At 71.4% G+C, this 57,671-nt stretch carries 46 protein-coding genes and 1 tRNA gene (1 of these 47 running past the window's edge); 28 read left to right on the top strand and 19 right to left on the bottom strand.

Annotation, left to right across the window (positions count from 1 at the left end):
- Nucleotides 1–514, bottom strand: the 5' portion of a protein-coding gene (locus tag AB0C96_RS34260) for an FUSC family protein (protein ID WP_362922993.1). Its footprint begins 1,628 nt before the window's first position; 514 of the gene's 2,142 nt are visible here — the first part of the coding sequence; it begins with the start codon at nucleotides 512–514; the stop codon falls past the left edge of the window.
- Between the two features lie 187 nt (nucleotides 515–701).
- On the opposite strand from AB0C96_RS34260, the gene AB0C96_RS34255 reads away from it, so the two are divergent.
- Nucleotides 702–1,319: a TetR/AcrR family transcriptional regulator gene (locus tag AB0C96_RS34255; protein ID WP_362922973.1), complete on the top strand. Its 618-nt coding sequence runs from the start codon at nucleotides 702–704 to the stop codon at nucleotides 1,317–1,319.
- 206 nt (nucleotides 1,320–1,525) lie between these two features.
- Here the strand turns inward: AB0C96_RS34255 and AB0C96_RS34250 are convergent, their stop codons facing one another.
- From AB0C96_RS34250 to AB0C96_RS34235, 4 genes are all read right to left on the bottom strand, one after another.
- Nucleotides 1,526–1,837 (bottom strand): hypothetical protein, encoded by a 312-nt coding sequence (locus tag AB0C96_RS34250; RefSeq protein WP_362922971.1) that lies wholly within the window; start codon nucleotides 1,835–1,837, stop codon nucleotides 1,526–1,528.
- 630 nt (nucleotides 1,838–2,467) lie between these two features.
- Nucleotides 2,468–3,271, bottom strand: a complete 804-nt coding sequence (locus tag AB0C96_RS34245; RefSeq protein ID WP_362922969.1) for a DeoR/GlpR family DNA-binding transcription regulator — start codon at nucleotides 3,269–3,271, stop codon at nucleotides 2,468–2,470.
- Nucleotides 3,272–3,508: 237 nt separating this feature from the next.
- Nucleotides 3,509–4,390, bottom strand: coding sequence for a class II fructose-bisphosphate aldolase (locus AB0C96_RS34240; protein WP_362922967.1), 882 nt, complete (start codon nucleotides 4,388–4,390; stop codon nucleotides 3,509–3,511).
- A gap of 57 nt (nucleotides 4,391–4,447) precedes the next feature.
- Nucleotides 4,448–5,353, bottom strand: a complete 906-nt coding sequence (locus AB0C96_RS34235; protein WP_362922966.1) for a sugar isomerase — start codon at nucleotides 5,351–5,353, stop codon at nucleotides 4,448–4,450.
- A gap of 519 nt (nucleotides 5,354–5,872) precedes the next feature.
- Between AB0C96_RS34235 and AB0C96_RS34230 the strand changes: the two genes are divergently transcribed.
- Nucleotides 5,873–7,339 (top strand): sugar porter family MFS transporter, encoded by a 1,467-nt coding sequence (locus AB0C96_RS34230; protein WP_362922964.1) that lies wholly within the window; start codon nucleotides 5,873–5,875, stop codon nucleotides 7,337–7,339.
- A gap of 138 nt (nucleotides 7,340–7,477) precedes the next feature.
- Here the strand turns inward: AB0C96_RS34230 and AB0C96_RS34225 are convergent, their stop codons facing one another.
- Together AB0C96_RS34225 and AB0C96_RS34220 are read right to left on the bottom strand one after the other, a co-directional pair.
- Nucleotides 7,478–7,777 (bottom strand): YciI family protein, encoded by a 300-nt coding sequence (locus tag AB0C96_RS34225; protein WP_362922962.1) that lies wholly within the window; start codon nucleotides 7,775–7,777, stop codon nucleotides 7,478–7,480.
- A gap of 153 nt (nucleotides 7,778–7,930) precedes the next feature.
- Nucleotides 7,931–9,352, bottom strand: coding sequence for an amidase (locus tag AB0C96_RS34220; protein WP_362922960.1), 1,422 nt, complete (start codon nucleotides 9,350–9,352; stop codon nucleotides 7,931–7,933).
- Nucleotides 9,353–9,529: 177 nt separating this feature from the next.
- On the opposite strand from AB0C96_RS34220, the gene AB0C96_RS34215 reads away from it, so the two are divergent.
- A complete protein-coding gene (locus AB0C96_RS34215; protein ID WP_362922959.1) occupies nucleotides 9,530–10,234 on the top strand; it encodes an endonuclease V in 705 nt (234 codons plus the stop codon).
- A gap of 27 nt (nucleotides 10,235–10,261) precedes the next feature.
- On the opposite strand, the gene AB0C96_RS34210 is transcribed toward AB0C96_RS34215, so the two are convergent.
- Entirely contained in the window at nucleotides 10,262–11,452 is a 1,191-nt protein-coding gene (locus AB0C96_RS34210) for a saccharopine dehydrogenase NADP-binding domain-containing protein (RefSeq protein WP_362922957.1), read from the bottom strand.
- A 331-nt stretch (nucleotides 11,453–11,783) separates the two neighbouring features.
- Between AB0C96_RS34210 and AB0C96_RS34205 the strand changes: the two genes are divergently transcribed.
- The 7 genes from AB0C96_RS34205 (at nucleotide 11,784) to AB0C96_RS34175 (ending at nucleotide 21,058) form a co-directional block, all read left to right on the top strand.
- Nucleotides 11,784–13,310, top strand: a complete 1,527-nt coding sequence (locus AB0C96_RS34205; RefSeq protein WP_362922992.1) for a sialate:H+ symport family MFS transporter — start codon at nucleotides 11,784–11,786, stop codon at nucleotides 13,308–13,310.
- Between the two features lie 164 nt (nucleotides 13,311–13,474).
- Nucleotides 13,475–13,855 (top strand): MmcQ/YjbR family DNA-binding protein, encoded by a 381-nt coding sequence (locus AB0C96_RS34200; protein WP_362922991.1) that lies wholly within the window; start codon nucleotides 13,475–13,477, stop codon nucleotides 13,853–13,855.
- Nucleotides 13,856–14,033: 178 nt separating this feature from the next.
- Nucleotides 14,034–15,227, top strand: coding sequence for a CaiB/BaiF CoA-transferase family protein (locus AB0C96_RS34195; RefSeq protein ID WP_362922955.1), 1,194 nt, complete (start codon nucleotides 14,034–14,036; stop codon nucleotides 15,225–15,227).
- Nucleotides 15,227–16,252 carry an LLM class F420-dependent oxidoreductase gene (locus AB0C96_RS34190; RefSeq protein WP_362922954.1) on the top strand — a complete coding sequence of 342 codons (1,026 nt, stop codon included), beginning with the start codon at nucleotides 15,227–15,229 and terminating at the stop codon, nucleotides 16,250–16,252. The genes AB0C96_RS34195 and AB0C96_RS34190 overlap by 1 nt, the downstream gene beginning before the upstream one ends.
- Before the next feature lie 149 nt (nucleotides 16,253–16,401).
- On the top strand, nucleotides 16,402–17,544 hold the full coding sequence (locus tag AB0C96_RS34185; protein ID WP_362922952.1) for an acyl-CoA dehydrogenase family protein: 1,143 nt from the start codon (nucleotides 16,402–16,404) through the stop codon (nucleotides 17,542–17,544).
- Nucleotides 17,545–17,611: 67 nt separating this feature from the next.
- Nucleotides 17,612–18,826, top strand: a complete 1,215-nt coding sequence (locus AB0C96_RS34180) for an acetyl-CoA C-acetyltransferase (protein WP_362922950.1) — start codon at nucleotides 17,612–17,614, stop codon at nucleotides 18,824–18,826.
- A gap of 36 nt (nucleotides 18,827–18,862) precedes the next feature.
- Complete coding sequence (locus AB0C96_RS34175) at nucleotides 18,863–21,058, top strand: 3-hydroxyacyl-CoA dehydrogenase NAD-binding domain-containing protein (RefSeq protein WP_362922948.1); 2,196 nt, start codon at nucleotides 18,863–18,865, stop codon at nucleotides 21,056–21,058.
- A gap of 34 nt (nucleotides 21,059–21,092) precedes the next feature.
- On the opposite strand, the gene AB0C96_RS34170 is transcribed toward AB0C96_RS34175, so the two are convergent.
- A complete protein-coding gene (locus tag AB0C96_RS34170; protein WP_362922945.1) occupies nucleotides 21,093–21,851 on the bottom strand; it encodes a MerR family transcriptional regulator in 759 nt (252 codons plus the stop codon).
- Between the two features lie 502 nt (nucleotides 21,852–22,353).
- Between AB0C96_RS34170 and AB0C96_RS34165 the strand changes: the two genes are divergently transcribed.
- Both AB0C96_RS34165 and AB0C96_RS34160 read left to right on the top strand, forming a co-directional pair.
- Nucleotides 22,354–23,814 carry an amino acid permease gene (locus AB0C96_RS34165; RefSeq protein WP_362922944.1) on the top strand — a complete coding sequence of 487 codons (1,461 nt, stop codon included), beginning with the start codon at nucleotides 22,354–22,356 and terminating at the stop codon, nucleotides 23,812–23,814.
- Nucleotides 23,815–23,937: 123 nt separating this feature from the next.
- Entirely contained in the window at nucleotides 23,938–24,420 is a 483-nt protein-coding gene (locus AB0C96_RS34160; protein WP_362922942.1) for a macro domain-containing protein, read from the top strand.
- A 36-nt stretch (nucleotides 24,421–24,456) separates the two neighbouring features.
- Here the strand turns inward: AB0C96_RS34160 and sph are convergent, their stop codons facing one another.
- Nucleotides 24,457–25,431, bottom strand: coding sequence for a sphingomyelin phosphodiesterase (gene sph / locus AB0C96_RS34155; RefSeq protein WP_362922940.1), 975 nt, complete (start codon nucleotides 25,429–25,431; stop codon nucleotides 24,457–24,459).
- Nucleotides 25,432–25,692: 261 nt separating this feature from the next.
- On the opposite strand from sph, the gene AB0C96_RS34150 reads away from it, so the two are divergent.
- A complete protein-coding gene (locus AB0C96_RS34150) occupies nucleotides 25,693–26,547 on the top strand; it encodes an oxygenase MpaB family protein (RefSeq protein ID WP_362922938.1) in 855 nt (284 codons plus the stop codon).
- Between the two features lie 183 nt (nucleotides 26,548–26,730).
- Here AB0C96_RS34150 and AB0C96_RS34145 read toward each other — a convergent pair whose 3' ends face one another.
- A complete protein-coding gene (locus AB0C96_RS34145; protein WP_362922936.1) occupies nucleotides 26,731–28,218 on the bottom strand; it encodes a M1 family metallopeptidase in 1,488 nt (495 codons plus the stop codon).
- Between the two features lie 217 nt (nucleotides 28,219–28,435).
- On the opposite strand from AB0C96_RS34145, the gene AB0C96_RS34140 reads away from it, so the two are divergent.
- Both AB0C96_RS34140 and AB0C96_RS34135 read left to right on the top strand, forming a co-directional pair.
- Entirely contained in the window at nucleotides 28,436–30,415 is a 1,980-nt protein-coding gene (locus AB0C96_RS34140; RefSeq protein WP_362922935.1) for a Xaa-Pro dipeptidyl-peptidase, read from the top strand.
- A 175-nt stretch (nucleotides 30,416–30,590) separates the two neighbouring features.
- Nucleotides 30,591–31,892, top strand: coding sequence for a M14 family metallocarboxypeptidase (locus AB0C96_RS34135; protein WP_362922989.1), 1,302 nt, complete (start codon nucleotides 30,591–30,593; stop codon nucleotides 31,890–31,892).
- Nucleotides 31,893–31,996: 104 nt separating this feature from the next.
- Here the strand turns inward: AB0C96_RS34135 and AB0C96_RS34130 are convergent, their stop codons facing one another.
- Nucleotides 31,997–32,995: an FAD-dependent oxidoreductase gene (locus tag AB0C96_RS34130; protein ID WP_362922933.1), complete on the bottom strand. Its 999-nt coding sequence runs from the start codon at nucleotides 32,993–32,995 to the stop codon at nucleotides 31,997–31,999.
- Between the two features lie 235 nt (nucleotides 32,996–33,230).
- On the opposite strand from AB0C96_RS34130, the gene AB0C96_RS34125 reads away from it, so the two are divergent.
- Together AB0C96_RS34125 and AB0C96_RS34120 are read left to right on the top strand one after the other, a co-directional pair.
- Nucleotides 33,231–33,551, top strand: coding sequence for a hypothetical protein (locus AB0C96_RS34125; RefSeq protein WP_362922931.1), 321 nt, complete (start codon nucleotides 33,231–33,233; stop codon nucleotides 33,549–33,551).
- Nucleotides 33,552–33,714: 163 nt separating this feature from the next.
- A complete protein-coding gene (locus AB0C96_RS34120) occupies nucleotides 33,715–35,721 on the top strand; it encodes an FUSC family protein (RefSeq protein ID WP_362922930.1) in 2,007 nt (668 codons plus the stop codon).
- A gap of 157 nt (nucleotides 35,722–35,878) precedes the next feature.
- On the opposite strand, the gene AB0C96_RS34115 is transcribed toward AB0C96_RS34120, so the two are convergent.
- From AB0C96_RS34115 to AB0C96_RS34095, 5 genes are all read right to left on the bottom strand, one after another.
- Nucleotides 35,879–37,144 (bottom strand): Cmx/CmrA family chloramphenicol efflux MFS transporter, encoded by a 1,266-nt coding sequence (locus tag AB0C96_RS34115; RefSeq protein WP_362922928.1) that lies wholly within the window; start codon nucleotides 37,142–37,144, stop codon nucleotides 35,879–35,881.
- Between the two features lie 591 nt (nucleotides 37,145–37,735).
- Complete coding sequence (locus AB0C96_RS34110; protein ID WP_362922926.1) at nucleotides 37,736–39,634, bottom strand: AAA family ATPase; 1,899 nt, start codon at nucleotides 39,632–39,634, stop codon at nucleotides 37,736–37,738.
- Nucleotides 39,631–41,037: a hypothetical protein gene (locus tag AB0C96_RS34105; protein WP_362922924.1), complete on the bottom strand. Its 1,407-nt coding sequence runs from the start codon at nucleotides 41,035–41,037 to the stop codon at nucleotides 39,631–39,633. The genes AB0C96_RS34110 and AB0C96_RS34105 overlap by 4 nt, the downstream gene beginning before the upstream one ends.
- 153 nt (nucleotides 41,038–41,190) lie before the next feature.
- Nucleotides 41,191–43,605: a Tex family protein gene (locus AB0C96_RS34100; protein WP_362922923.1), complete on the bottom strand. Its 2,415-nt coding sequence runs from the start codon at nucleotides 43,603–43,605 to the stop codon at nucleotides 41,191–41,193.
- A 141-nt stretch (nucleotides 43,606–43,746) separates the two neighbouring features.
- Nucleotides 43,747–44,616, bottom strand: a complete 870-nt coding sequence (locus tag AB0C96_RS34095; RefSeq protein ID WP_362922922.1) for a hypothetical protein — start codon at nucleotides 44,614–44,616, stop codon at nucleotides 43,747–43,749.
- A 510-nt stretch (nucleotides 44,617–45,126) separates the two neighbouring features.
- Here AB0C96_RS34095 and AB0C96_RS34090 point away from each other — a divergent pair.
- Nucleotides 45,127–46,098 carry a GlxA family transcriptional regulator gene (locus AB0C96_RS34090; protein ID WP_362922920.1) on the top strand — a complete coding sequence of 324 codons (972 nt, stop codon included), beginning with the start codon at nucleotides 45,127–45,129 and terminating at the stop codon, nucleotides 46,096–46,098.
- Nucleotides 46,099–46,148: 50 nt separating this feature from the next.
- Nucleotides 46,149–46,793 (top strand): DJ-1/PfpI family protein, encoded by a 645-nt coding sequence (locus AB0C96_RS34085; protein WP_362922918.1) that lies wholly within the window; start codon nucleotides 46,149–46,151, stop codon nucleotides 46,791–46,793.
- A 13-nt stretch (nucleotides 46,794–46,806) separates the two neighbouring features.
- Here the strand turns inward: AB0C96_RS34085 and AB0C96_RS34080 are convergent, their stop codons facing one another.
- Nucleotides 46,807–47,577: an enoyl-CoA hydratase-related protein gene (locus AB0C96_RS34080; RefSeq protein ID WP_362922917.1), complete on the bottom strand. Its 771-nt coding sequence runs from the start codon at nucleotides 47,575–47,577 to the stop codon at nucleotides 46,807–46,809.
- Between the two features lie 54 nt (nucleotides 47,578–47,631).
- Between AB0C96_RS34080 and AB0C96_RS34075 the strand changes: the two genes are divergently transcribed.
- From AB0C96_RS34075 to AB0C96_RS34065, 3 genes are all read left to right on the top strand, one after another.
- Nucleotides 47,632–49,275 (top strand): ABC-F family ATP-binding cassette domain-containing protein, encoded by a 1,644-nt coding sequence (locus tag AB0C96_RS34075; protein WP_362922915.1) that lies wholly within the window; start codon nucleotides 47,632–47,634, stop codon nucleotides 49,273–49,275.
- Nucleotides 49,276–49,360: 85 nt separating this feature from the next.
- A tRNA-Met gene (locus AB0C96_RS34070) sits at nucleotides 49,361–49,434 on the top strand.
- A 258-nt stretch (nucleotides 49,435–49,692) separates the two neighbouring features.
- Nucleotides 49,693–50,184, top strand: a complete 492-nt coding sequence (locus AB0C96_RS34065) for an ATP-binding protein (protein ID WP_362922913.1) — start codon at nucleotides 49,693–49,695, stop codon at nucleotides 50,182–50,184.
- On the opposite strand, the gene idi is transcribed toward AB0C96_RS34065, so the two are convergent.
- Nucleotides 50,159–50,770, bottom strand: a complete 612-nt coding sequence (idi, locus tag AB0C96_RS34060) for an isopentenyl-diphosphate Delta-isomerase (RefSeq protein ID WP_362922911.1) — start codon at nucleotides 50,768–50,770, stop codon at nucleotides 50,159–50,161. The two genes, AB0C96_RS34065 and idi, sit on opposite strands and share 26 nt — an antisense overlap.
- 557 nt (nucleotides 50,771–51,327) lie before the next feature.
- Between idi and AB0C96_RS34055 the strand changes: the two genes are divergently transcribed.
- From AB0C96_RS34055 to AB0C96_RS34030, 6 genes are all read left to right on the top strand, one after another.
- On the top strand, nucleotides 51,328–53,133 hold the full coding sequence (locus AB0C96_RS34055) for a DUF5941 domain-containing protein (RefSeq protein WP_362922988.1): 1,806 nt from the start codon (nucleotides 51,328–51,330) through the stop codon (nucleotides 53,131–53,133).
- The gene (locus AB0C96_RS34050; RefSeq protein ID WP_362922909.1) at nucleotides 53,130–53,867 is read left to right on the top strand and encodes a phosphocholine cytidylyltransferase family protein; all 738 of its coding nucleotides are present in this window, start codon (nucleotides 53,130–53,132) and stop codon (nucleotides 53,865–53,867) included. Before AB0C96_RS34055 ends, AB0C96_RS34050 begins: the two co-directional genes overlap by 4 nt.
- On the top strand, nucleotides 53,855–54,916 hold the full coding sequence (locus tag AB0C96_RS34045; protein WP_362922908.1) for an iron-containing alcohol dehydrogenase family protein: 1,062 nt from the start codon (nucleotides 53,855–53,857) through the stop codon (nucleotides 54,914–54,916). The genes AB0C96_RS34050 and AB0C96_RS34045 overlap by 13 nt, the downstream gene beginning before the upstream one ends.
- Nucleotides 54,894–55,673, top strand: a complete 780-nt coding sequence (locus tag AB0C96_RS34040; protein ID WP_362922907.1) for a CDP-alcohol phosphatidyltransferase family protein — start codon at nucleotides 54,894–54,896, stop codon at nucleotides 55,671–55,673. Before AB0C96_RS34045 ends, AB0C96_RS34040 begins: the two co-directional genes overlap by 23 nt.
- Nucleotides 55,674–55,696: 23 nt before the next feature.
- Entirely contained in the window at nucleotides 55,697–56,569 is an 873-nt protein-coding gene (locus tag AB0C96_RS34035; RefSeq protein ID WP_362922986.1) for a glycosyltransferase, read from the top strand.
- Nucleotides 56,570–56,647: 78 nt separating this feature from the next.
- Entirely contained in the window at nucleotides 56,648–57,577 is a 930-nt protein-coding gene (locus AB0C96_RS34030) for an ABC transporter permease (RefSeq protein ID WP_362922905.1), read from the top strand.
- Nucleotides 57,578–57,671 lie beyond the last annotated feature (94 nt).

The following is a 57,671-nucleotide window of genomic DNA, read 5'->3' as shown; positions in this document are numbered from 1 at the left end:
TACCCAGTGCCAACGCCAGGTGCCAAGGCACCTGCCCCAGATGCTGAGGGACGAAGAACGCCGACGCGGAGATGAAGGTGAGGATCAGATTCCCCGGCGGGCCGATGCGGGACGCGTCGCAGACCATCTTGTGGGCCGCCGCGAGCAACGAAGCGAGGACGACGCGCACCGCAGCCGAGGTGATCAGTGAGGCGGCGGTCAACGCGATGCCGAGGCTCGCGACCATGCCGAGCACCACCCACAGCAGCGTGCGGGCCCGCGCAGCGTACGGCAGGCCGTGGGCGTACAGGGCGCACATCGCCCCGGCCGAGGTGTAGAGGACCAGGTCCAGCCGGCCCACCGCGAGGAGCGTGAGGTCGGGGATCGCCAGGGCCACGACCGCGCTGAGCGCCGGCTTGTGCCAGATGTCGACGGGGCGATGCAACCGCACGGTGCTCCTGATCGGGAACGGCCGGGCACGCACCGTACTCCCGGCGTGAGCACCTCCCGCGCGACCCTTGCCCTTCCCCTTCATCCCTTTCTTTCCGATCCTCCCGTTTCCTCTCATGTCGGCGGGCTTGGCGTGCTTTCCCATGCCGAGAAGATTAGCAGGTGTTTTACTAGTGAAATATATACGCCGGATCGATCCCGGATCGCGTCCGGGGCACGTTGGGGGTCATGCCCGGGACCGGACCGCCCGCCGGGAGGGCGACAATGGCCGGGTGCCAGCCGCCAAGAAGAAGACCGCCGCCGCGAACGCAACCCCGGAGCGCCGCCGCGAACTGCTCGACACCGCAGCCGAGGTGTTCGCCGCACGTGGCTACAACGCCACCACCGTCCGTCGGATCGCGGACGAGGCCGGGATGCTCGCGGGCAGCCTCTACTACCACTTCGATTCCAAGGAAGCGATCCTCGACGAGATCCTCTCCACGTTCCTGAACGAGCTGTGGAACGGCTATGACGCCGTACTCGCCGCCGGACTCGGCCCCAGGGAGACCATCGAGGCGCTGGTCACCGAGTCCTTCCGGGAGATCGACCGGCACCGGGCCGCCGTCGCCATCTACCAGAAGGAGGCCAAGCACCTCGTCGCCCAGCCTCGCTTCGGCTACCTCATCGACTCCCAGCGGAAATTCGAGAAGGCCTGGCTGGGCACCTTGGAGCGCGGCGTGGCCGACGGCGTCTTCCGCGCCGACCTGGATATCCGGCTCACCTATCGCTTCGTCCGCGACACCGTGTGGGTCGCGGCGAGCTGGTACCGCCCGGGCGGGCAACACAGCCCCGAGGAGATCGCCCGCCAGTACCTCTCCATGGTCCTCGACGGCATCGCCATGCGGGGCTGAGCCACCCTCCTCGGGAAGCCACCCGCTGCGGGAAGCCACGCGTCGCGGGAAGGTGACCGGTTCGACGGTTGATGGTCGCCGAGCGGCGGAGGGTGGCGGAGGGGCTGTTATGGAGAACTCGCTACGACGTCCGACGCGGCATGCGCGTGCGACGACCGGCGCAGCGCCTGCTCGCCCGCCCTACCTCTGCCTCCGCCGGCGGCCGCTCAGCAGGGAGTGTTCTTCACATACAGGGCACGTGGCGTGGACGTCGTGCCGTAGCGGACGTCCCTCGCCTCGCCCTTCAAGAGGCGGCCGCGAGGATCCTTGTGGTGCGGCACGACGATCGTGAAGCAGGACGTCCGCTGGGTGCACAGATTCATCAGGCTGACATAGCGGTAATTGCCCTGGTTGAAGTACTTGCGCACCTTCACGCACTGCGGTGTCCGCTCGGCAGCCGCCGCGTCCGTGGCGCTGGCCAACGTCAGTGAGGCGCTGCATGCCACTGCCGCCAGCGCTATGATCATGATCTTCCGCACGTCATCTCCCCCGAGAGATTCTCAGACTCGTACTCCCCCTGCGAAACCCGTACCGGCTTCGCACGTTCATTCCCCATTGTCCATACCCGCCCCAGGAAACTCAGCCCCGGGTGCAACACAGGTACACAAGCGCGACATAAGAGCGACCTTTTCGGTACGAGGGGCCCGGGTACCCGTTCCAGACCCATCGGACCGAGCCGCCGTGCCGGGCAGAGCCGTTGCGCGGGCCGAGTCGTCGTGCGGGCCGCGTCGTCCTCACGAGGAGGCGGGCCCGCGACGCCGCGCGGTTGCGGGGCCGCGGGCACGGCCGCGGCCATCTGCGCCGCGCAGGCCGCCGTCGAGCGTGGTGAGGGCTACGTGATCTGCGGTTCCTCCAAGCAGGCCACCGCCCGCTGGCTCCGGCGCACGGCCGTCACCGGCGACTGGGCCCCCGCCGGCTTCCCCCTCAGTACTGTCGCCCCCGGCACGGTCGTCACACCGATCACCGAGCCCCTGCTCGCCAGCCCCGAAATCCGCAAGGCCGTCGACACTGGTGTCCCGATGCTCGACGCGGTCTCCGAGGCGACAGCTCCTGGTAGCCGACGGGGCGGGCGGGTCGTGGCGCGGTGCCCTGAGCCGTCGCCCGGCGCGTCACTCGTGCGTAGCCGGCCGTGCCGTCACCACCTTCAGTCCGCGGTCGGCGAACTCTCGACGCGTTGCCTCCTTGGCGCCGGCGTCCGTGATGAACGTGTCGAAGACATCCGCATCACCGACCCGGGCGAAACAGCGTTCGCCGATCTTCGATGAGTCGGCGACGACCACGGCACGCCGGGCGCGTTCGGCCATGAGGCGGTTGACCCGGGCCTCCGCCTCGTCGTGCACCGTCGCGCCCATGACCGGGTCCACACCGTTGGCCCCGATGAACGCGATGTCGATCGAGATCTGTTGCAACACCAACTCGCTGAAGGGGCCGACCAGTTCGAACGACCGCGAGTGCGCCACCCCACCGGTGAGGACAATCTTGATCTGTGGCCGCACGGCCAGCTCATTGGCGATGTTGAGGGAGTTGGTGACGATCGTCAGGTGCGGTTGCGGACCTGCCTCCGCGAAGTCCGGACGGGTGGCCAGCACCCGGGCGATCGCCGTGGTCGTCGTACCGCCGCTCAGCCCGACCACATCGCCGCGCTCGACCAGCTTCGCCGCCGCGTTCGCCACGGCCTCCTTCTCGGTCGACCGGTGCGCGTGCTTGTAACGGATCGGCAGGTCGTACGCCACCGAGCTCAGCACTGCCCCGCCCCGGGTGCGGGTCAGCAACTGCTGCTCGGCGAGGGCGTCCATGTCGCGCCGCATCGTGGCTGCCGAGACCTCAAGAGCGGTCGCCGCCTCCTCGACGTCCACCCGGCCTCGGTCGCCGAGCAGCTCAAGCAGTGCGTTCATCCGTTCATGGCGCTTCATAGCGCGAGCCTAATTCGTCCCGGCCAGCCGCGGTGACGCCCGGTGCACGCCGCCGACCTCCCCTAGTTCTCCCTCCCTGTCCCCTTTCCTGTCTCCTGCCTGCTTCCTTTTACTTACCTGTCTCCACCCTTGTCGGCATCGGCATCGGCATCGGCATCGGCATCGGCCAGGCGGGCGGGCGGGGTCCGGTGTCCGCGGCGCCCACCACAGGGCGAAGGACGTGCGGCGCACAGCGCCTCACCCCAGAGTCGAGGCCCGGGCCGCGAGCCGGTCGGGAACCGTCGCCGGAGTGGTCAGTACGCCCAGCAGCCGCGCGGCCTCCTCGGCCACGGCCTCCCTGGCCGGCTTCACATACTTGCGGGAATCGACGAGTGACGGATTCGCCCCCAACGTCTGCCGTATCGAGGCGGTGAAGACGGAGACCAGATGGGTGGAGATGTTGATCTTCGTCATTCCGGCGGCGATGGCTCGGCGCAGCTCATCGTCCGGTACCCCCGAGGAGCCGTGGAGCACCAGCGGTACCGGGAGCGTGGTACGGAGCGCCGCGATGAGGTCCTTGTCCAGTACTGCGGTGCGCTCCTGCATGGCATGGGAGGAACCGACTGCGACGGCCAGGGCGTCCACGCGTGTCGCCCGGACGAAGGTGAGCGCCTCGTCCGGATCCGTGCGCACCCCTGGTGCATGGACCCCGTCCTTGCCGCCGACCTCGCCGAGTTCCGCCTCGACATAGGCGCCCCGCTCATGGCACCAGGCGGTGAGTTCGGCGGTGGTGGCGACGTTCTCCTCGTAGGGGAGTGCGGAGGCGTCCACCATGACCGAATCGACTCCGGCGGCGATGCCTTGCCGGACCAGGTCCGCATCGGTGATGTGGTCCAAATGTACGGCGATCGGCGCGCTGGACCCCTCGGCGAGGGCGAGGGTGGCGCGGGTGATGGGCAGCAGGCTGCCGTGGTAGCGGATGCAGTTCTCACTGATTTGCAGGATCAGCGGGACACCCGTGCGCTCGGCGGCGGCAACCAGCGCCTCGGCGGTTTCCAGGTGGATGACGTTGAACGCGGCGGCACCGACGTGCGCCTCACGCGCGGCATCGACGAGGGATGAGGTCGGAACGAGGGGCATGGGACGGTGACTCCCTTGCAGGTGGGGCGGGTTGACGAGCGGGAGTGCGGCAGGTGACTACGAGACCGCCGGCGCTTCGAGCATCACCGAGCGGGTCAGGCTGCGCGGGTTATCCGGGTCCAGCCCACGGGCGCGGGCCCGTTCGAGCGCCACCCGGTGGACCAGCACCAGATCGGCCAGCGGATCGCGGTCGTGGCGCACGAAGCGCGCGCCGGTCCGCATCACGTCCGCCTCCAGGCCGTCCGGCGCCTGACCGAACAGCCACGTCACCCTGCCCGGTGCGGCTATCGCGATCGGGCCGTGGCGGTACTCCATCGCCGGGTACGACTCCGTCCAACTCTGCGACGCTTCCCGCATCTTGAGCGCCGCCTCGTTTGCCAGGCCGAAGGTCCAGCCCGTGCCGAGGAAGGAGAACTGCTCGGCGTCCACCCACTCCTGCGCGACCGGCGCGGTCAGCGCGTCCTGCGCGTCGGCGACCGCCCGCGAGACGTCTTCGCCGAGGTGCGCGCGCAGGAGCGTCAGCGCCGTCGTCGCGAAGCGCGTCTGGACCACCGACTTCTCGTCGGCGAACGGGAGCGCGACGGTGTCATCGGAGAGCGCGACCGCGGGAGTCTCGGGGTCGCCGATGATCGTCACTGTCGGGATCCGCCCTTTGGCCGCGTCGAGCACCCGCAACACCTCGGTCGTGGTGCCCGAGCGGGTGATCGCTACCACCGCGTCATAGCCGCGGTCGTCGCCGAGGAACGCTTCGGACGCGGCGAACGGGTCCGTCACCCCTAGCCCGGCGCCCTCGCGCAGCGCCGCATACGACTGCGCCATGAACCATGAGGTGCCGCAGCCGATGACCGCGACCCGCTGTCCGGCCCTGGGCAGTGAGCTGTTCGCGGCTCCGATCCGCGCCGCCTCCTGCCAGGTCTCCGGCTGACTGCGCAGCTCCTGCTCCATGTACGAGGCCTCGCTCATGGCCCACCCTCCCGTGATGCGTGAAACGGATACGGCGTCGAGTCGCACTTTCGCGGCTTCTGGCCTTTCGGCCGTCGGCGTGCGTGAAACTGCAACTTTCTGCTTTGTTGCAATCGACTGTACGCAGGATCGCGCTCGCGATCCATCCCTCGAACGAGTGGATGAATGGGAGGCGGGGTCGGGGCTCGGGCGGGGAGTCGGCCTGGCGAGGCGTGGTGGAGAGGTGCCTCAGGGGGCGAGACGAGCGGCATTATGTGAGGAAATGTCAAGGAATGAGGATGGGGATGGGGGCGGTGGCGGCTCGATGGGGGTCGCCGTGGAGTGGACGTGGAGTGCGCGTGGAGTGGGTGTGAAGCGGTCGTCGGGGTGGCCGGAGCCTGGAGGCGGGTGCCCGGTGAGCTGTTGACAGTTGCGTGAAAGTGGCCGAATACTCGCAAGATCAGTCACGCCGGCCGGTCGGCCGTGCAGGCTGCTGATCAGTCATGCAGCAAGGTCGCCCCGCCGCACAAAGGACGTCCCATGTCCACTGCCACGCTCACCGCGACGCCCCCGCCGCCGCCCTCCCGGACCGCACGCCGCACCGGCAGACTCTTCGCGCTCACCGGTGCCGTCGTCGGCGTCATCTACGGCTACGACACCGGCAGCATCTCCGGTGCCCTGGTCTTCCTGAGCCAGGACTTCCATCTGACCGAGGCCGAGAAAGGCCTGGTCAACAGCATTCTGGTGGGCGGTTCCATCGTGGGTGCGCTGATCGGAGGGAAGCTCGCCGACGCCCTGGGCCGCAGGGCCGCGATGCTGATCGTCGCCGGCTCCTACGCCGTCTTCGTCGCGCTCTCCGCGCTCGCGCCCAACGTCGTCGTGCTCGACTCGGTCCGATTCCTGCTCGGTATCGCGATCGGCATCTCGATCGTCGCTGCCCCGCTCTACGTCGCCGAGTCGACACCGGCGCGCATCCGCGGTGCGTCGGTCGCCGCCTATCAAGTGGCCACCGTCGCCGGCATCGTCATCACCTACTTCGTCAACTGGGGGCTGTCCGGAGGCGGTCACTGGCGCTGGATGCTCGGTCTCTCCGCGATCCCCGCGGCGCTCGTCCTGATCCCGCTGCTCCGGTTGCCGGACACTCCGCGCTGGTACGTCCTCAAGGGGCGTACGGAACGCGCGGTCGAGGTGATGGCACTGACCGACCCGGACGTCGAACCCCGGGCGGAGGTGGCGGCCGTGAGCGCAGCACTCACCGAGGAGAGCGGCGGATCGGTGCGCTCCCTGTTGCGCAAGCCGTACGCCCGCGCCGCGTTCTTCGTGGTCGGCCTCGGCTTCTTCTGCCAGATCACCGGCATCAACGCCGTGACGTACTACAGCCCGCAGATCTTCGAGGAGTTGGGCTTCACCGGAAACGGTCAGAGCTTCCTGCTGCCGTCGTTCGTCCAACTGGCCTCACTGGCCGCGACGGTCCTCGCCATCCTCGTCATCGACCGGCTCGGCCGGCGCATGGTGCTGCTCTGCGGCATCGGCACGATGGTGGCGATGCTCGCCGTCCTGACCGCGGTCTTCGGCACGGGAGAGCTGCACGGTGCCACGACCTGGGTCGGCTTCGGCGCGATCCTCCTGTTCACCGCGGCCTTCAACTTCGGCTTCGGATCGCTGATCTGGGTCTACGCCAGCGAGGCGTTCCCCGCCCGGCTGCGCTCCACGGGGGCGTCGGTGATGCTCACGGCCGACCTCGTGGCCAATCTGCTGATCGCCCAGTTCTTCCCGTCGTTGATGGCCTGGGCCGGCGCCGCGCGGACCTTCGCGGGGCTGGGCGTCCTGGCGCTGGCGGCCCTGGTGTTCGCCGCCGTCACCGCGCCCGAGACCAAGGGCCGGCAACTGGAGGAGATCCAGGAGTACTGGCGCCACGGGGGCCGCTGGCCGGAGGCGGCCGCGCCGGGAGGCCTGTGCCACGGAGCGGTCGGCGGTTCGGCCGTGCCTCCGACCACGCCTTCGTAGCCTCGACACCATCTCGTCGACACCGTCTGCCGGGAGAATCCGCACCCGGTGCGGTGCCGACGGCACGAGCATGACGGCCCGACGTCGGCCCGTGCGGCCCGGGGCGCCGCCGGGGGCCGCGGTCGGTACGGAGGTACTTCAGCTCCTCCGCTGCTCCCGGTACGCCTCCAGGGCCGGTGCGGTCGTCGTCGCCTCGAACTCGATGATCCGGTACTCGCACACCCCGGTGAGGGTGAACGGGTCCTCGGCCACGAGCTTCTCCACGGTCGCCCGGTCCATCCCCGCGGCGAGGATCACGCCACCCTCGCGCGGAACCTTGCGGCCGGCGGCGATGAAGTGCCCGGCGGCGTACTGCTTCTGGAGCCACTCCACGTGGTCGGCAAGGACGGCGTCGACGCGGTCAAGGGGCGCGGTGTAGGTCAGTTCCAATACGAACATGGTTGCAATATAGAGGAGCACCCGGGCGGTGCCGTCGTGTCCTCACGGGGGCGGGCGCAGGCCGGGGCCGCGTGGTGGGCGCGGCCGGGAGTCGGTGGCGCCCGCGGTGCCGGAGCGGACGGCGCGCGGACGGGCGGCGGATGGCGGGACGGGTCACGCCGCGGGCAGTTCGGGGCGGCGCCGGCCGTGCTGGGTGGCGCGCTCATACGCATGCCCGGCCCGGAGGACGGCGAGATCGGCGCGCGGTGCTCCGATGAACTGCATCCCCACGGGCAGACCGGCGGGGGTGAACCCGGCGGGGACGGAGAGGGCCGGCACACCCAGGACGGAGATCAGGTAGGCCGAACGCATCCAGTCCAGATACGTCTCCGTCGCCCGGCCGGCGACCTCCCGTGGGTACTCCAGCTCCGCGTCGAACGGCGTGACCTGGCTGACCGGGGCGAGGAGGAGGTCGTACCGGGAGAAGAACTCGACCGTGTCGAGGTGCAGTCGGCCCCGGGTCGCGGTGGCGGTGACGAGGTCGTGCGCGGTCAGCCGGCGGCCCTGCTCGATGTTCCGGACGAGGCTGGGTTTGAGCGACTGCGGATCGGAGTCGAGCAGCTCGCCGAACGCCAGGTCGAAGCTGTGCGCCCGCAGCGTACGGAAGGTCTCATCGGCTCCGGTGAGGTCCGGGCAGGCGGTGTCGACGCGGCAGCCGAGCTCTTCCAGGACGCTCAGCTGCGGCTCCAGAACGGCGAGCACGTCCGGATCGCACGGCGCACGTCCCCCCAGGTCGGGCGACCAGGCGACGCGCAGTCCGCGCAGCTCGCGGTCGAGCGGCACCCGGAACGCCTCGCCCGGGGTCTCCAGACTGACGGGGCAGCGCGGATCCGGACCGGCCATCGCCGACAGCAGCAGCGCCGCATCGGCGACGGTCCGCCCCAAGGGGCCGGGCACGGCAAGGGTGTCCCAGGGATTGACGCTGGGACACGAGGGGACGCGTCCCGGTGTCGGCCGCAGTCCGACCACGTTGCAGAAGGACGCGGGGTTGCGCAGCGAACCGCCCATGTCGCTGCCGTCGGCGAGGGGTTGCAGCCCGGCGGCGAGCGCGGCGGCGGCTCCTCCGCTGCTGCCGCCCGCCGAGCGGGTGGTGTCGTACGGATTGCGGGTGGTGCCGAACACCGGGTTGAAGGTGTGCGAACCGGCCGCGAACTCGGGGACGTTGGTCTTGCCGAGGCGGATGGCGCCGGCCCGCTGGAGTCGGTCGACCAGTAGATCGTCCTCGTCCGGGACGTGGTCGGCGAAGAGCGGCGAGCCGAACGTGGTGCGCATACCGCGGGTGAGACGGGTGTCCTTGAAGGCGATCGGCAGGCCGTGCAGGGGTGGCACGGCGGCGCCCCGGGCCAGGCGTTCATCGGCGGCCGCGGCAGCGGAGAGCGCGCCCTCCGGGTCGAGGGTCACGATGGCGTTGAGGGCCGGATCGACCCGTTCGATGCGGTCCAGGTGGGCCTGTACGACCTCACGGGCGGAGAGTTCGCGGCGGCGTAACCGGGCCGCGAGGTCGGTGGCGTCGAGGAAGTGGAGATCATCGGGCATGAGGACCTCTGGTGATGTCGGGCGGGGGACGGGGATCGGCGAGGGCGGTGCACCCCGCGCCGTACGCTCCCGTTCCTGGGTTCACTCTCCTCACCGTACCGATGCCCACTGACAGCCGGCCGTGCGTCGATCCGCACGCCCCGGTTCGCTCAGCGGTTCGGTAGCGTGGTGACCATCATGGACACTTCCGGAACCCTCTCCTGTGACGAGGAACTGCGGCGCTGGCCGACCGACGAAGCCCAGGCGCGCGCCGTACAGGACCGGTTGCGATCGCACGTACGGCTCGACGAGCCGGGGCCGGAGCCGGGGTTCGAGGGCATCGTGGCCGGAGTGGATGTCGCCTACGACGACGAGCGGAACGTCGTCGCGGCGGCAGCCGTCGCGCTGGACGCCCGGACCCGAGCCGTCGTCGACGAGGCCACCGCCGTCGGCCGGATTTCGTTCCCCTACGTCCCCGGCCTGCTCGCCTTCCGCGAGATCCCCACCGTCCTCGACGCCCTCGCCCGCCTCACCCGCACCCCTGACCTGGTGGTATGCGACGGGTACGGGCTGGCGCACCCGCGCCGCTTCGGCCTCGCCAGCCACCTCGGGGTGTTGACGGGGATGCCCACTATCGGCGTGGCCAAGAACCCCTTCACCTTCCGGTACGCGCCTCCGGGGCCCGAGCGCGGCGCCACCTCTCCGCTGCTGGACGGCGACGAAGAGGTGGGACGTGCGCTGCGCACCCAACAGGGCGTCAAGCCGGTCTTCGTCTCCGTGGGACACCGTGTCGACCTCCACCGGGCCTGTGCGCACACGCTCCATCTGGCGGCCGCCTACCGACTTCCGGAGACCACCCGGGCCGCCGATGCACTGTGCCGGAAGGCACTGGCGAGCGCCTGACGGCGGACCCGGCACGGCCGGGTCCCACTATCCGTCCCGGACCACCCGGAAGGTCATGCCCGCCTTCTGGAGCCGCGTGGTCAGCGCGTCCCCCATGGCGACCGCCGACGTCACCTGGCCCGCGGTGTCCGGCAGGTCGTCAAAGGCCAGGCTCAGTGCCGATTCGGCGAGCATCTTCGCCGTCTCCTCGTAGCCGGGGTCGCCGCCGGAGACCTCCGTGATCAGGCGTTTTCCGCCGCCCGAGGCGACGAAGCGGACCGTGAACCAGCTGCGTGCCCGTCGCTCAGGGCTCGGCCCCTCGCCAGGCTCCAGCCGGCCGGACAGCCAGCGCCGCGCCGGTGGCACCTGGGCCAGCACACACAGCGCACCCACCCCCAGGGCACCGCCCACCGCGATCGGCAGCCGCCGCACGCCGGCGTAGTGGCGATAGCGGAAGTCGGGTCCGTAGCGGTCCAGCGCGGCGGCGGAACGGGCGACGACCAGCCGGTCGAGGGTCGGCAACGGCACGCCCCAGGTACGCGTCTCGCTGCTTCTGACAGGCGGTCCGAACGGCGCCCGGACCGCGCGGCCGGCCGGCCGCGGCTCGGCCCGCTGCCGCTCGCGGGCGGCCCGCGCCATGGCGACCGGGCGCGAGGCGGCGGTCAGTGCGGAGGCCAGGGTGCCCCCGGAGAACGTGGCGTTGGTGCGCACGAAGCCGTCGATGCGGAGCGGGACGCCCTCCGGGAGGAGCCCCACCGTGTAGTGCACACCCAGGTCGTGCGGGACCGAGTCGAACCCGCTGGCGTGCACCAGGCGCGCACCGGAGGCCCGGGCCGTCGCATCGTGCCGCAGGTACATCCGGTCGATGAACTCCGGCTCGCCGGTCAGGTCGACGTAGTCGGTGCCGGCGGCGGCGCAGGCCGCGACCAGCGGCTCGCCGTGCAGCAGGTACGGGCCGACCGTCGTCGCCAGCACCCGGGTGTCGGCGGCGAGCTCGCGCAGCGCGGCAGGGTCGCCGCAGTCGGCGTGCAGCAGCGGCAGATCCGCGCAGGCCGGGTGGGTCCGGGCCAGGCGGTCGCGCAGTTGCTCCAATTTGGCCGGGTTGCGTCCGGCCAGTGCCCAGCGGCAGTCCCGTGGTGCGTGCTCGGCCAGATACGCGGCGGTGAGGGCGCCGGCGAAGCCGGTCGCTCCGTAGAGGACGAGGTCATGGGCCCGCCCTGAGGTGTCCTGCCGTCGCATAGCCCGTCCTCTCGACCGCCCTGTTGACCTGGTGTCGGGACCCTAGGCAGTTGCCGGGGTGCCGTCAACGTCCGGTTCCGGCGGTCCGGTTGGCCGCCGTGGTGGCGCAGGAGTGGTGGTCCCGTCGTCTTGACAGCGGGTGGCGACGGCGCCAGATTCACGGTGAGGCGATGACATAGGACGTCCCATGTGCCACACGGTGGGCGTGCCAGCTGCCCGGCACCATCGACTGCCCGGCCACCGCCGGCCCACAGCCACCGCTCGGCGCCACCGCCCGCCGAACCGTCCGCCGCTTCCTGGAGGAGGCAGGGCCGCTGTGACGACACACTCCATGGACGCCCCCGACGGCACACGGCGTTGGTACCGGGAGGTCACCCGGCGCCAGTGGAAGGCGATGCTCGGCGCCTGGATCGGCTACCTCCTCGACGGTTTCGACTTCGTCCTCATCACGCTCGTACTGACCGAGATCGCCGAGGAGTTCCACCTCGACACCGCCACCGCCGCCTCGCTGATCTCCGGCGCCTTCATCACCCGGTGGCTGGGCGGTGCCGTCCTGGGGGCCCTGGGGGACCGCTACGGCCGCAAGGCCGCGATGATCACCAGCATCCTGCTCTACTCGCTCGGCACCTTCGCCTGCGGCTTCGCCTGGGGGTACACCAGCCTGTTCGTCGCCCGCCTGGTCATCGGCCTGGGCATGGCGGGGGAGTACAGCGCCAGCGTGACGTATGTGCTGGAGAGCTGGCCCACCCGTTGGCGCAATCGTGCCTCCGGGTTCCTGATCTCCGGCTACGCGGGCGGCAGCGTCGTCGCCGCCGAGCTCTACAAGTGGGTGGTGCCCCAGTGGGGCTGGCGCTGGATGTTCTGGATCGGCGTGCTGCCCGTCCTCGTCGCCCTGTGGGTGCGCAGATCGCTGCCGGAGGCGGATGACTGGCAGCGGGAGGTCGCGGCTGCCGGCGCCGGCCGGCCGGAGGCGGAGCGTCCGCATCCGTTCCGGCCGCTGTTCACCGGGAGACGGCGCTCGTGGGGCAATGCGGTGCTGGCCGGGTGCGCCTCGGTGGCGCTGTTCGGCGTCTTCACGCCGGTCGGCGCGGGATACGTCCCCTGGTTGTCGGTCGTCGCGGCGCTGTGCCTGATCGCCTTCGCGGTGCAGCTCGGCGGCCGCCGCGGAGGGCTGCTGTACGTGTCCCTGATGGCGACGGTGTTCTGCGCCTTCCTCTACAGCTGGCCCGTCCAGGCCCTGCTGCCCACCTACCTCAAGACCGAGCTCGGGTACGCACCCGGTCAGGTCGCCGACGTGATGTTCTACGCGGGCTTCGGCACCATGGCGGGCTGCTGGCTCGCCGGCTTCGTGGGCGACCGGTTCGGTACCCGGCGTGCCTATGCCGCCACCCTGCTCGCCTCCCTCGCGTTCGTCTTCCCGGTCTTCGCGGTGCGGGACAGCGTGATGGCGCTCGGCGCATCGGTCTTCGGGCTGCTCGCGCTCAGCCAGGGGATCTCGGGCATTCTGCCGAAGTACATCGCCGGCCACTTCCCGACCGCGACCCGCGCCGCGTCGCTGGGTTTCGTCTACAACGTCGGCGCCCTGGGCGGGGCGGTCGCGCCGGTACTCGGGGCCCGTCTGGCGGAAGGGATGCCCCTGGGGCGGGCGTTGGCGGTGCTCACCTTCGGGCTGACGCTCGTCGTCATCATCCTGGTGGGCGGCGACGTTCCCCAGCGGCTGGCGCGACGCGTGGACCATCGGGCGCCCGACGACCACCTCGTGGCGGAGGCGGGGCGGTCCGAGACCGTTCCCGACAGTGCCTCGCCCGGCTCCGGCTGCGCCTCCGCCTCCGGTGAAGCGTCGCCCGGGTCGGTCTAGCGGACCCCGCGCGGCTCGGGTTGTCCCTCCGTCGGCTCCGGCGCTGCGCGGGCCGTTGTCAGTGGTCGCGGTTAGCGTGGACCGCAGTGATCGACTCGCGTGCGAGCGCGGCGCGGGACGGCGTCGCGGGCGACGGCGCGCGGGCACGGGACAGGGAGGATCGCATGGGCAAGGCGGCGGGGCCGTCCGCGGTGCGGGAGAGCGTGCGGGAGTTCGCGCTCGGGCTGCCGGGGGCGGTGGAGGAGTTCCCCTGGGGCGACAGCGTGGTCAAGGTCAACAAGAAGGTCTTCGTGTTCCTCGGCGTGGCGGACGGCAGTCACCCGCTGAGCGTCACCATGAAGCTCCGTGCCCCGGAGGCCCATGCCCATGCGCTGTCCGCACCGGGCGCCAAGCCGGCGGGGTACGGCCTGGGCGCGTCCGGCTGGGTGCAGGTCCCTCTGGAGGGGGAGGGCGCTCCGTCGGCCGAGCTGCTCTGCGACTGGGCCGAGGAGTCCTACCGCGTCATAGCCCCCAAGAGGCTCATCGCCGAGCTCGACGGGGGATAGCGGCCCAGCGGCAGCAGGCGCGCGAAGGCCCGTGGCGGCGATGGCGGTTGAGCATCGTCGGCGCGGGCCTTCGCCGTGGTTGCCACGTGACAAGGGGGTCTTGTGGAAAGTGGAACACGTTCTTAACATCACGAGTGTTACATCAGAAGTGTCACAGTGCGGAAGGGCATGGGGCGCGATGACACAGTCAGGGAACGGCCCGTTGAGCGGGGTGCGGGTGGTCGAACTCGCCGGCATCGGCCCCGGCCCGTTCGCGGCCATGCTGCTGGCCGACCTCGGCGCCGACGTCGTCCGGGTCGACCGGCCCGGCGGCGCCGGACTGCGCATCGATCCGGCCTACGACATCACCAACCGCAACAAACGCTCGGTACTGGTGGACCTCAAGCACCCCGACGGCGTGGCCCAGGTGCTCGAGCTGGTCGAGCGGGCCGATGTGCTTCTGGAGGGGTACCGCCCCGGTGTCGCCGAGCGGCTCGGCGTGGGGCCCGAGGAGTGTCTGGCGCGCAACCCCCGGTTGGTCTACGGCCGGATGACGGGCTGGGGACAGCAGGGCCCGCTGGCCGACACCGCAGGACACGACATCGGCTACATCGCCATCACGGGCGCCCTCGGCATGATCGGTCCGCCCGACGGTCCGCCCGCCATTCCCGCCAACCTCGTCGGCGACTACGCGGGCGGCTCCCTCTACCTGGTCATCGGCGTCCTCGCGGCCCTACAACACGCCCGCGCCGACGGCGGTACGGGCCAGGTCGTGGACGCCGCGATCGTCGACGGCACGGCCCATCTGACGGCGATGATCCACGGCATGCTGGCGGCCGGCGGTTGGCAGGACCGGCGCGGCGCGAACCTCCTGGACGGCGGCACCCCGTTCTACGGCGCCTACGAGACCGCCGACGGCGGCCACATGGCGGTCGGCGCCCTGGAGAAGCGGTTCTACGGCGAGTTCATCCGCCTGCTGGGCATCGAGGACGAGGCACCCGGCCGCGACGACCTCGCCGCCTGGGACGAGCTGCGCACCGTCATCGCCGCCCGCTTCAAGACCCGGACCCGCGCGGAGTGGACCGCGGTCTTCGAGGGGTCCGACGCCTGCGTGGCGCCCGTGCTCTCGCTGCGCGAGGCCCCGCACCACCCGCACCTCGCCGCCCGCGGCACCTTCGTCGAGCACGCAGGCATCACCCAGCCGGCGCCCGCGCCCCGCTTCTCGCGGACTCCGGGTGCGGTCCGCAGAGCGCCCGCACGGCCCGGCGCGGACATCGAGGAGATCGCCCGCGACTGGGAGGTGCCGAGCCTGCGCGCCCCACGGCCGACGGCCCCCGCAGAGGCACCGCCCGCCAGCCCGGTCAGCACCGAGCAGAAGGACGCAGCCAGCTGATGGAACTCGCCACCACGCTCCAGTACGCCGCCGATCCGCGGCAGGCCGCCGAGGAGGTCGCCGCCCTCGAAGCCGCCGGCCTGGACGCCATCTGGGTCGCCGAGGCATACGGCTTCGACTCGCCCACCATCATGGGCTTCCTGGCAGCCCGCACCGAGCACGTCAAGATCGGCTCGGCGATCCTGAACGTCTACTCCCGCACCCCCGCCCTGATCGCCCAGACCGCCGCCGGACTCGACGCCCTCTCCGGCGGCCGGGCGCTGCTGGGCCTCGGCGCCTCCGGCCCCCAGGTCGTCGAGGGCTGGCACGGCCGACCGTACGACAAGCCGCTCGGCCGGACCCGCGAGACCATCGAGCTGTGCCGCCGCATCTGGCGGCGCGAAGTCATCGACCACCACGGCATCACCGACATGCCGCTGCCCCCGGAGAAGGGCGGCCGGCTCGGCAAGCCCCTGAAGATCCTCACCCGGCCGGTGCGCCCGCAGATCCCGGTGTACGTCGCCGCGCTCGGCCCGGCCAACGTCCGGCTGACCGCAGAGGTGGCCGACGGCTGGCTGCCCACGCTCTTCATCCCGGAGAAGGCCGCCGACGTCTGGGGAGCCCCGCTCGCCGACGGCGCGGCCCGGCGGGATCCGGCGCTCGGCCCGTTGCAGACCGTCGCCGGCGGGCTGCTGGCCATCGGCGAGGACGCCGCCGCGGCCCGGGACCTCACCCGTCCCACCATCGCGCTCTACGTCGGCGGTATGGGCGCCAAGGGCAAGAACTTCTACCACGACCTCGCCGTCTCCTACGGCTACGGGCAGGCCGCCGACCGCATCCAGGACCTCTACCTCGCCGGGAAGAAGCGGGAGGCCGAAGCGGCCGTACCGGACGCGTTCTGCGAGCTGATGTCGCTGTGCGGGCCCGAGGGGTACGTCCGCGAGCGGATCGCCGCGTTCCGGGAGGCGGGCGTGACGATGCTCAACGTCCACCCCGTGGGGCCGGAGCCCGCCAAGCTGATCGAGACCGTCAAGAACTGGCTCTGAGGAGGGCCCCGCAGCGATGACCGTGCAGATGCCGCATTCCGTGCCGCATTCCCCGGGGGCCTCGACGTCCGCGGCCGACGCCGGAGGCCCCCGGATTCCCGGCCGAGGAGCTCCGTCGGTCCGGAACGACTCTTCGAAGGGACAGTAGCGTGCAGCGCCAGCTCTACACCGCCGACCATGAGGCCTTCCGTGAGATCGTGCGCACCTTCCTCGCGAAGGAGGTGACGCCGCACTACGAGCAGTGGGAGAAGGACGGCATCGTCAGCCGGGACGCCTGGCGGGCGGCCGGCAAACAGGGCCTGCTGGGCCTGGCGGTACCCGAGGAGTACGGCGGGGGCGGGCAGCCCGACTACCGCTACAGCGCGGTACTGGCCGAGGAGTTCACCCGCGCCGGTGCCGCCGGGTTCGCCATCGGCCTGCACAACGACATCATCGGCCCGTACCTCACCTCGCTCGCCACCGACGAGCAGAAGCGCCGCTGGCTGCCCGGCTTCTGCAACGGAGAGCTCATCACCGCCATCGCCATGACCGAGCCCGGTGCCGGCTCCGACCTCCAGGGCATCCGCACCAACGCGGAGGACGCCGGCGACCACTGGATCCTCAACGGTTCCAAGACCTTCATCTCCAACGGGATCCTCGCCGACCTCGTCGTCGTGGTGGCGAAGACGACGCCCGAGGGCGGGGCGCACGGCCTGAGCCTGCTGGTCGTCGAGCGCGGCATGGCCGGTTTCGAGCGCGGTCGCAACCTCGACAAGATCGGCCAGAAGTCCCAGGACACCGCCGAGCTGTTCTTCGACGACGTACGGGTGCCCAAGGAGAACCTGCTCGGCGAGCTCAACGGCGCCTTCGTCCACCTGATGACCAACCTCGCGCAGGAACGCCTGGGCATAGCCGTCGCCGGGATCGCCGCCGCGGAGCACCTGCTGGAGATCACCACCGCGTACGTCAAGGAGCGCGAGGCCTTCGGGCGGCCGCTGGCGAAGCTCCAGCACATCCGCTTCGAGATCGCCGAGATGGCCACCGAGTGCGCCGTCACCCGCGCCTTCCTCGACCGCTGCATCGCCGACCACGCGGAGGGCACGCTCGACGGCGTGCACGCCTCGATGGCCAAGTGGTGGGCCACCGAACTCCAGAAGCGCGTCGCCGACCGCTGCCTCCAACTCCACGGCGGATACGGCTACATGACCGAGTACCGCGTCGCCAAGGCCTTCACCGACGGCCGCATCCAGACCATCTACGGCGGGACGACCGAGATCATGAAGGAGATCATCGGCCGCTCCCTGCTCGCCTGAACCCTCGTTGCTGCGCATTCCCGGGGGGCAACCCCCGGACCCCCGGCCTGATGAGAGAGGCTTACCAGTGAGTACCGAAGCATTTGTCTACGACGCGATCCGCACCCCGCGCGGACGCGGCAAGGCCAATGGCGCCCTGCACGGCACCAAGCCGATCGACCTCGTCGTCGGCCTCATCCACGAGATCCGGAACCGCTACCCGGACCTCGACCCGGCGGCGATCGACGACATCGTGCTCGGCGTCGTCGGCCCGGTCGGCGACCAGGGGTCCGACATCGCCCGGATCGCCGCCATCGCGGCCGGGCTGCCCGACACGGTCGCGGGCGTCCAGGAGAACCGCTTCTGTGCCTCCGGCCTGGAGGCCGTCAACCTGGCCGCGGCGAAGGTCCGTTCCGGCTGGGAGGACCTGGTGCTCGCGGGCGGTGTCGAGTCGATGTCGCGGGTGCCGATGGCCTCGGACGGCGGTGCCTGGTTCGCCGACCCGATGACCAACTTCGACACCGGCTTCGTACCGCAGGGCATCGGTGCCGACCTGATCGCCACCGTCGAGGGCTTCTCCCGGCGCGACGTCGACGAGTACGCGGCCCTGTCCCAGGAGCGCGCCGCCGCGGCCTGGAAGGACGGCCGTTTCGACCGGTCCGTCGTGCCCGTCAAGGACCGCTCGGGGCTCGTCGTCCTCGACCACGACGAGCACCTGCGCCCCGGCACCACCGCCGACTCCCTCGCCAAGCTGAAGCCGTCGTTCGCGGACATCGGCGAGCTCGGCGGCTTCGACGCCGTCGCGCTACAGAAGTACCACTGGGTCGAGAAGATCGACCATGTGCACCACGCGGGCAACTCCTCCGGCATCGTCGACGGCGCCTCGCTCGTGGCGATCGGCTCCAAGGCCGTGGGGGAGCGGTACGGGCTGCGCCCCCGCGCACGGATCATCTCCGCGGCCGTCTCCGGCTCCGAGCCCACGATCATGCTCACCGGCCCCGCGCCCGCGACCCGCAAGGCCCTCGCCAAGGCCGGGCTGACCATCGACGACATCGACCTCGTCGAGATCAACGAGGCCTTCGCCGCGGTCGTCCTGCGCTTCGTCCGGGACATGGGCCTGTCGCTCGACAAGGTCAACGTCAACGGCGGCGCCATCGCCCTCGGCCACCCGCTCGGCGCGACCGGCGCGATGATCCTCGGCACGCTCGTCGACGAGCTGGAGCGCCAGGACAAGCGCTACGGCCTGGCCACGCTGTGCGTCGGCGGCGGCATGGGCATCGCCACCATCGTCGAACGCCTGTAACCCAGCGGCCCACCAGACTTCTACGGAGAACCCGCCATGACCGAGAGCACCACCATCCGCTGGGAGCAGGACGAGACCGGCATCGTCACGCTCGTCCTCGACGACCCCAACCAGTCCGCGAACACCATGAACCAGGCGTTCAAGGAGTCCATCGCGGCGATCGCCGACCGCGCGGAGGCCGAGCAGGACGCCATCCGCGGCATCATCTACACCTCCGCGAAGAAGACTTTCTTCGCCGGCGGCGACCTGAAGGACATGATCAAGGCCGGCCCCGAGGACGCCCAGCAGGTGTTCGAGACGGGCACCGGAATCAAGAGCTCCCTGCGCCGCATCGAGACCCTGGGCAAGCCGGTCGTCGCGGCCATCAACGGCGCGGCGCTCGGCGGCGGTTACGAGATCGCGCTGGCCAGCCACCACCGCATCGCGCTCGACGCCCCGGGCTCCAAGATCGGCCTGCCCGAGGTCACCCTCGGCCTGCTCCCGGCCGGTGGCGGCGTGACCCGAACGGTCCGGCTGATGGGCATCACGGACGCCCTGCTGAAGGTGCTCCTCCAGGGCACCCAGTACTCCCCGCAGCGCGCGCTGGAGAACGGCCTGGTCCACGAAGTCGCCGCCACTCCCGAGGAGATGCTGGCCAAGGCGCGCGCCTTCATCGACGCGCACCCGGAGTCCCAGCAGCCCTGGGACGTGCCCGGTTACAAGATCCCCGGCGGCACCCCGGCGAACCCGAAGTTCGCCGCCAACCTCCCCGCCTTCCCGGCCAACCTCAAGAAGCAGACCAACGGTGCGCTGTACCCGGCCCCGCGCAACATCCTCGCCGCGGCCGTCGAGGGCTCCCAGGTCGACTTCGAGACGGCACTGACCATCGAGGCCCGGTACTTCACGGAGCTGGTCACCGGCCAGATCTCCAAGAACATGATCCAGGCCTTCTTCTTCGACCTCAACGCCGTCAACTCCGGCGCCAACCGGCCCAAGGGCATCGAGCCGCGCACGGTGCGCAAGGTCGCCGTCCTGGGCGCCGGCATGATGGGCGCCGGCATCGCCTACTCGTGCGCCCTCGCCGGCATGGAGGTCGTCCTCAAGGACGTGTCCCCGGAGGCCGCCGCCAAGGGCAAGGGCTACTCCGAGAAGCTGTGCGCCAAGGCCGTCGCCAGGGGACGCACCACCCAGGAGAAGGCGGACGCGCTGCTGGCCCGCATCACACCGACCGCCGAGCCGGCGGACCTCGCGGGCTGTGACGCCGTCATCGAGGCGGTCTTCGAGGACGTCGCCCTCAAGCACAAGGTGTTCAAGGAGATCCAGCACATCGTGGCGCCGGACGCGCTGCTGTGCTCCAACACCTCCACCCTGCCGATCACGCTGCTGGCCGAGGGCGTCGAGCGCGACCAGGACTTCATCGGGCTGCACTTCTTCTCCCCGGTCGACAAGATGCCGCTGGTGGAGATCATCAAGGGCGAGCGGACCGGCGACGAGGCGCTGGCCCGCGCCTTCGACCTGGTCCGCCAGATCAAGAAGACCCCGATCGTGGTGAACGACTCGCGTGGCTTCTTCACCTCCCGCGTCATCGGCCAGTTCATCAACGAGGGCGTGGCGATGATCGGCGAGGGTCTCGACCCGGTCTCCGTGGAGCAGGCCGCCGCCCAGGCCGGCTACCCGGCGAAGGTGCTCTCGCTGATGGACGAGCTGACCCTCACCCTGCCGCGCAAGATCCGTGAGGAGACCAGGCGGGCGGTCGAGGAGTCCGGCGGCACCTGGCAGCCGCACCCGGCCGACCAGGTCATCGACCGGATGGTCGACGAGTTCGGGCGCCCCGGCCGCAGCGGTGGCGCCGGCTTCTACGAGTACGGCGAGGACGGCAAGCGCACCGGCCTGTGGCCGGGGCTGCGCGAGCACTTCGCCACGGAGGGGGCCGGCATCCCGTTCCGGGACATGCAGGAGCGGATGCTCTTCTCCGAGGCGCTGGACACCGTCCGCTGCTTCGAGGAGGGCGTGCTCACCTCTGTCGCCGACGCCAACATCGGCTCGATCTTCGGCATCGGCTTCCCGGGCTGGACCGGCGGCGTGATCCAGTACATCAACGGATACCAGGGTGGGCCGGGTCGCGAGGAGCTCGTCGGCCTGCCCGGATTCGTGGCCCGCGCCCGCGAGCTGCGAGCGGCCTACGGCGACCGGTTCGCGCCGCCCGCGCTGCTGGTCGACAAGGCCGAGAAGGGCGAGAAGTTCAGCGACTGACCGGGTACGGGGCGGGCCGAGGTGGCCCGCCCCGTCACTCCTGTCCGGCGGTGTCCCTGCGGCCGGGTTCGCCTTCCTTGCCGAACCACTCCCGCAGCTCCTGCTTCATCGACCGCTGGAACGCGGTGACCAGCGCCTGCACCACCATCGGCTGCATATGGGCCGAGAGCGACTTCATCCGCGCCATCTCCTCCGCGTCCGGCGCGCCTTCCCGGTACGGCTCCCATACCTCGTCCCTGAAGAGCCGGCTGAGCTCACGTGCCGCCGAGCGGGTGTGCTCGATGACGACGGTGCGCGCCGCAAGGATCGTCTCCAGGGCGATCGGCACGTCCAGCAACCGGGTGCCCAGGTGCAGCAGCCCGGGGTCGACCCGGAACACCTGTGGATCCTCGGTGCGGACGAGCACGCTCATGGCCGCGAGCCGGTCCAGATCCTCCTCGGTCAACTCCCGGCCGATCCGCCGTTCCAGCTGGTCGCGGGTGGCGTCCTCCGCCGTATCCGGTATCCAACTCGCCACCAGGGCACGGTGGATGGCCAGGTCCTGGGCGCTCAGGTCGGGCGGCAGCTGCTCCAGATAGCGTTCGATCGCGGAGAGCGTGAGCCCCTGGTGCTGGAGCTCCTCGATGAGCGCCAGCCGTGACAGGTGATCCGGTCCGTAACGGCCGACCCGGCGCGGACCGATCTCCGGTGGCGGCAGCAGACCGCGGGTGCTGTAGAAGCGGATGGTGCGGACCGTGACGCCGGCGCGGGCGGCCAGTTCGTCGACGGTCAGACCGGTGGCGGACTCCCTCATGTTCAACAGTATTGCTGTCTCACCACTCTTGTGAAACATCCTCGGCATGTGCCGTGGCGAGATCGTGTCGCCGGCCGGCGTACGAGGAGCGCGAGGCTCCGGGGGGACCGGGTGAGGGGCGCCCGCGGGTCGACGGACCGGTGGAGCCGGCGACCGTCGCCGGTGTCTGGTTTCGTGGAAGTGAAGGTCAATCGGGCCGTCGAGGCGATGAATGTGCGCCTGAGTCACAGAGAACAGGCCAAGAAGTTCTGGGTGTCCGCGAGGAATGGGAACCGGAAACGGGCGAATTTGCGGCGTCCGTCAAATTGCTTCGCCAGGTATTTCGCGACAAATTCGGACAAATATTGGATGTCCTGTACACGCTGTGATCTTGCCCACAGACGGAGGGGCACTCTTCGGGGAAGGTGTGCCGTCGGCCGCCCGCGCGATCCGCGGGGTTCCGGCCACCGCTCTATCGCTTGCCTCAGCGCAAGTGCCTGCCCGAAAGCGAGAAGCACCAGCAGTGAGCACGGAAACCGTCACCGAGACAGCCCACAGGTCACCTGGCGGGGGGAGCGGCGCGCAGCAGGATGCGGGCGACGCGGGCTACAGCAAGGGCCTCAAGGGCCGGCACATCAACATGATCGCCATCGGTGGGGCGATCGGCACCGGCCTGTTCCTGGGCGCCGGCGGCCGGCTGCACTCCGCCGGCCCTGCTCTGGCCGTCGCCTACACCGTCTGCGGCATCTTCGCCTTCTTCGTCGTACGAGCCCTGGGCGAGCTGGTGCTGCACCGCCCGTCGTCCGGTTCGTTCGTCTCCTACGCCCGGGAGTTCCTGGGGGAGAAGGGCGCCTACGTCGCCGGCTGGATGTACGTCGTCAACTGGTCGACGACCGGTATCGCCGACATCACCGCGATCGCCCTCTACACGCACTACTGGAGCCTGTTCACCGACGTCCCGCAGTGGGTGATGGCCCTGATCGCACTGGCGGTCGTGCTGACGGTGAACCTGATCTCCGTGAAGATCTTCGGTGAGCTGGAGTTCTGGTTCGCGATCATCAAGGTCGCCGCGCTGGTCGTCTTCATGTTCATCGGCATCTTCCTGCTGGCCACCCAGCACCCGGTCGCCGGCCATGCGCCGGGTCTGAACCTGATCACCGACAACGGAGGCCTCTTCCCGACCGGCCTGCTGCCCGTCGTGATCGTGCTCCAGGGTGTGGTCTTCGCCTACTCCGCGGTCGAGCTGGTCGGTGTCACCGCAGGTGAGACCGGTGAGCCGCAGAAGGTCGTGCCGAAGGCCGTGAACTCCATCATGTGGCGGGTGGGCGTGTTCTACGTCGGCTCGGTCGTCCTGCTCGCGATGCTGATGCCGTGGAAGGAGTACACCGGCGACGAGAGCCCCTTCGTCACGGTGCTGTCCCACGTCGGTGTCCCGGCTGCGGGCGACGTGATGAACCTCGTCGTGCTGACCGCGGCGATGTCCAGCCTGAACTCCGGGCTCTACTCGACCGGCCGGATCCTGCGTTCCATGTCGATGGCCGGCTCCGCACCGAAGTTCGCCGGCCGGATGAACCGCAACCAGGTGCCGTACGGCGGCATCATGCTCACCTCCTCGGTGTGCGTGCTCGGCGTCGGGCTCAACTACGTCATGCCGGGCCAGGCGTTCGAGATCGTGCTGAACATCGCGGCGTTGGGCATCATCAGCACCTGGTGCACGATCATGGTCTGCCACATGGTGTTCGTGCGTCGCTCCAAGGCCGGTCTGGTCGAGCGTCCGCGCTTCCGGCTGCCGGGCACCCCGGTCACCGATATCGCCACGATCGCCTTCCTGCTCGGCGTCATCGTCCTGATGTGGTTCGACGACGGCGTCGGCCGGCAGACCGTGATGCTGATCCCGGTCCTGGCCGCGGCGCTGGTCGCCGGCTGGTTCGCGGTCCGCGGCCGGGTGGCCCGGATCGCCGAGGAGCGGGAGCTGGCGCAGTAGCCACTACGCAGTAGAGCCACCTGTAGCAGGTCAGGGCGGTCGCGGAAGCCGGGAGGCGTCCGCGACCGCCCTTGCGCTGTGACGGACCGGTCGATTGTCAGTGGTCCCCCGTACCGTGGAGACATGACTGAGAAGACGGGGATCTCATACGTCAAGGGGGACGCCACGGCGCCGCAGGGCAAGGGCGTCAAGGTGATCGCGCATATCTGCAACGACCTCGGGGGCTGGGGCAAGGGCTTCGTGCTCGCGCTCTCCCGCCGCTGGCCGGAGCCGGAGGCCGCGTACCGGAAGTGGCACCGCGAGCGCGCGCGGAACGACTTCGGGTTGGGCGCGGCCCAGTTCGTCCAGGTCGGTGACCGGCTCTGGGTGGCCAATGTCGTCGGCCAGCGGGGGACGAGGACGGGCAGCAAGGGGGTGCCGGTGCGGTACGAGGCCATCGACGCGGGGCTCGCCCGGGTCGCCACCAAGGCCGAGGAGCTCGGGGCGTCGGTCCACATGCCCCGGATCGGCTGCGGGCTGGCGGGCGGGAAGTGGTCCCGGGTGGAGCCGCTGATATCCGAACGACTCACCCGGCGGGGCATACCGGTGACGGTCTACGACCACTGAACTCCGCACCCGCCGGCCCGCGGGACGGCCGAGGGCTCAGCCGCCGATCACCGGATAGTGATCGGAGAGGTTGGTGTAGGTGTAGTCCTTGCCCCAGCTGGAGACGGTCCAGGGCGCCGACTCTTCCTTGACCACCTCGTTCTGCCAACCGGCGGGCCGGGCATGGCCGTTGCGGTGCAGGACGTAGTCCAGGTCCTCGCGGGGGTCGGTCGGGTAGCGGTACTTCGCGATGGAGTTGTCCTGGGTGTCGAAGGAGTACGGGTGGCCGGTACGGCTGTCGGCGGGGGCCAGGTCGGCGTTGCTGAGGAGGGCGTCGTACTCGGCGCTGTGTGAGTCGATGTTCAGGTCGCCGGCGACCATCACCTCTTCGTCCGCCGGGATGTTCTTGGCGTCGAGGAAGGCGTCCACCTCCTTGAGCTGCTTGGCGCGGTCCGCGGCCGCCTCGCCCGCCTTACAGCCCGAGTCGGTGGACTGGGTGTGGGTGCCGACGATGTGCACCCTTGTGCCGTTGACGTCCAACACCGCATAGACGAAGCCCTTGTTGGCGAAGGAGTCCGAACCACAGGCGTCCTTGTAGACGTACTGCTCCTTGCGCAGGATCGGCCACTTGCTCAGCAGCGTCACACCGCCGTCCTCCGGGGTGACGGCGGAGTAGGCGCCGCCAGTGGCGTCCCAGCCGTCCTTGCTCCGCCCGACTACCGGGGTCTGGTGGGGGTACTGCGCGGAAGCACGGGACTTCAGGGCGTCGGAGGAGGAGTTGTCGAACGCTTCCTGGAGCACGACCACGTCGTTGCCCTGGAAGAAGTCCGCGGCCGCTATCGCCTGCGCGCGGTGGTCCTGGCCCCAGTTGGGATAGAGGTTCTTGCTCATGAGGAAGGTGTTGTAGGTGAGCACCTTCAGGTGAGGGGCGGTGGCGGCCGATGCCGTGGGGGATGCGACGGTGACGGCGACGGCGGCCAGGGCGACGGCGGTCGCCGCGGCCCGGGAAGTGCGCAGCGCTCGGTGCGACACGGGAACTCCCTTTGGGGGGTGGGGGATTGCTCCGGCGCCGCATATCCAACCAGCTGGGGTTACTTCGAAGTAACCATCCGGGTGTGAAGAGATTGAGAGGAGGGGGATTTACGGGTCGACAGGGTGACGGGGCGAGGGTCTTGTCGGTCCCGGTGGATCGCGGCCGAGTGGTTTCCTGATGTACTGGGTCATGCGCCGCCCGGTGGGTGCGGGGTCGGCTACCCACGGGTCGCCGAATGCAGCCGTATGATGATTAATACAATGTATACGGCAAAAACTGACCCAAAACCCCCGCCGGTCGGAGGTGTGCTCTGGTCGATGGTGGGCGACATCCGCATGCTGCTGACCCTGCCGCCCGCACTGACGATGCAGGTCGCGCACCCCGCGGTGGGCGCCGGCGTGGACGACTACTCCGTCTTCCGCACCGACCCGTGGGGACGCGGCGAGCGGTCGCTGGCCTCGTTGCAACTCTGGGTGTACGGAGGCGAGGGCGCGGTCGAGGAGGGGCGCCGGCTGCGTCGGCTGCACAAGGCCATCCGGGGTACCGACGCCCACGGCCGCCCGTACCACGCGCTCACCCCCGCCTACTACGCCTGGGTGCACGCCACCGGCTACCCCGTCTTCCGGCACGCCCAGCGCTATCTCGGCCGCCCCTTCACCGAGGCGCAGGAACGCCAGCTGTACGCCGAGTGGCTCCAGGTGGGGCGCGTCCTGGGCATCCATGACCGCGATATGCCGCAGACCATCGAGGAGTTCTGGCCGTACTACCGCGCAGTCCTCGCTGAGGACCTCGAAGAGACCGTGGTGGTGGGGGAGTTGATCGCCACCGACCGGCCGCCGCCGGCCCCCGACCGCGGGCCCCGGTGGGTGCGGCTGCTGTTCCGGCTGACCTGGCCGTGGCTGGGTCCGCGGTTCGCCCGCTTCCGACGGTTCATCACGATCGGCCTGATGCCGCCGGATGCCCGGCGGGCCATCGGCCTGGAGTGGTCGGATGCCCAGGAGCGCCGGCTGCGCCGCTTCGGGTGGGTGGTCCGTACGGTCGTCCCGGCGCTTCCGGAGCGCCTGCGGTTCATGCCGATCGCCCGCCGGGCACGCCGCGCGGCGCGTGCTCGTTAGGCGGACGGGGGGCCTGCCCGTCGACCGCGTCATCGACCCGACAAGTCAACACACCCGGGTGTGACGTCCGGGCGCGCGAACGGAGCCGGGGCAGAACCCCGGCTCCGCACGGTTCCCGCCGCGCCCCCGGCCACCGGGGCACCGGTGGCCGGGCTTCCGGAACGGTGTCCGTGTACGTCGTGATCAGTGACCGTGCACGTCGTGCGTGGCCGCGATCTGCTTCCACGACTTCGGCTGGGCGACCGGTGCCTGGTGGGCGCCGAACGTCCGCTTGGCCGCGGCCGAGGCGGGCTTCGACGGCTGGAACAGCCAGGTGTCGAAGAACGCGGCCAGCCGCTTGCCGGACTTCTTCTCGGCGAACTTCACGAAGTCGGCCACCGAGGCGTTGCCGTACTTGTGCTCCGTCGGCCAGGACTTGAGGATGTCGAAGAAGACCTTGTCACCGACCTTGTTGCGGAGCGCCTGGAGGGTCAGCGCGCCACGGTCGTAGACGGCCGCGTCGAACTGCTTCTCCGCGCCCGGGTCGCCCGGCCGCACGGTCCAGAACGCGTCGTCCGCCGGGTGCTGGGAGTAGACGTAGTCCGCGAGTTCCTGGGCGGTGCCCTCGCCCTCCTTCTCCGACCACAGCCACTGGCTGTAGGCGGCGAAGCCCTCGTTGATCCAGATGTCCTTCCAGTCCTTGAGCGAGACGCTGTCGCCGTACCACTGGTGCGCCAGCTCGTGGACCACGACCGAGACGTTCGTCCCGCGGTCGAAGGCCTTCTTGCCGTAGAACGGGCGGGTCTGGGTCTCCAGCGCGTACCGGGCCGGCACGTTGGGGACGTAGCCGCCGACCGCGTTGAACGGGTAGGGCCCGAAGACGCCCTCCAGCCATTCGGTGATCTCGGTGGTGCGCTCGATGCTGGCCTTCGCCGAGCCCTCGTTGGCGCCGAGGTCCTTGCTGACGGCGTTGATCACCGGCAGGCCGTTCGCGGTGGTGTCGGTGGTGATGTCGAACTTGCCGACCGCCAGCGTCGTCAGGTACGTGGCCTGCGGCTTGTCCGAGCGCCAGTTGTAGCGCGTCCAGCCGAGCTTGGAGGACTCCGAGGCCAGCACGCCGTTGCTCAGCGCCTGGGTGCCGTCCGGGACCGCCACCGAGATGTCGTAGGTCGCCTTGTCGGTGGGGTGGTCGTTGCTCGGGAACCACCACACGGCGGAGTCCGGCTCCTGTGCCACCACCGCGCCGTCGGGCGTCCGGGCCCAGGCGGTGAAGTCGTCGATCTTCAGCTCGGACGGCTTGCCGGCATAGCGCACCACGACGCTGATCGCCGTGTCCTTCGCCAGCGGGGTGGCCGGGGTGACCTCCAGCTCGTGCTTGCCGGACGTGGCGAAGGTGGCCTTCTTGCCGTTGATCCGGATCTCGCTGACCTTGAGGCCGAAGTCCAGGTTGAATCGGGAGAGGTCCTGGGTGGTCCGGGCGGACAGCGTCGCCGTGCCCTCCAGCAGGTCGGTCTTCGGCTGGTACTTGAGCCGCAGGTCGTAGTGGGAAACGTCGTATCCGCCGTTTCCGCTCTCGGGGTAGTAGGTGTCGCCCACGCCCGGAGCGCCCGGGGTGAAGCTGGCCGCGGAAGCCGGGATCGCCAGCAGCAGGCTGAGCGCGGCCGCGCCCGGGACGAGGAGTCTGTGACGCACGAGTCCTCCAACTCGTAGGGGGATGGCTCTCCTTCGGGACCCTATGTACTGCGCGGGCCGGCGTCATGTACATGGTCCGATCTGACACATGACCGACATGAACCGCAATCCGCCCCGGCCGTCCGCCCGTCCGCTGTCGCCCCCTCCGTCACCGTGCGCACAGCCGTCGTCACATGCACCCTTACGCGGGGGAGTTGGGCCGCGCTACCGTCCGCTCGTGACGAATCCTGCGCGGCTCCCCCGCATCCCCTTCACAGCACTCGTGCTGGCGGCCGTCGCCGCCCTGCTGTCCACCCTGATCGGGCCGGCCGCCGTGCAGGCGGCGCCCAGAGCGGGCAGACACGGCGAGAGCAGACCCGTCTACGCCTACGACCGCGCGATACGCGAATCGGTCTGGGTGGACACCCGGCTCGACGGCGACGGGGACGGGCGGACCGACCGCGTCGCCGTCGACATCATGCGGCCCTCCGAACCCGCCCAGCAGGGCCGCCGAATACCCGTGATCATGGATGCCAGTCCGTACTACTCCTGCTGCGGGCGCGGCAACGAGAGCCAGAAGAAGACATACGACGCACACGGCCGGCCGATCCAGTTCCCGCTCTTCTACGACAACTACTTCGTGCCGCGGGGCTATGCGACGGCCCTCGTCGACCTGGCCGGCACCAACCGCTCCGACGGCTGTGTCGACGTCGGCGGCCGCTCGGACATCCAGTCCGCCAAGGCCGTCGTCGACTGGCTCGGCGGCCGGGGCCGCGCCTATACCGCCCGTACCGGAGGCCGACCGGTCACGGCGGACTGGTCCAACGGCAACACCGGGATGATCGGCAAGAGTTGGGACGCCACCATCGCCAACGGTGTCGCGGCCACCGGGGTCAAGGGGCTGCGGACCATCGTCCCGATCGCCGGCATCTCCTCCTGGTACGACTACTACTTCGCCAAGGGCGCCCCGCTCTACGACTCCGGTCCGGACGGGCTCGCGAACGTGGTCGACGGCCCCGAGGCGAAGAAACGTTGCGCCGCGGTGCAGAAGAAGCTCGTCGACGGTGCGCCGCGCAGCGGTGACTGGACCGGGCTGTGGACCGAGCGGGACTACGTCCGCAACGCCGGGAAGGTCCGGGCCAGCGTCTTCCTGGTGCACGGCATGCAGGACCTCAACGTCCGCACCCGGAACGCCGGCCAGTGGTGGGACGCGCTCGCCCGGCACGGCGTCCAGCGCAAGATCTGGCTCTCCCAGACCGGCCACGTCGACCCCTTCGACTTCCGGCGGAGCGCCTGGGTCACGACCCTGCACCGCTGGTTCGACCACTACTTGCTCGGCTACGACAACGGCATCGAGCGCGCCCCGATGGCCGACATCGAGCGTTCCCCGGGCACCTGGTCCACCGATCCGCAGTGGCCCGCCCCCGGCACCCGGGCCACCACGCTGCGGCCGCACACCGGCAGCGCGCCCGGCGTCGGCGTCCTCGGCACCACCAAGGCCCCGCAGGGCGCGACCGAGACCTTCACCGACGACCCGAAGCTGAGCGAGGCCGACTGGGCGGCCCGGATCGATCAACCCACCCCCGCCAAGGCCGGGTTCACCACCGGCCCGCTGCGCGCACCCCTGCGGCTCTCCGGCTCCGGCACGGTGACCGTGACCGCCACCCCGAGCACCTCGACCGCCCACCTCTCCGCCGTCCTGGTCGACCTGGGCCCCGACACCATCCGCAACTACGCGGCCGACGGGGAGGGCATCACCACCCTCGACAAGCGCACCTGTTGGGGCTCCGGCACGACGGGCGACACCGGCTGCTTCAAGGAGACCGCCGCCGACACCCAGAAGGTGGCGCACACCGTCGTCAGCCGCGGCTGGGCCGATCTCGGCAACTACGCCGACCCGCACAAGGGCCGCCCGCTCACCCCGGGCAAGCCCTACACCCTCACCCTCGACCTGGGGGCCACCGACCACATCGTCCCCGCCGGACACCGGCTCGCGCTGATCGTGGCCGGTACCGACGCCGGCCTGATCGACCCGCCCGCGTCCCGCCCGACGCTCACCCTCGACCTCTCCCGTACCTCCGCCGCACTGCCGCTGACCGGCGGCGCCCCGGCCTTCGCGCGGGCCACCGCGGGTGCGCCCCGGCGCATGGGCGACGGCACACCACTGGACGGCATCGCCCCGCCGCGCTCCCTCAGCCGGCTGCCGATGGCCCGATGACCACCGCGGGGCCGCCTCCACCGCGGCGGCCCCGCCCGACCCCCACATAACCCCCACACACCCCCACGCTCTCCCGAGGGAGGCACCTCTCGTGACACTCCTCTCCCGCCGCCCCGGACGACTCCGTTCCCTGGCGGCAGTGGCCTTCGGCCTGACCGCCACGCTCGGCGCGACCCTGACCGCCGCCCCCGCCGGCGCCGCCGGTAGCCACACCCCGCGCACCGGGTTCGAGACCAGCAACGGTGCGCGCTGGACCAGCCAGTCCGAGGAGCAGACGTTTCTGGCCGCCGTCGACCGCGCCACCCCACGCGTACGGATCGACCGGATCGGCACCACCGGGCAGGGCCGCCCCCTGCAACTCGTCCGCATCGGTGCCCCCGCCCCGCGGCGTCCCGCCGACGTCCGACGCGGCAACTCCGTCCTGCTGATCTGCACCCAGCACGGCGACGAGCCCTCCGGCCGAGAGGCCTGCCTCGCCACCATCCGCAACCTCGCCTACGCCCGGGACCGGGCGACCCGGCGTTTCCTGGAGCGCACCAGCGTGATGGTCGTCCCGACCGCCAACCCCGACGGCCGGGCCGCCGACACCCGGGGCAACGCCGAGGGGAAGGACATCAACCGCGACCACCTCGCCCTCCAGACCGTCGAGGCCCGCGCGGTGGCCGCGGTCATCCGCGACTACCGCCCCGACTCCGTCTACGACCTGCACGAGTACGACGCCACCGTCCCCTACTACACGAAGGACCTGCTGTCCCTGTGGCCGCGGAACCTGAACACCGCGGACGCGGTGCACCGCGAGGCGGGCGTGCTCTCCAAGGAATTCGTCGAACCCGCCGTCCGGGAAGCCGGATTCAGCACCGGCGTCTACGGCATCTGGACCGATCCACAGACAGGCGAGCCCGTCAAGCAGGTCGCGGGCGACGGCCAGGAGCGCATCCTCCGCAACACCGCGGGCGTCAAGGGCTCCGTGGGGCTGCTCGTCGAGACCCGGATCGACCCCCTCCCGGCCGCCGAGAAGGCCGACCCCGCTCTCAACAACCGACGCCGGGTCGACTCCCAACTGGCGGCGCTCAAGGGCATGGTGACGTTCCTCGACCGGCACCGGCAGCGCATCGAAGCGGCCACCACCGCCGCCCGGCGCGCCGGGTACGCCGACCGCGGTCCGGTCTACCTCGGCGGCGCCGACAACACACCCCCCACCGACGCACAGACCCTCTCCGACCCGCCCTGCGCCTACCGCCTGGACGCCGAGCAATTCGCCCTGGTCAAGGAGGCGTTGGCGCTGCACGGCGTGGAGTGGTGGCGGGACCCGGCCGGCGGCGCGATCGTCCCGCTGCGCCAGTCGCTGCGCAGGCTCGTTCCGCTGCTGTTGGACGAACGGGCCGGATACCACCTTGCGACGGCAACGCCGTTGGACGTCTGCCCACGCATGATGGGAGGCAAGGGCCAGGGGAAATATGGCCGAGCGGAAGGTTGATGCGTGTCGGAGACCGGCGCTGTCCGACATCGACATGGTGCCGGCGGTGATCCTGGCGCGTGCCGCTCCCGTGGAGGGCCGGCCGCCCGGCCCTCCACGGCCCGTCAGGCGGCGCCCCGGACCTCCCGGACCAGCCGCACCACCTCGTCGGCGCACCCCCACGCCACGGTCGCACCGGCTCCGCCGTGCCCGTAGTTGTGGACCCACCAGGTGCCGCCGGACAGCCGCTCCGCCGTCAGCCGCACCTCCGGCCGGGCCGGGCGCAGCCCCACTTTGTGTGCCAGGACCCGGGCCCGTGCCAGCTCCGGGTAGTGCCGGGCGCAGCGCGCCACGATCGCCTCCGCCACCGCCGGGTCGGGCTCCCGTGACCAGTCGCCCTCCCGCGCCGTACCGCCCAGCACCAGGCCGTACGGCTGCGGCAGCGCATACGTGGTGTCCGAGGCCCCCGGGGCCGCGGCCACGAACCACTCCTCGACGCCGGGGTTCTCCACGATCACCAACTGACCCTGGACCGGGTGTACGTCCGGATCGGGCACCAGCTCGCGCGCGCCCAGCCCCGAGCAGTTGACGACCACTGCCGCCACGCCGTCGGCCTGCCCCGTCGAGGTCACCGTGCGCCGTTCGACGATTCCGCCGGCCGCGGTCAACCGCCGTTCCAGATAACGGAGATGGGTCGGCATGTCCACCAGGGGCGTACGGGCCCGCCACCCCGATGCGCACCCCTCGGGGAGCTCGTCCGCCCGCGCCGGTCGGAGCCCGGGCACGGCGTCGTACCAGGCGGTGAGGTCGTCGTCCGCGGCTTCCGGGCGGGCGGCCGGCGCCTCCGCCATCGTTCCCGTCACCATCCGCACGCCCGTCCCCTCCGGATTCCGCGCCAGTTCGGCGAGCACGTGGAAGGACCGGACGGACCACCGCACCGCCCGTGCGTAGGGATGGATGCGGTACGGCCAGCACAGCCCGCCGGCCACCGCGGACGTGGTCCCGCCCGCCGCATCCCTGCTGAGCACCCGCACCCGGTGCCCGTCCTCCGCCAGCGCGACCGCCGACGTCAGACCGATCACGCCGCCGCCGATCACCCATACGTCATCTGTGTCGATCGTCATGCCGTGATGCTAGGAGTCCACCCGGCGGGGGCGTACGGGTCGTACCGAGGGGCTCCGGAAAAGGAGAGAACGCCACGGCAGGGCGCCGCCTACCATAGGGCGGCCGCGCCCGGAGCGGGTCGCGGTCATGGACGACGATGGCCCCGGCGCGCCGCCAAGCGCCGTTGACGATGCAGATGTTGCCGCAGTCCACTTCCGTCGCCTCGGGCTTCCGGAGGGCCGCCTCCGCAGCGCGATGAGTGGCCGCGAACGGGGCCAAGAACGGGCCCAAGAACGAGGTCAAGGACGGGGCCGCCCCACCGGTTCGACGCGCGGGCCCGCCATCCGCACCCGCACCCGTGGTGAACTCCGCCGCTCCCGACGCCCGCGTGCCCACGCGTGCTGGGACCACCTCTACGCCGCCCCGCTGTGGCCGCTGCACGGCGCCAACCTCGGCACCCTGTTGCGCACCTGCGACGCGGTCGGCGCCTGTATGACCGTGCCGCGGTTCTCCTGGGTGCCCGAGGCGCTGGTGGCGGGGTCGCTGGTGCTCTACCGGCTGGCCGGGTTGCTCTGAGCGTGGGTGGTCGCCGCCTCGACCGCCACTCGTGATCTTGCGGTAACCCTCCGGCAGTGAGGCGGACAAACCGGCACCTTAGGCTGGTAGCAGCACCGTCGGCCGATGTCGCCCCTCGGATTCCGCTTTTCGCCCGTCCGTACGCCGTCGTCTGAGGAGGCCCATGTTCCGCGCGCCGCGCGCCGTCCCCGCCTGGTTGGCGCACCCGTTCCGCTGGCAACGACTGCCCGTCCCCTGGGCCGCCGTCGTCAGGGGCGCGCTGTGTGCCGGGCCGCTGCTCGGCGCGGGCATCGCGACCGGCCATCCGGCGCCCGGTGTGCTGGCCGGGCTCGGCTCGATGCTCGCCGGCGTCAACGACCGCCCCGGCACCCGCCGCACCGGCATCGTCCACATCGGCCTGCCCGCCCTCGCCTCGGCGCTCGGCATGCTGATCGGCGCCTCGCTCCAGGCGGCCGGCGCGGGCTGGTGGATCGTTCCGGCGCTGTTCGCGGTCGGCTTCGTCTCCGGCGCCGGCAGCGTGGCCGGGCCGGTGCGCTCCAACGCCGGGATGCAGATGCTGGCCACCACCGTCCTCGGCGCCGGGATGCCGCTGCCTGGTGCACCCTGGGCGAAGGCCCTCTACGTCCTCGCCGGCTGCCTGTGGTTGCTCCTGCTGCGCCTCGTCCTGCGCCCACCCCGCCCCGCGGGCGGCGCGCTCAGCGGCGAGCGGGCCGCGGTCGCCACGGTCTTCGACGCCCTCGCCGACGCCCTGGGCGCCGCCGGCGGACCCGGTGCCGAGCCGGCCAGGCGCCGGCTGACCGCCGCCCTGGACCGTGCCGACGAGGCCCTGCGGCTGCGCCGGCTGACCAACCGGCTGCACCGACCGGCCCGCGCCGAGGAGCTGCTGCTGGCCGAGCGGTTCGCCGCCGCCACCGCGTTGTGCGAGGCCAGCGTGGCGCTGCTGTGGGAGGCCCGTCCGCTGCCGTCCCGGGTCGCCGACAGCCCCCGGCGGTTCGCCACGGCGCTGCGCACCGGGCAGGCCCCGGGCCGGGTGTCCGCCCCGGAGACCAGCACCGCCGCGCGCGGCGCGTTCGACCAGGCGCTGCTGGACACGGCGGTGGCCTTCGCCCGCCGGGAGCCGTCGACACGACCCGAGCCGGCGCGGACACGTGCCGCCGCGGCACGTCCGGCCGCGGAATCCGGTCCGCTGCCCGCCCTCCGTCGGGCGCTGCGCATCGCCGCCGGACGAGCCCGGCCCGGGCGCGGCCTCTTCGAACCCGCCGGACGGGACTACGGCCTCCGCGTCGCCGTCTGCATCGCCGCCAGCGCCGCGGTGGCCCTGCTGCTGCGCGCCGACCACTGGTACTGGCTCCCGGCCACCGCCACCTTCCTCGTCAAGCCGGACCTGGGCCCGCTCTTCTCCCGTACGGTCAACCGCTTCGCCGGGACCGTGGCCGGTGTGCTGGTCTTCGCCGGTGCGGGGCTCCTGCTCACGGGGGCGTGGTGGCCCGCGTTGGTCGCCGGCGCGGGCGGTGCGCTGCTGCCGTTCGCCACCCGCCACTTCGCCCTCCAGACCGTGGCGATCACCCTTATGGTGCTGTCGTTCGTGCACGTCAGCGGGGATCCGCAGGCGGCCGCCGAGCGGATCGTCGACACCTCCATCGCCTGCGGCATCGTGCTCGTCGTCGGGCACCTGCCGCGGCTCGCGAACCCGCGTCGCCGGGTCGGGCAACGCGTCACCGCGGCGCTGCGCGCCACCGAGCGGTTCCTACGGCACGTACTGGAGTCGGACCCCGGCCAGGACCCCGCCCAGCGGCTCGCGCTGCGCCGCGCCGCCTACCGGGCACTGGGCGAGGCCAGGACGGCGGCGGAGACCGCAGCGGCCGAACTCCTCGCCGCCCGGAACCGCAACCCCGACTGGCTGACCGTGGTGACCGCCGCCGAACGCATCATGGACGCCGCGACCGCCTGCGCCGTACGCCTCGACCACGGCGCCCACCGCCCGGAAACCGCCGAGTCCGAGCGGCTGTGCCGGGCCCTCTCCGCGATGGCCGACGCCCTCGACGCCCCGCGCCGCCGACGGGACACCACCCTCCCGGACCCCGATCTCCCGCCGTTCCCGGACTGCGCCACGCTCACCGACGTGGCGGCCGAACTGGAGCGCATCCGCGGATTCGCCGGGGCGAGCTGATCAGTGGCGCGGGCCGGCCGCCCCCCCCGCGGCGATCCGGGCCGCAGCCCGGCGGATGCCGGATACGACCACGGGCCCGAACTCGCCGCCAAGGACGTGCACATGTGCAGCGTCGGTACGGCGTGGATCACCGACGGGAGTCTCGGCACGGGGTGGATCACCGACGGGAGTCCGCGGCCGGCTCCGCTCCGACGGCCCGGTCCGCCCGGCGACGCGAGACCCCGTGCGCCGTCCCTCCGATCAGCAGGGCGAGAGCCACCAGCAGCGCGCTGACCCACACCGGCGCGCGGTAGCCGACGCCGGCGGCCAGCACGCTCCCGCCCAGCCAGGGGCCGAGCGCAGCCCCGACGTTCAGCGCGGCCGTGGCGAACCCGCCGGCCAGGGTCGGGGCCCCGGTCGCCGCGTAGAGCGCCTGGGAGACGAGGGTGGAGCCCACCGCGAACGACAGGGCTCCCTGGACCAGGACGAGCACCACGGCCACCGCCGGACAACCGGCCGTCAGGGCCAGGACGGACCAGCCGAGGCACAGGACCGTCCCGCCGGCCGTCAGGAGCGGTACCGGCCGGGTGTCGGCCAGCCGCCCGCCGACGCTCACACCGACGAACGAACCCAGGCCGAAGAGCGCCAGCACGGCCGGCACCCATCCGGGGCCGACGCCGGTGACGCCGGTGACCAGGAGCGCGAGGTAGGTGAATGTGCAGAAGGTCGCCCCGTTCACCAGGGCACCCAGGAGCAGGGCCACCAGCAGCCGCGGGCGGCGCAGCGCACGGAGCTCCGCGCGTGCCCCCGGCCCACCGCGGCCGGCCGCCGCCCCGTCACTTCCCGCGCTGCCTCCGACGGAGGCCCGGTGGCTGCTGTCTCCGACGGCGTCCCGGTGGCGTGCGGCCGGCACCGACCGCACGATCGCCAGGACGGCCGGCATGGAAACCAGGGCCACCGCCCAGAACGCGGAGCGCCAGCCCCACAGTTCGCCGAGCAGGGCGCCCGCGGGCACCCCGACGACGCAGGCCATGGTGGTGCCGCCCAGCAGGACGGAGGTGGCACGGCCCTTGGCGTTCGGGGCGACCGCGGCGGTGGCGGTGGCCAGGGCCACGGCCAGGAACCCCGCGTTGGCCAGCGCCGCGAGCACCCGGGTGGCCAGCAACACCCCGTAGCTGGTGGTGAGCGCACCAAGCACATGGACCAGTAGGAACGCGATCAGGAAGGTCAACAGCGCACGCCGGCGCGGCCAGTGCAGGCTCAGCAACGCCATCAGCGGCGCGCCGACGATCATTCCGAGGGCGAAGGCCGAGGTCAGTGAGCCTGCGGCCGAGACCGAGACATGCAGATCGGTGGCGATGTCCGGCAACAGGCCGGAGAGCATGAACTCGGAGGTGCCTTGGGCGAAGACCGCCAGTCCGAGCAGATAGAGGAAGAAGGGCACAGCAATACTCCGCAACCGCAGGGTGGATCGACAGGGTGCGGCGGCAGCCACGCAGCCTCTCTCGGGCCATGACGTCATCGCAGAACGACCGGAGGATCGGACGCCCCGACGACTGACCAAACGGACCGACCGGAGCATTCCGACTGACCGGAGCACCCCGACCGACCGGAGCGACCGGTGCGGACATCCGGCTGGAGGAGGGCGACGCGGCTACCGCGCAAACGACCTGGGCGTCCTGGAACGGAAGCGGCGCATGCCTCAAGTCGGGACATGCCTCAGGTCGGGAAGAGCCCGTACCACGGCGATCCGATGGCGGGGGAGCGCAGCCCGGCGTGCGGCGCGACGAGGCGGCGCTATGGCGGGACGACGCAAGGAGCCACCGGACGACCGGTGGCTAGCGTCTTGACGCCTCGGGGCTGGACATGGCCGCAGGCTAACCGCGCCCGGCGGGTCCCGTCCAGGCAATTACGGCACCATCCGGAGAGGGACGGCCTGCGGGGCGCCTCACCCCAGAGGCGCCCCTCGGCGGTGACGTCACTGGCGGGACGCCACCGCAAGACCCCCAACTGCCGGGTCCTCAACTCCCCTTCCTCACCGCCGGGGTATCAACGCGAACACCTCGATCCAGAACCGCTGGGCATCCCTCGCTGCGCCCACCAGGTACGTGGACCGCAGCTTCGGCGGGAGCAGCGCGACCAGTCGGGCCACCTCGTCCCGGTGCTTCTCCAGCTGGGACAACTCCGCGTTCGCCAGCACCTGATGGACCAGGTCGGTGTCGTTCGCCCCCTCGCTGGAAGCGCTCGCCGCCTTCCGCAGCCGGGCCTCCCAGGCGTCCACCTCCCGGGCCAGCTCCCGCAGGCCGGTGACCGGGCGGTCACCGAGGCGGTCGACGAGGGCGGTCAGCGGTACCGGGGCGTACTCGCCGTCACCGAGGTAGACCGTGCCCATCTCCAGCGGCAGCCCGCGCTGGTGGAGCTTGATCAGCCGCTCCAGGGTGCGCTTGGTGATCCACGCCCGACCGTCCTCGTCGATGTCGTGCTTCCACCACTCCAGCACCGTCTCGGCGACGGCACCGTACTTCGCGATCAGCCACTCGTTGGCCGGGATGTCGCCCGGCTCGACCGTCAGCGAGGCGGTGAAACGGGTGGCCTGTGCGATGTTGTTCCGGGCGACCAGGAGCTTGCGTCCCAGGTGGTACGGCGGATTCTGCACCGCTATCTGGGCCCGCAGGTTCTCGATCCGACGCCCGGCCAGCGACCACTCCTGAGTGATCTCCATCAGCTTGGCGAACGCGGCCTTGTCCTTGGGGCGGTTGTACTCGTCCCAGACGATCGCCTTGGGCTCCGGGCCCAGGAACGGCGCGGCGAGGAGGTTCTCCAACGAGCCGTCGGCGGTGGGGATCGGTGCGCAGAGGTCCTCGACATTGGTCACCGGCAGGGAGAAGTACAGCGGTTCGCGCCCGCCCAGGCCCGCTCGGACGGTCTCGCGCACCAGCTCCGTCTTGCCGCACCCGGGCGGCCCCTGGAGCAGCACCGACCAGCGGTTGCGCAGTGCGGCACGGACCACCGCGCGCACCGGGTCCGGAATGGTGGCCGGGTTGTCGACCCCCACCGCCGCCGCGATCCGGTCCAGCACCTCGGTCGTACGGTCCTTGCCCGGCGTGCCGTCGGCCTTCCGCTCGACCAGCCGCAGCCGCTCGCCGTTGACCAGCGGCAGCCCCCAGCGCAGCGGGAAGCCCTCACGGGCATTGGCCAGAATATGGTCGACGGTGCGCGGCGAGAGCAGCTCGCGCAGCGCCGGCCCGAGGGCGGCCCAGGCCGTGAACACCTCGCGCAGATTCCAGTTGTGGTACTTCGCCGCGAGCTGATGGCGCCAGGAGGTGTCGTTGGCGGTGATCTTGATCGTCACCATGCGGTCCAGGACGGCCAGGTCGCTGCGCCGGGCCGCCGTCTCGGCCAGCGATTCGTTGTCCGTCAGGAAGACACCGATGCAGCCCAACTCCCGCAGGTCGTACTCGCCCAGGGTCCAGTTGCAGGCGATCTGCATCAACTGCGACTGGATCGTCGCCCCGGCCTGGAGCGAGTCGTCGATCAGCAGCACGAACGGCTTACCGGGGCGCAGCTGGCTCATCACCAACTGCCGCAGCACCAGTTCGCCGGTCCTGGCGTCCCGCACCGGGGCGTTGGCGAGCAGATCGTCCGGGGTGAGGTTGGCGGCCGGCACGAAGACCAGCTCGGCGTCCGGATGGGCCTTGGGCAGATGGGAGAAGAAGGTGGCGGTCTTGCCGATGCCGTGCTCGCCGAAGATCTGGCCGGTCTGGCCCATGTCGATCATCGCGTCGATGAACGACTCCAACCGGGACACGCCCGTCCAGCCCTCGGGGGGCTCGGGGTATGTGGCGGTCGGCCGCCAGCCCGCGGGCCGGGCCGGGGCCGCGGCCGCGCGCGCCGCGCCGGCGGTCGGCATCGTGATCGGCGTGGTCGTGCTCATCGGTCTCCTGTCGTCACACGGTGGCAGGCCATCGGCGGGGTGTGGTGGTCGGGCCAGTCGTCGCCGCCCGGCGTGATCAGCCAGATCCACTTGTCCGGTTCGGCGGGGGTGATGTGCGGGGCGTAGCCGTCGGTGAGGACCACCACGGCGTCCGGGACCTCCTCGAAGCAGCGACCGTCGACCGCCGTCCGGCCCTCGACGTAGTCGACCACCGCCTGGAAGCTGGTGCCCCCGCCGCCGTACACCCGCTCGCCGGGCCGGAACGGCATCACCACCCCGTCGAACGACAGCCAGTGGGCGGACACCCCGTCGATCGCGCCCACCAGCTCCGTCAGCCACGTCACCACCCCGTCGGGCATCGAGCCCGAGGTGTCGTACGCGATCACCAGGTTCTTCTCCCGCACCGGGCCGCGCCGCGACAGCATCGGATCGTGCCCCAGCGCCGCCAGCAGGGCGCCGCGCTTCTTCGGATAGACCAGCCGCTCGCCCTCGTGCAGCTTCGAGCCGAGGACATCGACCAGCCAGCGCTGCCACCAGTCGACCTTCGCCGTCCGCGGGGTCTCGCCACGCAGCGCCCCCGCGCCCAGCCGCCCCCAGACCCGGCTCGCCCGCTCCGAGGTGCCGTCCGTACGGTCCAGCAGGTCAAGCAACTCCCGCTCCGCGCCCGGATGTCCGCGCCGGGCGGCGAGCAGGGAATTGAGCAGCGCGGAGGAGACCAGCTCGTCGACGGTGTCCTGGTCGCCGCCCGCCGTGCCCGGATCCACGAGGTGGACACAGGACACCGCCGGCACCGGCGGCTGCCGCATCCGCTTCAACTCCGAGAAGACCGTCATGTCGGTCTCCACGAAGTCGTCGTAGCCGAGCGGATCGAGGCCCTGGGAGGTCAGATCGGCGACGTAGTCCCGGTGGACCTCGCGCGGGTCGACCCCCGTGGGGCTGCCGTCGATCAGCGGCAGCTCCTTACGGCCGAGCCGCACCAGCGCGACGTGGTTGATGGCGACCTCGGCCGCGAGGGTGAAGACCGGATCCTCGCGCAGCTCGGGATCGGCGAAGAGATGACGGTGCACCAGATGCCGCGCCTCGTGGAAGAGGACGAACTTGACGCCCTCCAGGCCGAGTCGGGCGAAGAACTCCGGGTTGTAGAGCAGCGGGCAGCTGCCGTCCCCGGAGGCCACCACGGCGGCGGTCGCCACGGCCGTCGTCGCTATCTGCTGGTGGCACTTGGCGTAGATCCAGGACGCCACCACGGAGTCCGTCAGCCCGAAGTCCAGCAGCGCGGCCTCCTTCAGCCGCCGCGCCTCCTCCACCACCGCCGGATCCGCCGGCCGCCAGCGCTCCAGCGCCCGCCGGTCGACGACGTCGACCACCGGGCGGTGCCCCGCCGTCCGCATGCCGTACGCCATGCCCAACCCCCGTTCTCAGCTGCTCCCATTCGTACCAGGAGCCACTGACAACGGAGCCTCGCGGCGGTCCGTCGGGCAGGGGACAGGGGGTGGGCCAGCCGGCGGCAACAGCGGCGACGGCGGCCCGCGTCGGCCGCCGTCGCCACCCGTCCGTCAGCGGCCGCCCCGCTCCTTGCCCAACAGCCCGGCCCGGCGCAGCGCGTCCGCCATGGCGCCGTTCGCCGGTCCGGCATCGCGGCTGCCCCGCTGATCGCCCCGCTGGCCGCCGCCCTGCCGCTGCCGCGGTGCACCGCCGCGGCCGCCGTCGCGCGGCCCGCGGCCGCCGCCCGCACCGCCGCGCCGCTCGCCACCGCCCACCGGAGCGGCCTTGCCGTGCTCGTCGTCCAGCCGCAGCGTCAGCGAGATCCGCTTCCGCGGAATGTCGACGTCGAGCACCTTGACCCGCACGATGTCGCCCGGCTTCACCACGTCCCGCGGGTCCTTGACGAAGCTCCTCGACATCGCCGAGACATGGACCAGACCGTCCTGATGGACACCGACGTCCACGAACGCCCCGAAGGCGGCGACATTGGTCACCACGCCCTCCAGGAGCATCCCCGGCTGGAGGTCGCCGATCTTCTCCACGCCCTCCTTGAAGGTCGCGGTCCTGAACTCGGGCCGGGGGTCGCGGCCCGGCTTCTCCAGCTCCTGGAGGATGTCGGTCACGGTCGGCAGACCGAAGGAGTCATCGACGAAATCGGCGGCCTTCAGGGTGTGCAGCACCGACGTGTTGCCGATCAGCGAGCCCACCTCGGCGCCCGCCGCCCGCACCATCCGGCGCACCACCGGGTACGCCTCAGGGTGCACGCTGGAGGCGTCCAGCGGGTCGTCGCCGCCCCGGATCCGCAGGAAGCCCGCGCACTGCTCGTAGGCCTTCGGGCCGAGCCGCGACACGTCCTTGAGGGCCTTGCGGGAGCGGAACGGGCCGTTCTGGTCCCGGTGCGCGACGATGTTCTCGGCCAGGCCCGAGCCGATGCCGGACACCCGCGAAAGCAGCGGCGCGGACGCGGTGTTGACGTCCACGCCGACGCCGTTCACGCAGTCCTCGACCACCGCGTCCAAGGAGCGCGACAGCTTCACCTCGGACAGGTCGTGCTGGTACTGGCCGACGCCGATCGACTTGGGATCGATCTTGACGAGTTCGGCGAGCGGGTCCTGGAGGCGGCGGGCGATGGACACCGCACCGCGCAGCGAGACGTCCAGGTCCGGCAGTTCCTGCGAGGCGAACGCGGAGGCGGAGTACACCGAGGCGCCCGCCTCGGACACCATCACCTTCGTCAGCTTCAGCTCCGGCTGCGCGGCGATCAGGTCGACCGCCAGCTTGTCGGTCTCCCGGGAGGCGGTGCCGTTGCCGATCGCGATCAGTTCGACGTCGTGCTCACGGGCCAGCTTCGCCAACGTGGCCAGTGCGGCGTCCCACTTCTGCTGCGGCACATGGGGGTAGATGGTCTCCGTCGCGGCCACCTTGCCGGTCGCGTCCACCACCGCGACCTTCACACCCGTACGGAAGCCGGGGTCCAGGCCCATCGTGGCGCGGGTGCCGGCGGGCGCCGCCAGCAGCAGATCGCGCAGGTTCGACGCGAACACCCGGACCGCCTCGTCCTCGGCGGCCTGCCGCAGCCGGAGCCGCAGGTCGATGCCGAGGTGCACCTGGACGCGGGTGCGCCAGGCCCAACGGACCGTGTCCTGGAGCCACTTGTCGGCCGTGCGGCCGCGGTCGGCGATGCCGAAGCGGTGCGCGATGGCCCGCTCGTAGGCGCTCGGGCCCTCGGCGGCCGCCGACGGGTCCTCCGGCTCCAGGCTGAGGTCGAGGACCTCCTCCTTCTCGCCGCGGAACATCGCCAGCACCCGGTGCGAGGGCAGCTCGGTGAACGGCTCCGCGAAGTCGAAGTAGTCGGCGAACTTCGCGCCGGCCTCCTCCTTGCCCTCGCGCACCTTCGCCGCGACCTGCCCGCGCGACCACATCCGCTCGCGCAGCTCCCCGATCAGGTCCGCGTCCTCGCTGAACCGCTCGGTGAGGATGGCCCGCGCACCCTCCAGGGCGGCGGCCGGATCGGCCACGCCCTTGTCGGCGTCGACGAACGCCGCGGCGGCCGCGGCCGGCTCCACCGACGGGTCGCCGAGCAGCCCGTCGGCCAGCGGCTCCAGCCCCGCCTCCCGTGCGACCTGCGCCTTGGTGCGCCGCTTGGGCTTGAACGGGAGGTAGATGTCCTCCAGCCGCGCCTTGGAGTCGGCGCCGCGGATCTGCGCCTCCAGGGCGGCGTCCAGCTTGCCCTGGGACCGTACGGACTCCAGGATCGCGCTCCGCCGCTCCTCCAGTTCTCGCAGATAGCGCAGCCGCTCCTCCAGGGAGCGCAGCTGGGCGTCGTCGAGCATCTCGGTGGCTTCCTTGCGGTAGCGCGCGATGAACGGCACGGTCGAGCCACCGTCGAGCAGCTCGACCGCGGCCTTCACCTGCCGCTCCTTGACGCCGAGCTCCCCGGCGATCCGCGCTTCGATGGACCCGATGGGCTCAGTGGATGCCGTCACGTTGAACCTGCCCGCCTTCCAGCTCGTGCTTCGAGCCTGCATTGTGCCGGTTGGCGGGCCGGACTGTCGCACCGCCCGGCCGGTGGGGCCGGGGTGTGAGAAGCCGCACGCACGCCCCGGCGGGCCCACCGGTGGGAAGCCCTACTTGCCGAACAGCGACGCGGGGAACGCTCCAGCGCCCATGGCGGTCGTGGTGAAGCCGGTCGCCAGCTCGGTGAGCCGGGCCACGCCCTCGGCACCCAGGTGCTCGTACGGCCCCCGGTCCAGCCGGTCCGTGGTGCGCTCCAGGTCCTTGCGCAACTGGACGCCGGCCTCGGTCAACTCGCCCTCGGCGTCCAGGAGCCCGCGGGTGCGCAGCCGCTCCTGTGCGGCCTTCAGGTCCTCCTCCGACCAGCCGCGGGTCGCCAGCACGCCCTGGTAGGTCATGCCGCGGCCGGTGGCGGTATGGGTGACCAGTGCCTCCACCGCGTCCAGTTCGGCGTCGAGCAGAGCCATCAGGTGGCCGTCGCCGCGGTGTTCGCGCAGCAGCGTCGAGGCGTGCCAGTAGGCCAGGTGCGGGGCGTCCGGTACGGGCAGATCGGCGTGCGCGGCATACAGGGGCCGGGCCCGGCGGCTGCAACCCTCGGTCGCGCGCAGCGCCAGCTCCGCCGCCTCGGCCATCTCCGACGACTCGACCGTCTCGTCGCCGAGCAGCCGCCGCAGCGTCCCGTCCACGGCCCGCAGCCGGGCCGCCAGCACCTCCTCGGGCGTGGTGACCGTCCAGACGTGCGGGACGTGCTCGGCGATCAGCTCGTACCGGAAGTTGTAGAAGGTCGCCGCGATGGCACCTGGGCCCACCGCACCCATGGCCGCGCCACGGGTCGCGAAGTATCTGGCACTGCGCTTCTCGATGCCGAGCTTCGCCATCTCGGCGGAGAGCTCCGGCGCGAAGTAGTGGGCGGAGTGGAAGGGATTGACGACGTTGTGACAGGTACGGCCGGCCTGCTCGGGCAGCGCGCTGGATGAAGTCATGGGGGCAGGGTACCGACCCGTCGGTATGGCGGTCCGCGGTGCTTGGCTTGACCTCCCACGTTTTCGGCTTTCTCGCCGTGGCCTGGCGGCCGGCGTTCTCCCCACGTTGTTGGCTTTCTCGCCGTTGCGCCTGCGGCGGGCGGTGCCGCTGCGCGGGGCTGTTCGGCTGCGGGTGTGGTCCTGCGGGGCTGGGTTTCCGGACTGCTTCGCTTTACGTCCGGACACCCAGCCCCTCCGGCCCCCACCCTCCCGTGGGTGGGAAGGAAGAAGGCCGGTGGGGGCTCGCACGAGTGGTCCCCTGCCCGCAGTGAACTGACAGGGCCCGCCCCCACAAGTAATCCACCCACTCACCGCACCCAACAACACCACGCCCGCCGCAGGCGCAACGGCGAACAACACCCACGGCGGGAAAGCCAAAAACGTGGGGAGACCGCCGGCCGCCAAGGCCACGGCAGGAAAGGTGGGATTTCCGTCATTGCCGCCACCACCACCCCTCGCCAGGATGGACGCATGGAACAGCGCGATGTGCTGGTCGTCCTCTTCGACGATGTGCAGGCCCTCGACGTCACCGGCCCCGTCGAGGTCTTCCACGGTGCGGCCCAGGGCGTTCCGGGTGCCTACCGCATCCGTACCGCCAGCCTCGACGGTGCCCCGGTGCGCACCAGCAGTGGCCTCACCCTCGTCCCGGACGGGATGCTCGCCGATGCCGCGCCGCCGCACACCCTGCTGGTGCCCGGGGGCCAGGGCACCCTGGCCCCCGATCCCCGGCTGGTCGACTGGCTGCGCGGCAACGCCCACCGGGCCCGGCGGAAGGTCTCCGTCTGTAGCGGGGCGCTGTTGCTGGCCGAGGCCGGGTTGCTGGACGGGCGCCGGGCGACGACCCACTGGATGCTGTGCGAGAGCTTCGCCGAGCGGTTCCCCGAGGTGCACGTCGAGCCGGACCCGATCTACGTACGGGACGGTGATCTGGCGACCTCCGCGGGGGTGACGGCCGGAATCGACCTGGCCCTGGCGCTGGTGGAGGAGGACCACGGCCGGGATCTGGCGCTGACCATCGCCCGGCACCTGGTGGTCTTCCTCCGCAGGCCGGGCAACCAGACCCAGTTCAGCGCCCAGCTCGCCGCGCAGACCGCGGAGCGGCGGCCGCTGCGCGACGTCCAGCAGTGGATCAGCGAGAACCCGGCGGCGGACCTGTCCGTCGACGCGCTCGCATCCCGCGCGGGCCTCTCGCCACGGCACTTCGCCCGGGCGTTCCGCGACGAGGTCGGCATGACGCCGGGACGCTATGTCGACCGGGTGCGTCTGGAGGCCGCCCGCCGCCGTCTGGAGGACACCGTCGACGGCGTCGAGCAGATCTCCCGCCGCTGCGGTTACGGCACCCCCGAGGCGATGCGCCGCGCCTTCCTCCGGGTCCTGGGCGCGCCTCCGGCCGAGTACCGCCGCCGCTTCCAGCCGGCCGGCCCCGGACCGCCGGCCGACTGACTTCCCACGAGCACACGAACTCCATCGGACCCACGGACAGGAGAACCACCGTGCAGATCGCCATCCTCCTCTACGACCGTTTCACCGTCCTGGACGCCATCGGCCCCTACGAGACACTCGGCCGGCTCCCCGGAGCGGAGACGGTGTTCGTCGGCGAGCGCACCGGCATCCACCGCAGCGACCTGGGCTCCGCCGGGCTGGTCGTGGACGCCGCGCTCGACGAGGTCACCGCGCCGGACATTCTCGTCGTGCCCGGCGGTCCCGGGCAGCGGGCGCTCATGGAGGACGGCCCGCTGCGCGAGTGGATCCGCGCCGTCGACGCCGGCACCAGCTGGACCACCTCGGTGTGCACCGGCTCGCTGATCCTGGCCGCCGCCGGCCTGTTGAAGGGCCGTCGGGCCACCTCCCACTGGCTGGCGCTGGACCAGCTGCCGGTGTTCGGCGCCGAGCCGACCGGGGAGCGGGTGGTCTTCGACGGCAAGTACGTCACGGCGGCCGGCGTCTCGTCCGGCATCGACATGGGCCTGGCGCTGGCGGGCCGGATCGCCGGGGACGAGGTGGCCCAGACGATCCAGCTCGGCATCGAGTACGACCCGCAACCGCCCTACGACGCGGGCGCACCGGACAAGGCGCCGACCGAGATCACCGCGACGATGCGGGAGTACGGCCGGGCCGTGCTGGCCGGAGAGGCGTAGGCCGGCCGGCCCGTCAGCCCGCGGGCCAGGTGAAGCGCGGCGCCCTGCGCTCCAGGAAGGCGGCGGCACCCTCCAAGGTGTCGCCGCTCGCGTGCGCCTGCGCGGCCCAGTACGCGCCGCGCTCCTCGGCCCGGTCCGGCGGCACGTCCCACGCCCCGTTCGCCAGCTCCTTCGCCGCGGTCTGGGTCAGCAGCGACCGGCTCGCCAGGACGGCGGTGAACTCCGCCACCCGCTTGCCCAGCTCGCCCTCGGCCAGCACCTCGTCCACCAGACCCGTCCGCAGCGCCCGGGCACAGTCGATCAACTCGCCGGAGAACAGCAGGTACTTGGCGGTGGAGAGGCCGACCAGCCGGACCAGCCGCCGGGTGGCGGACGCCGGGTAGGCCACCGCGAGTTTGGCCGGTGTCACCCCGAACAGCGCGCCCTCCTCCGCGAACCGCAGATCGCAGGCGGCCGCCAACTGGGCGCCGCCGCCGACGCAGTAGCCCCGTATCGCCGCCAGCGTCGGCCCCGGGAACGCCGCCAGCGCCTCCTCGGCCGCCACCGCCAGCCCCTGCGACTCGCCGGCCGCCTCGCGCAGCGAGGCGATGTCCGCACCCGCGCAGAACGTCTCGCCCTCACCGGTCAGCACCAGCGACCGTACGGAGCGGTCGGCGGCGAGACGCTCCAGCAGGGGCGGCAGGTCCCGCCACATCTGGTCGGTCATCGCATTGCGCTTGCCGGTGTTGCTGATGGTGACGGTCGCTGTGCCGCCGCTCACATGCGTCTTCAGACCCGGTTCCATGCCCGGATATTAGAGCGACCGGCACGGCGGCGGCCGGATACGATCGGCGGTCTGATGTCAGCAACACTCGTCGCCAAAGACCTCGCCGCCGGCCACGGCGAGCGCGTCCTGTTCTCCGGCCTCGATCTGGTCGTCGCCCCCGGTGACGTGATCGGCCTCGTCGGCGCCAACGGCGCGGGCAAGTCCACCCTGCTGCGCCTGCTGGCCGGCCTGGACACCCCCGAGCAGGGCACGCTCTCCCTCAGCCCGCCCACCGCCACCGTCGGCCACCTCCCGCAGGAGCCCGACCGCCGGCCCGGTGAGACCGTACGGGCCTTCCTCGCCCGCCGTACCGGCGTGGCCGCCGCCCAGCTCGCCCTGGACGCCGCCACCGAGGCACTGGTCGAGGAACGGCCCGGCGCGGACGACGCCTACGCCACCGCGCTGGAGCGCTGGCTCGCGCTGGGCGCCGCCGACCTGGACGAGCGCGCCGAGGAGACCGCCGCCCAGCTCGGCCTCGCCGTCGGCCTCGACCAGCCGATGACCACGCTCTCCGGCGGTCAGGCCGCCCGCGCCTCACTCGCCTCGCTGCTGCTCTCCCGCTACGACGTCTTCCTGCTGGACGAGCCGACCAACGACCTCGACCTGGACGGCCTGCACCGCCTGGAGACGTTCGTCACCGGCCTCCGCGCCGGCACCGTCCTGGTCAGCCACGACCGCGAGTTCCTGACCCGTACGGTCAACCGCGTCGTCGAACTCGACCTCGCCCAGCAGCAGGTCAACACCTACGGCGGCGGCTACACCTCCTACCTGGAGGAGCGCGAGCGCTCCCGGCGCCATGCGCGCGAGCAGTACGAGGAGTACGCCGATACCAAGGCCGCCCTGGAGACCCGCGCCCACACCCAGCGCAACTGGATGGAGAAGGGCGTCAAGAACGCCCGCCGCAAGGCCCCCGACAACGACAAGATCGGCCGCAAGGGCCGGGTCGAGGCCACAGAGAAGCAGGCCGCCAAGGCCAAGCAGACCCAGCGGCTGATCGAGCGGCTGGAGGTGGTCGAGGAGCCGCGCAAGGAGTGGGAGCTGCGGATGGAGATCGCCGCCGCGCCCCGGGCCGGCGCGGTGGTGGCCACGCTCCGCGACGCCGGCGTCCGGCGCGGCGACTTCTCCTTCGGCCCGGTGGACCTCCAGATCGACTGGGCGGACCGGGTCGCCATCACGGGCCCCAACGGCTCCGGCAAGTCCACGCTGCTCGCCGCCCTCCTCGGTCGGCTCCCGCTGGAAACCGGGCACTCCGCGCTCGGCCCCGGCGTGGTGATCGGCGAGGTCGACCAGGCCCGGGGACTCTTCCTGGGTGAGGAACCGCTGATGGACGCCTTCCGGGCCGCCGTGCCGGACATGGCGCCGGTGGACGTCCGCACCCTCCTGGCGAAGTTCGGGCTGAAGGCGGCGCATGTGCTGCGCCCCGCGGACACCCTGTCGCCGGGCGAGCGCACCCGTGCCGCGCTGGCCCTGCTCCAGGGCCGCGGGGTCAACCTCCTCGTGCTGGACGAGCCGACCAACCACCTCGACCTGCCGGCGATCGAACAGCTGGAGTCCGCGCTCGCCTCGTACCCGGGCACGCTGCTGCTCGTCACCCACGACCGGCGGATGCTGGACGCGGTGCACACCACGCGCCGGATCGAGGTCGACGCCGGACGGATCACCGACCGGGCCGTGTGAGCGGGGGCGGAGCCCACCCCGGGACGTCCGTGATGATTATCGATTTGGTTCTGGGGCGGGTGACCCGTACTGTTGGGGAAACCGACGCGGGGTGGAGCAGCTCGGTAGCTCGCTGGGCTCATAACCCAGAGGTCGCAGGTTCAAATCCTGTCCCCGCTACTGATCACGTACAGCAGGCCCGGTGCCCAGGCACCGGGCCTGCTGTGCTGTGTGTGGTCGATGTGACGGAGTGGTCGGGGTGGCGGGGATCGTTCGGTGCCCAGGCCGGGGTTGTCCGGCAACACGGAACAAAGGGAACAGGAGCGGTCGTCCGGCCGCTCGAATCGCTTGCAATCGGCCAGAAGGCGTCGATAGAGGCTGACTTGTGTTCAGCGGGCCGGTCCGGACCAACGCATTCTCAACACTCTTCCTGTGAGGATGCCTTCCGGACCCCCCGCAGAACCCCCTGAAGAGCTGACCTCCCCGCTCGCGTACGAAGGTGTCTGGCGGTTCACCGCCCCGGCACTGGAGGCCTCGGTGCCGCAGGCCCGCCACGCGGTCCGGGATCTGCTCGACGAACAGCGCGTGCCCGTGGCCGCCGACATCCTGGACACCCTGCTGCTCATCGTCTCCGAGCTGGTCACCAACGCCGTCCAGCACGCGGCGCTGCTCTCACCGCAGATCGCCGTGCAGGTCGCCATCGGCGCGAACTGGCTGCGGGTCGCGGTCGAGGACGACCACCCGTACCGCCCCAAGGCGCTTGAGGCGGACGAGGGCGATGTCGGCGGCCGGGGGCTGTGGCTGGTCAAGACGCTCACCGCCGAGGTGGGCGGCAAGTGCGACGTCGAGCACACGGTGAACGGTGGCAAGGCCATCTGGGCCGAGCTTCCGCTCACCCGGCTCGCTACCAGCCCGCCGACGGTCCGGTGAGCTCGCGCACCGCCGGACGCGCCGCGTCCAGCACGGTCATGAACCACGACGAGAACGGCGCCCGGGCATGCCGCTCGGCCAGCTCCTCCGGCGTCACGAACGCAATCTCGCCGACCTCCTCGGGGTCCGGCGCCGGCTCGGCCCGGACCACCCCCACGAACAGGTGGTTGTACTCCTGCTCCACGAGGCCGGAGTCCGGATCGGGGTGGTTGTACCGCACCGTGCCCGCCTCGGACAGCAGCGCGGGCGCCAGCCCCAGCTCCTCCGCGGTCCGGCGGGCCGCGGCCACGAACGGCTGCTCGCCGGGGTACGGGTGACCGCAGCAGGTGTTGGACCACACACCGGGGGAGTGGTACTTGCCCAGCGCCCGGCGCTGTAGCAGCAGCCGCCCCTTCTCGTCGAAGAGAAAGACCGAAAAGGCCCGGTGCAGCTGCCCCGGAGGCTGGTGCGCCGCGAGCTTCTCCGCGGTGCCGATCGTCGTCCCGTCCTCGTCGACCAGCTCCAGCATGATCGGTTCGGCGGCGCCGTCCGGCGTGCTCACCGCCGCGTCGCCGGCGGTCTGTCCGTTGGCAGGTGTGATCGGCATGCCCATCCTTGTCGTTGGTCGTCGATGCCCAGTCTGCCCTAGTCAGGTCCCCATCACCGGCACAGTGGGTGCGCGGCGCCACACCCCGCGCGCTCCGTCCGCCGAGTGCGCCCGCCGTGAGAGGGGCCACATCCGCGCCGCCGGACCGTCGCCGACGGTCATCGACCGGTTCGGCACGGTGACGACGGCGGCGCACGGTGATCACCCGCGGATCCGGGATGGCTCTCGCCACACCTGCCCCGGTACAACCCGCCCGCCCCGTGACCAGCCGTCCCATATCCGGCGCCGCATCGGGTGCCCAGGTCACGGGCCAGTTGTTCAGGCACCACCCGATCCACCATGATGATCGCGGCAGACACAGCCGTCGGTCACTCGATCGTGCGGTGAATGCACGGTGAACGGCCGCATCCGGCGATCCGATAGCCTCTGCCGACGTGCCACCCAGCCCTCCGGGCGCCAGGTGTGCCGCGCCCGCTGCCCGGGTAGTTCGTATCGAATGCGCATCGACTGCGGACACGGCCCGTGCTGCCTTGTCAGCCTTCAAGGAGTGAGTTCGTCTGTCGACCGCCATCCTCACCGGTCCGCCGGTCGCCGGGTCGCCGCTCGAAGCCGACCTGCGCACGCTGGGCTTCGACGTCCGCACCGCCGACGATCCCGCGTCCGTCGCGGAGCTGGTCGCCGGTGCGCCCGCACAGGAGCGGATCGCCGTCGTCGACCCCCGGTTCGTCGGCCACCTGCATGCGCTGCGGCTGGCGCTGACCGACCCCCGCTTCCCGGCCGCCGCCGTCCCGGGGGCGCTCACCGCACAGCCCGAGGCGCGCCCCGCGCTGGCCCGCGCGGTCGGCCGGATCCCGGTCGGCGCCGGCACCGCCCACCTCACGGACGTCCTCACCGAGACCCTCACCGAGTCCCTCGACCGCGACGCCGTCGGACTGCACCGCGTCGAGCTGGGCAGCCTGGTCGCCACCGTCGCCCTCACCCCCGCACAGCGCGAGGAGGCGCGACAGGCCGTCGAGGCCGTCGACGGTGAGGCGGTACGGCTGCGCACCGCCGTGAAGTCCCGCGACGGGTTCTTCACCACCTTCTGTATCAGCCCGTACTCCCGCTACCTCGCCCGCTGGTGCGCGCGCCGCGGCCTCACCCCCAACCAGGTCACCACCGCGTCCCTGCTCACCGCCCTGATCGCGGCCGGCTGCGCGGCCACCGGAACCCGCGGCGGGTTCGTCGCCGCCGGCTTCCTGCTGCTCTTCTCCTTCGTCCTGGACTGCACCGACGGGCAGCTCGCCCGCTACTCCCTCCAGTACTCGACGCTGGGCGCCTGGCTGGACGCCACCTTCGACCGGGCCAAGGAGTACGCCTACTACGCGGGCCTCGCCCTCGGGGCGGCCCGCGGCGGTGACGACGTCTGGGCGCTGGCACTCGGCGCGATGGTGCTCCAGACCTGCCGGCACGTCGTCGACTTCTCCTTCAACGAGGCGAACCACGACGCGACCGCCAACACGAGCCCGACCGCCGCACTCTCGGACAAGCTCGACAGCGTCGGCTGGACGGTCTGGGCACGCCGGATGATCGTGCTGCCCATTGGCGAGCGCTGGGCGATGATCGCCGTGCTCACCGCGCTGACCACCCCGCGCATCGTCTTCTACGCCCTGCTCGTGGGCTGCGCGCTGGCGGCCTGCTACACCACGGCCGGCCGGGTGCTGCGCTCGCTCACCCGTCGGGCCCGGCGCACCGACCGGGCCGCCCGGGCGCTGGCCGACCTCGCCGACTCCGGCCCGCTCGCCGAGCTGATCGCCGGCCGTGCGCGCGGCCGCGGCCGGACCGGTTCCTACCTCGCGCCCGTTATGGCGTTTCTCTCGGCCGCGGTCATCCTGGTCTGGGTGATCTTCGAGGACGACCCCGCCTCCTGGCTCACCGTGGGCGTCGCCGTCTGCTCCGCGCTGCTGGCCGGAGCGGCGGTGTCCCGGCCGCTCAAGGGCGCTCTGGACTGGCTCGTCCCGCCCCTCTTCCGGGTCGGCGAGTACACCACGATCCTGGTGCTGGCTGCCCGGTCGGACGCCCCCGGAGCGCTGCCCGCGGCGTTCGGGCTGGTCGCGGCCGTCGCCTACCATCACTACGACACGGTCTACCGCATCCGCGGTGGCACCGGAGCCCCTCCGCGGTGGCTGGTCCGGGCGACCGGCGGGGCCGAGGGACGGATCCTCGTGGTCACCGTCCTCGCCGCCGCGCTGTCCCCCTCAGGTTTCACAATCGCGCTCACGGCCCTCGCTGTGGTCCTGGCGCTGCTGGTGCTCATCGAGAGCATCCGCTTCTGGGTGTCCTCCCAAGCACCCGCCGTACACGATGAAGGAGAACCCGCATGATCGGCCTCGTGCTGGCTGCCGGCGCCGGACGGCGTCTGCGCCCCTACACCGACACCCTGCCCAAGGCCCTGGTGCCGGTCGACGGGGAGACCACCATCCTCGACCTGACCCTCGGCAACTTCGCCGAGATCGGCCTGACCGAGGTCGCGATCATCGTCGGCTACCGCAAGGAGGCCGTGTACGAGCGCAAGGAGGCCCTGGAGCAGAAGTACGGCCTCAAGCTCACCCTCATCGACAACGACAAGGCCGAGGAGTGGAACAACGCCTACTCCCTGTGGTGCGGTCGTGACGCCCTCAAGGACGGCGTGATCCTCGCCAACGGCGACACCGTGCACCCGGTCTCCGTCGAGAAGACCCTGCTCGCCGCCCGCGGCAACGGCCAGAAGATCATCCTCGCGCTGGACACCGTCAAGCAGCTCGCCGACGAGGAGATGAAGGTCGTCGTGGACCCCGCCAAGGGCGTCCAGAAGATCACCAAGCTGATGGACCCGGCCGAGGCGACCGGTGAGTACATCGGCGTCACCCTCATCGAGGGCGAGGCCGCAGCTGAGCTGGCCGACGCGCTGAAGACCACCTTCGAGCGGGACCCCGACCTCTACTACGAGGACGGCTACCAGGAGCTCGTCAACCGCGGCTTCAAGGTGGACGTGGCCCCGATCGGCGACCTCAAGTGGGTCGAGATCGACAACCACGACGACCTGGCGAAGGGCCGTGACATCGCATGCCAGTACTGACCCGCCTCATTCCGTCCCCGGTCGTCGTTGACATCAACGCCGGCGCCCTGGACGACCTGGCGGGCCTGCTGGCCGATCAGCGCATCTCCGCGTCCGGCAAGCTCGCCATCGCGATCAGCGGTGGCTCGGGGGCGCGGCTGCGCGAGCGGCTGTCGCCCGCGCTGCCGGGCGCCGAGTGGTACGAGGTCGGCGGCGGCACCCTGGACGACGCGATCAAGCTCGCCGACGCCATGAAGAAGGGGCACTACGACGCGGTCGTGGGCCTCGGCGGCGGCAAGATCATCGACTGCGCCAAGTTCGCCGCGGCGCGGATCGGCCTGCCGCTGGTCGCCGTCGCGACGAACCTGTCGCACGACGGCCTGTGCTCGCCGGTCGCCACCCTCGACAACGACGCGGGCCGGGGCTCGTACGGCGTGCCTAACCCGATCGCCGTGGTGATCGACCTCGACATCATCCGTGAGGCTCCGGTCCGGTTCGTCCGCTCCGGCATCGGCGACGCGATCTCCAACATCTCCGCGGTCGCGGACTGGGAGCTCTCGCACCGCGAGACCGGCGAGGCGATCGACGGACTGGCCGCCGCCATGGCGCGCCAGGCCGGCGAAGCGGTGCTCCGGCACCCCGGCGGCGTCGGCGACGACGGCTTCCTCCAGGTGCTGGCCGAGGGCCTGGTCCTCACCGGCATCTCGATGTCGGTGGCCGGCGACAGCCGCCCGGCGTCCGGCGCCTGCCACGAGATCAACCACGCCCTGGACATCCTCTACCCCAAGCGCGCGGCGAGCCACGGCGAGCAGTGCGGCCTGGGCGCGGCCTTCGCCACGCACCTGCGCGGGGACAAGGAGACCCGTGACCTGATGGTCGAGGTGCTGCGCCGGCACGGTCTGCCGGTCACGCCGGGTGAGATCGGCTTCACCGACGAGGAGTTCATCGAGGCCGTCGTCTACGCACCCAAGACCCGCCCCGGGCGCTACACCATCCTGGAGCACCTCGACCTGTCCACCGACCAGATCAGGGACGCTTACGCCGACTATGCACAAGCCGTCAGTAGCTGAACTCCGCCCGGTCGTGCACCCCGAAGGGGTCAAGGACCGGCGAAGCGGTGAGCACTGGGCCGGTCGCCTCTACATGCGGGAGATCTCGCTGCGGTGCGACCGGTACCTGGTGAACACGCGGGTCACGCCCAACCAGCTGACCTACCTGATGACCGTCTTCGGCGTGCTCGCGGCCCCGGCACTGCTGGTGCCGGGGATCGCGGGTGCCGTGCTCGGCGTGCTGATGGTTCAGCTCTACCTGCTGCTCGACTGCGTCGACGGCGAGGTCGCGCGCTGGAAGAAGCAGTTCTCGCTCAGCGGCGTCTACCTGGACCGGGTCGGCGCCTACCTGTGCGACGCGGCGGTGCTCGTCGGCTTCGGCCTGCGCGCCGCCGACCTGTGGGGCTCCGGTCGGATCGACTGGCTCTGGGCCTTCCTCGGCACCCTGGCGGCCCTCGGCGCGGTTCTGATCAAGGCGGAGACCGACCTGGTCGGCGTCGCCCGCCACCAGGGCGGGCTGCCGCCGGTCAAGGAGGCCGCGTCCGAGCCGCGCTCGTCGGGTCTCGCGCTGGCCCGCAAGGCCGCCGGGGCGCTGAAGTTCCACCGGCTGGTCCTCGGGATCGAGGCGTCCCTGCTGATCCTGCTCCTGGCGATCATGGACGCGGTGCGGGGCGACCTGTTCTTCTCCCGGCTCGGCGTCGCGGTGCTCGCCGGTATCGCGCTCCTCCAGACGGTGCTCCACCTCGTGTCCATCCTCGCCTCCAGCAGGCTCAAGTGACGGGGGCCGAGATGGACACGGGTCTGCGCGTCGGCGCGGTCGTCATCACCATGGGCAACCGCCCCGAGGAGCTGCGTGCGCTGCTGGACTCGGTCGCCAAGCAGGACGGCGACCCGGTCGAGATCGCGGTGGTCGGCAACGGGTCGCCGCTGCCCGAGCTGCCCGACGGCGTACGGACCGTCGAGCTGCCCGAGAACGTCGGGATCCCGGCCGGCCGCAACGTCGGCATCGAGGCCTTCGGGCCCGGCGGCAGCGACGTCGATGTCCTGCTCTTCCTGGACGACGACGGTCTGCTGGCCAAGGAGGACACCGCCGAGCTGTGCCGGCAGGCGTTCGCCGCGGACCCCGAGCTCGGCATCATCAGCTTCCGGATCGCCGACCCGGACACCGGCGAGACCCAGCGCCGCCACGTACCCAGGCTGCGCGCCTCCGACCCGATGCGCTCCTCGCGGGTGACCACCTTCCTCGGCGGTGCCAACGCGGTCCGCACCACGGTCTTCGCGGAGGTCGGCGGGCTGCCCGACGACTTCTTCTACGCCCATGAGGAGACCGACCTGGCCTGGCGGGCGCTGGACGCGGGCTGGCTGATCGACTACCGGTCGGACATGGTCCTCTTCCACCCGACGACGGCCCCGGCCCGGCACGCGGTCTACCACCGGATGGTGGCCCGCAACCGGGTCTGGCTGGCCCGCCGCAACCTGCCCGCCCCCCTGGTTCCGGTCTATCTCGGTGTCTGGTTCCTGCTCACCCTGGCCCGTCGGCCGTCCCGTCCGGCGCTGCGGGCCTGGCTGGGCGGCTTCAAGGAGGGCTGGGCCACCCCGTGCGGTCCCAGGCGCCCCATGAAGTGGGCTACCGTTTGGCGACTGACCCGACTGGGCCGCCCTCCCGTCATCTGACAAGCTCGTATCTGAGAGCATCAGGCGCGAACCGGGGCGTAGCCCCGGCAGCGCATCTTGAGGACGAAAGTGTCAACTGTGAGCGAGACCACGCACGACGGTGCGGTCGCCATGAGTGCCCCGCCGGCTTCCGACGAAGGGCTCACCGCCGCCGAGCGGGCCCAGAAGTACGGGCTGGCGCAGAGCGGGGCCCGTCCCGGCCTTCCGGAGTACATCCGGCAGCTGTGGCACCGGCGGCACTTCATCTCCGCCTTCTCCAGCGCCAAGCTGACCGCGCAGTACAGCCAGGCCAAGCTGGGGCAGGTCTGGCAGGTGGCCACGCCCCTGCTGAATGCGCTCGTCTACTACTTGATCTTCGGTCTGCTGATCGGCACGAGGAAGGGCGTCCCCGACTTCGTGCCGTTCCTGGTGACCGGCGTCTTCATCTTCACCTTCACCCAGAGCTCGGTGATGGCCGGTACGCGGGCGATCTCGGGCAACCTCGGTCTGGTGCGGGCGCTGCACTTCCCGCGTGCCTGTCTGCCGATCTCGTTCTGCCTGATGCAGTTGCAGCAGCTGCTGTTCTCGATGGGTGTGCTGGTCCTGATCCTGCTGGGCTTCGGGCAGTTCCCGACCTGGTCGTGGCTGCTGGTGTTCCCGGCGCTGGCGCTCCAGTTCGTGTTCAACACCGGTCTGGCGATGGTCATGGCGCGGCTGGGCTCGAAGACCCCGGACCTGGCGCAGCTGATGCCCTTCATCATGCGGACGTGGATGTACGCGTCCGGCGTGATGTTCAGCATCGACCTGATCCTGAAGGGCAAGCACGTCCCGAAGATCGTGGAGATCCTGCTCAACGGCAATCCGGCCGCGGTCTACATCGACCTGGTGCGCTTCGCGCTGATCGACAGTTTCACGGCGGACAAGCTGCCGCACCACGTGTGGGCGTTCGCCGGCGGCTGGGCGCTGCTGATGGGCGTCTTCGGCTTTGTGTACTTCTGGAAGGCTGAGGAGCGGTACGGACGTGGCTGAGCAGAACAACGGCGTCCAGCCGACGGCGGCGGCCGGGGAACGCATCCCGACCGTGATCGCGGACGAGCTGCACATCGTCTACCGGGTCTACGGC

Origin of the sequence: Streptomyces sp. NPDC048506 (assembly GCF_040651315.1) — a bacterium.
GTDB lineage: Bacteria > Actinomycetota > Actinomycetes > Streptomycetales > Streptomycetaceae > Streptomyces.
This window is presented reverse-complemented; position numbering and strand designations above follow the sequence as displayed.

Coding starts and splice junctions, on each gene's coding strand:
- AB0C96_RS34245 (WP_362922969.1), bottom strand. CDS start 3,271: ATGAAGCGCCATGAACGGATGAACGCACTGCTTGAGCTGCTCGGCGAC.
- AB0C96_RS34240 (WP_362922967.1), bottom strand. CDS start 4,390: ATGCCCCTCGTTCCGACCTCATCCCTCGTCGATGCCGCGCGTGAGGCG.
- AB0C96_RS34235 (WP_362922966.1), bottom strand. CDS start 5,353: ATGAGCGAGGCCTCGTACATGGAGCAGGAGCTGCGCAGTCAGCCGGAG.
- AB0C96_RS34230 (WP_362922964.1), top strand. CDS start 5,873: ATGTCCACTGCCACGCTCACCGCGACGCCCCCGCCGCCGCCCTCCCGG.
- AB0C96_RS34225 (WP_362922962.1), bottom strand. CDS start 7,777: ATGTTCGTATTGGAACTGACCTACACCGCGCCCCTTGACCGCGTCGAC.
- AB0C96_RS34220 (WP_362922960.1), bottom strand. CDS start 9,352: ATGCCCGATGATCTCCACTTCCTCGACGCCACCGACCTCGCGGCCCGG.
- AB0C96_RS34215 (WP_362922959.1), top strand. CDS start 9,530: ATGGACACTTCCGGAACCCTCTCCTGTGACGAGGAACTGCGGCGCTGG.
- AB0C96_RS34210 (WP_362922957.1), bottom strand. CDS start 11,452: ATGCGACGGCAGGACACCTCAGGGCGGGCCCATGACCTCGTCCTCTAC.
- AB0C96_RS34205 (WP_362922992.1), top strand. CDS start 11,784: ATGGACGCCCCCGACGGCACACGGCGTTGGTACCGGGAGGTCACCCGG.
- AB0C96_RS34200 (WP_362922991.1), top strand. CDS start 13,475: ATGGGCAAGGCGGCGGGGCCGTCCGCGGTGCGGGAGAGCGTGCGGGAG.
- AB0C96_RS34195 (WP_362922955.1), top strand. CDS start 14,034: ATGACACAGTCAGGGAACGGCCCGTTGAGCGGGGTGCGGGTGGTCGAA.
- AB0C96_RS34190 (WP_362922954.1), top strand. CDS start 15,227: ATGGAACTCGCCACCACGCTCCAGTACGCCGCCGATCCGCGGCAGGCC.
- AB0C96_RS34175 (WP_362922948.1), top strand. CDS start 18,863: ATGACCGAGAGCACCACCATCCGCTGGGAGCAGGACGAGACCGGCATC.
- AB0C96_RS34170 (WP_362922945.1), bottom strand. CDS start 21,851: ATGAGGGAGTCCGCCACCGGTCTGACCGTCGACGAACTGGCCGCCCGC.
- AB0C96_RS34160 (WP_362922942.1), top strand. CDS start 23,938: ATGACTGAGAAGACGGGGATCTCATACGTCAAGGGGGACGCCACGGCG.
- AB0C96_RS34150 (WP_362922938.1), top strand. CDS start 25,693: ATGTATACGGCAAAAACTGACCCAAAACCCCCGCCGGTCGGAGGTGTG.
- AB0C96_RS34130 (WP_362922933.1), bottom strand. CDS start 32,995: ATGACGATCGACACAGATGACGTATGGGTGATCGGCGGCGGCGTGATC.
- AB0C96_RS34125 (WP_362922931.1), top strand. CDS start 33,231: ATGAGTGGCCGCGAACGGGGCCAAGAACGGGCCCAAGAACGAGGTCAA.
- AB0C96_RS34120 (WP_362922930.1), top strand. CDS start 33,715: ATGTTCCGCGCGCCGCGCGCCGTCCCCGCCTGGTTGGCGCACCCGTTC.
- AB0C96_RS34110 (WP_362922926.1), bottom strand. CDS start 39,634: ATGAGCACGACCACGCCGATCACGATGCCGACCGCCGGCGCGGCGCGC.
- AB0C96_RS34105 (WP_362922924.1), bottom strand. CDS start 41,037: ATGGCGTACGGCATGCGGACGGCGGGGCACCGCCCGGTGGTCGACGTC.
- AB0C96_RS34095 (WP_362922922.1), bottom strand. CDS start 44,616: ATGACTTCATCCAGCGCGCTGCCCGAGCAGGCCGGCCGTACCTGTCAC.
- AB0C96_RS34090 (WP_362922920.1), top strand. CDS start 45,127: ATGGAACAGCGCGATGTGCTGGTCGTCCTCTTCGACGATGTGCAGGCC.
- AB0C96_RS34080 (WP_362922917.1), bottom strand. CDS start 47,577: ATGGAACCGGGTCTGAAGACGCATGTGAGCGGCGGCACAGCGACCGTC.
- AB0C96_RS34075 (WP_362922915.1), top strand. CDS start 47,632: ATGTCAGCAACACTCGTCGCCAAAGACCTCGCCGCCGGCCACGGCGAG.
- AB0C96_RS34065 (WP_362922913.1), top strand. CDS start 49,693: ATGCCTTCCGGACCCCCCGCAGAACCCCCTGAAGAGCTGACCTCCCCG.
- idi (WP_362922911.1), bottom strand. CDS start 50,770: ATGCCGATCACACCTGCCAACGGACAGACCGCCGGCGACGCGGCGGTG.
- AB0C96_RS34050 (WP_362922909.1), top strand. CDS start 53,130: ATGATCGGCCTCGTGCTGGCTGCCGGCGCCGGACGGCGTCTGCGCCCC.
- AB0C96_RS34045 (WP_362922908.1), top strand. CDS start 53,855: ATGCCAGTACTGACCCGCCTCATTCCGTCCCCGGTCGTCGTTGACATC.
- AB0C96_RS34040 (WP_362922907.1), top strand. CDS start 54,894: ATGCACAAGCCGTCAGTAGCTGAACTCCGCCCGGTCGTGCACCCCGAA.